Below are 57,671 nucleotides of genomic sequence, written 5' to 3'. Positions count from 1 at the left end.
ACGCCGAAGACCGTGCCCGGGTTCGCACGTTCGACCGTGTTGTTCGAGGCGGCAACGGTGTCGATGTCGTTGGGTGCGATGCCGCCGGCCACATCGAGCTGACCGCTCGTCAGGCCGCCGGTGCGGTTGCCGCTCTCCGGCACGACAGAGAACTCGACCGCGTCGAGATGAGCGCCAGTGGTGTTGCCACGCGATGCGGGTGCCCACGTGTAGCCGTCGCGTTTGGCGAGCGTCGTCGACTGATCTTTCGTGTACGACTTGAGGACGAATGGCCCTGAGCCGGCGATGTTCGTGCCGGCCGAGCGATCGGCGAAGGGAACCGTCAGCGACTTGTCTGAGACGATGCCCAGTGTCACGGTGGCTGCATTTGAGAGGAAGGAAGCGTTTGGCTTGGCGAACTTGACGACCGCCGTATGCTCATCCGTCACATCGGTTCCGGTGTAGCTCGCCAGATAGCTCGCCGCAGATGACGCGGCCCCGGCTGCTTTCGCGTCGTCGAGGTTCGCCTTGATCGTCGTGGCGGTGAGCCGACTTCCGTCTGAGAAGGTGACGTCGTCTCTCAAGTTGAAAGTGAACTCCGTTGCGTTGTCGTTCACCGAGTATGACTTCGCCAGCCAAGGCTCGATCTCTTGGCTATCCGGATTCTGATAGACCAAAGAGTCATACACCTGTCGCGTCACGTACCAGGTGTCGTTGCCGTTGCCGACTCCGGTCGGGTTGAAGCTGATCGGATCGTTGCCGATCGCGAATTTCAGGGTGCCCCCGTCGACCGGCCCGGCGTCGTTCGACGAGGTTCCTCCCCCGCTGGCGCACCCGGTCAGCGCAAGGGACAGCGCCAGCCCCGCCGCGGCAGCGGCGATGAGGGCTCTCTGAGTTCGTTTTCGTGACATCTTGTCTCCTGTTTTCTTCCTGTGCGGTGGCGAAGGTCATCTGTGCTTCTGCAGAGCGGCGCTCGAGGCCGATCCGGGCCCACGTCTCTGGGCGTCTGGTTCAGCTCACGGTCGCGCGAAAGGATCGTCCCGGTATCGCGTCGAGAAGCTCTCTGGTATACGGATGCTGCGGCTGGTCGAAGATGCGCTCGGTCTCTCCGCTCTCGCGAATGCGCCCTGACCTGATCACCGCAACCTTGTGAGCGATGTCTCGCACCACGGCGAGGTCATGCGAGATGAACAGATAGCTCAGTCGATGCTCCTGCTGCAGATCGATGAGCAGATCCAGGATCTGCGCCTGAACGGTGACGTCAAGTGCCGATACCGGCTCATCGAGCACGATGAGCGCCGGTTCGATGGACAGAGCCCGTGCGATGGCGATTCGCTGCCGCTGTCCCCCGCTCAGCTCACTCGGCGAGCGGTCCAGCACTGTGCTCGGCAGCGCCACCTGATCGATCAGCTCTGCGGCTCTCACTCGACGAGAGGCGCGACTGCCGATGCCGAACGAGGCGAGCGGCTCGCTGACGATGTGCGAGATGCTCATGCGAGGGTTCAGGGCGGCGTACGGGTTCTGCTGCACAACCTGGATACGACGGCGAAGCTGACGCAGCCGTTCTCCCCGCCACTGAGCGATGTCCGTGCCATCGACGATGACCTCTCCTGAGGTCGGCGTCTCGAGCCGAAGTGCGATACGCCCTGTGGTGGTCTTGCCCGAACCGCTTTCGCCGACCAGACCTGTGGTCTGCCCGCGAACGACGCTGAGGCTGAGATCGTCCACGGCCCGGAAGGCCCCGGCGCCGTTCGGCAGCTCGTACTCCTTCACGATGTGCCTCAACTCGAGTGCCGACGCATTCTGGGGCTGCTGCGCGCTGTCGTGCGTCTCGGAGGTCGCGTCCGCATCCGCACGGCTGCGCACCCGCGTCGCTCGGCGCACCGCGTGCAGACTCGGAGCGTCGGCGATCAGCTGACGCGTGTACGGATGCTGCGGATCATGCAGCACCTGCTCGGGCGAACCGTCTTCGACCAGTTCGCCACGGCGCAGCACGAGAATGCGGTCGGTGCGATCGGCGGCGACGCCGAGATCGTGAGTGATGAAGAGCTCGGCGAGATCGGCTTCGGCCACCTGGGCATCGAGGTGGTCCAGGATGCGCTTCTGCACGGTCACGTCCAAGGCGCTGGTCGGTTCGTCGGCAATGAGCAGGCGCGGCCCGGCGATCAGACCGATCGCTATCAGCACTCGTTGGCGAAGCCCGCCAGACAGTTCATGCGGATACTGTGAGGCTCGGAGCTCCGCATCGTCGATCCCGGCATGTCTGAGCGCGTCGAGCGCCGCCAGCCTCGCTCGGTCGCGGGGCTGCAGGTGATGCAGTCTCAGCACTTCTGCGACCTGCTCGCCGACACGCAAAACCGGGTTCAGCGAGACGGTCGGATCCTGCGGCACGAACCCGATGTCACGGCCGCGAATCGCATTGAGCACTCGGTCTTTCGCACCGAGCAGTTCCTGCCCGTCGAAGACGACGCTGCCGCCGTCGATCTGCAGGTTTCGCGGAGGCAGGCCGATGACGCATGAGGCGATGGTCGACTTGCCCGAGCCGCTCTCGCCGACCAAGGCGACACGCTCTCCGGCGTGCACGTCGAACGAGACCCCGCGCACGGCCGCGACCGGGCCACGGCTCGTCTGGTAGCTGAGCCGAAGGTCTCTGACGCCCAGCAGCGGCTTCGCTGCAGCGTCGTGACGAAGCGCTGAGGATTCCTGTGTCATGAGGCTGTCCTGTCGTTCAGCGCATTGGCAATGCGGTTGGCCGAGAGCACCGTGGCGACGATCACGAGGCCTGGAAGCGTCGACAGCCAGCCCTGTGCCGCGAGAAAGTCGCGTCCCTGACTGACCAACGCACCCCATTCCGGGGCTGGTGGAGTCGCACCGTAGCCCAAGAAGCTGAGAGCGCTGATGGCCAGAATCGCCGATCCGAACTCGAGCACGCCCAGCACGACGACTGGTGCGATGGCGTTCGGCAGAACATGCAGCAGCAGAATCCGCCCCCAACGGGCTCCGCCGGCGCGGGCCGCCTCGATGTACGGTGACTGCTTGACCTTGAGCACCTCTGCCCGCATCACGCGCGAGACCGACGCGATGCTCGTGACGCCCACGGCGATGGCCACATTGACCGTTCCGAAGCCCAAGGCCACGATGACGGCAAGCGAGAGAAGCAGATTGGGAATCGCCAGCAGGACATCGGCGATGCGCATGATGACCGCGTCCGTCCGGTGCCCGACGAAGCCGGCCACAAGCCCCAACAGCGTGCCCACGATGAGTCCGAGAGCCAGTGCGATCAGCACGGCCTGCAGGGTGAGACCGGAGCCATGCACCACCCGGGTGAACAGGTCTCTGCCCAGCTGATCGGTGCCGAACCAATGTGTGAGACTCGGAGGCCTCAGCTTCTCAGAGACCTCGCCCGTCAGCGGGTCGCCCGGTGCGATCACCGCAGGTGCGACCGCCGAGACGAGCACCACGAGCAGCCAGGCCAGAGAGACGATCACCGTGGGGCTGGCCGCCCAAGAGGTGCGCAGGCGCTGCCAGACGCCGAATGCGGGCGTTGTCGCTGCATTCGCAGCAGAAGTCGTCACTGTCGATGTGCTCATGCGTGGGTCGCCTTCACCGCGAAGTCGGTCTCTGCGTCGCTGCTCACTTCGCCTGGTTGCAGCGAGACCGTGTCGGGGGATGCGGCGACCGCAGCTCCGGACGCTCCGGCTGGCGAAGCACTCTTCCTTCGACGCGCAGTCGACCGCGCTCCGATCGACGCGCGCAGGCGAGGATCGATGAGGGGGTAGATCAGGTCGACGACGAGGTTGGTCAGGGTGTACAGCAGCGCTCCGATGAGCACCGCTCCCAACACCACCGGGATGTCTTGACTCGTCACAGCCGACGCGATGACGCGGCCGAGACCCGGCCGTGAGAAGACCGTCTCGGTGACGACGGTGCCGCTGAACAGCTGGCCGACGACCAACCCGGTGATCGTCAGAACCGGCAGCAGCGCATTGCGCGAGACATGGCGAAGAAGCACATAGCGATGACCCGCGCCCTTTGAACGTGCCGTGGTCGCAAACGGCTGACGCTGCACATTGATCAGCGACCGGGCGAAGACCTGCGCGACCATGGCGCCGGTCGGCAGCGCGAGCGTCGCAGCGGGCAGAATGAGCCCGGCCAGGCCTTCGGCGTTGAACGCGGGAAAGATCTGCCAGCGGAACGAGAAGAGCTGGATGAGCACCAGTCCGAACCAGAAGGCCGGAATCGAAACGCCCAGGCTCGGCAGCCCCAGCAGAATCTGCGAGAGCCAGGACGTGCGCGTTCCCGCTGCCCAGAGACCGAGGCCGAGGCCGAACACCAGGGCGAGCACAAATGCGAAGGCGGCAAGCTGCAGCGTCGGGCCGATCGCCGAGAGCAGAATCGCGACGACGTCTCTGCTCTGCTGCACCGAGAACCCGAGGTCTCCGGTCAACAGGCTGGTGAGATGATGCCAGTACTGCACGATGAGCGGCTGGTCGAACCCGTACTGCGCGGCGAGCTCGGCACGCTGCGCTTCGGTGACGTCGCCGGCATCAGTGCCGAGCAGCAGAGAGATCGGGTCGCTCGGCAGCGCATAGAGCAGAAGGAACGCCACAGTGTAGGCCACGAAGATCACCAGAAGCGCCTGGCCGAGACGACCGAGAATGAACCGCGGCATCAGTGTGCCTCCCAGCCGAGCAGCGGCAGCACGCGTTCGCGAATGTCGGTGAGAATCTGTCGGTACTCGGCGAGTTCGAAGCCGTATGGCAGCGACACTCGCAGCTGCGTCGACCCGTCGAAGACCGGGTCTGCGGCCAGTCGTTCGGCGATCTCTGCAGCCGAACCGTGCAGGTCGCGCGCGATCAGCGTGCGCCGGGCTCCATGGGCCACGTGTGTGCGCGCCTCGCGTGAGGAGGCGAACTCACGATAGTGCGCGCGCTGCTCGGCCGAAGCGGTGTCTGTCGGCAGCAGCACGCGTTCGACTGCCACCGAGCGCTCTCGACCGAACGTCGTTTCCGCCGCTGCGCGTCGGAAACGACGAACCCGAGCGAACTGCGACGTTCTGAAGTCTGCGTCGCCCTCGGCATCGGTGAGGTTGCCGAGAAAGAGGTTGAGGCCGTGCTGGGCGGCCCAGTCGACTGAGCGGTTCGACCCGCCGCCCAGCCAGACTGGGCGATTCGGCCCGGGAATGTTCGGCTGCACGTGCGGTCGCTCCTCGATGCCATACGGCGTCTGCAGCCCCTGGTCGCTCAGGGTTCTGCCCTCAAGCGCCTCCAGGAATCGGGCGATGAGTTCGTACGCGTCGGTCTTCGGGTCTGCGTCAGGTCGGTTGAGGTCGGCGAGCAGGTCGGCGTGCGGCGCCGAAGAGCTCACGCCGATGTGCAGACGGCCCGCTGCCAGGGCCCAGACTGTCGCGAAGTCTTCGGCCAGCCGAAACGGAGTCTCGAACCCGAGCGGCACGACGTTCGACTCCAGTGTGATCTGACTCGTGCGCTCTGCAGCGGCGCCCAAGAAGGTCAGCGCCGATGAGATGCCCCGCTCCAAGTGGCGCTGGCGCACGCCGACGGTGTCGAATCCCAGCTGCTCGACGAAGGAGATGAGCTCGAGGACCTCTCTGAGCCCTGTGACTGGGTCATCCGCGGAATATGACCCCGCAGTGATCACGCCCGCCACCGGTACGGTGCCGGTGCCGGCTGAGTGATCCCGCTGCTGATCTGCTGTCATCGTCGTTCCGTCGTTCGTCTTTCTGTGCGCTCTGAGTTGTCGAATGCCTCGTCATGTTATGCAGGCGCCCCGAGTCGACGTTCACCGAGTCGCAACACTGCGACACAGTAGACGTCATGGTGCAGCCCGGATCGAGCCGCAAACGACGCAGACACCAGCGAGCGGAGGCTCAGCCGAGTGCGACCGCAGCAGCCTCGGGCACACGGTTCAGACCGCCGTCAGCCGCCGAAGCGCCCACTGCGAGCGTCGAGGCAGCGCGGTCGATGCGCTGGAGCAGCTGCGTCGACACCGCCTGATAGTCGACGAAGTCGTCACCGGTGGCATAGACGCCGATGGGCGAGACATTGGCGTTGAAGTAGGTGAAGAGCGGTCGCAGCTCGTAGTCCACGGTCAGCGAATGCCGCTGGCTGCCGCCGGTCGCGCCGAGAATTACCGGTTTGGCGGTGAGGGCGTAGGGGTCGACCAAGTCGAAGAGGTGCTTGAACAGCCCCGAGTAGCTGCCTTTGAACACCGGCGACACAGCGACCAGCAGATCGGCATGCTCGATGCGCCGCACGGCATCCTGCAGCACCTCGGTCGTGTGTCCCGTGATCAGAGACCGCCCGATCTCTCCGGTCAGCGCGGCGACCTCAATCGTCTGAACGTCACCGCCGTGATGCTCGACCAGCGAGGCTCCGATGGCCTCGCCCAACGCCGTGGTCTTCGACGGGGTGCTCAGCGTCCCCGAGACGATCACTGTATGAGGGCTGTTGGGCATGGAGAACACCCGACCTTTCTCGGATCTGACTGTCCGGTCTGTGGGGACGGCCTGGCCACTGCCCGGTCGAACGACAACCGAACCTGCGTGATCAGTACCCCTGCGAGCAGAATCTACCGGTGCTCGCGCCCGCCGATGCATCGTGTGTCAGAGTGTGACTCCGCTGCTCCCTGCCTCGTCGTCGAGAGACCACAGGTCGGATCGCCTCAGTCGAACAGCGGTGTGGACAGGTAGCGTTCGCCCGTGTCGGGCAGAATGACCACGACAGTGCGTCCGCGGAACCGCTCCTGGCCCGCCAGCTGCGCCGCGGCCCAGAGCGCCGCTCCTGACGAGGTGCCCACCAGAATGCCTTCATGAGCACCGAGTTCGCGGGCGGCCGCATAGGCGTCGTCGACCGCGACCTCGATCGATTCGTCGACGAGGTCGCGGTCGAGCGTCCACGGCAGCGTCTCTTCGTCTTCGCCCGAAATGCGATGCACGCCATCGATCCGATGTGACGGGTGCGTGTGCTCAGGTGTGGGGACCGACTCCCAGGTGGGCTCGACCAGCACCACATGCAGATCGGGGTTGTGCTCGCGCAGGAACGAAGCGGTGCCGCTGAGGGTGCCTCCAGTGCCTGCCGACGCGACCAGCGCATCCACCTGACCCGCCGTATCGCGCCAGATCTCAGGGCCGGTGGTGCGCCGATGAGCCGCAGGGTTCGCGGGATTCCTGCTCTGGATCAGCTGCACACCCCGCTCCGTCTCAGCAGCGATGCGGTCTGCTTCGTCACGGCGGGCGGGGCCGGTTGCGAACTCGTCCTCGTCGAGGATCACAACCTCGGCGCCGTATGCGCGCACCAGCCTCGCCCGTTCCGCACTGACCGCAGACCCCATGACGATCTTGACGCGGTATCCCTTCACCGCTCCGACGGCGGCGATGCCGATGCCGGTGTTCCCACTGGTGAGTTCGACGATGGTGTCTCCGGGGCTGAGATCGCCGCGCCGCTCGGCATCTTCGATCATCGAGAGCGCGATGCGGTCTTTTGCACTGCCTGCCGGGTTCGCGCGTTCGAGTTTTGCCAGCAGACGCCCGCCCAGACCGTGCAGCCCCCGATAACGAGAGAGCTCGACCAGCGGGGTGTCACCGATCAGCTCGAGGATGCTGCCTCGGATTCGATCGGCAGCATCGACCGCTGCGGGTCCCGGCCGCTCAGGCATACACTGCCGGAGCCTGCTCTCCGCGCTCGGGCACCGGAATCCCAAGGTTCGAGCGGAGTGTGGTGCCCGCATACTCCGTGCGCAGTGAGCCGCGTTCCTGCAGCAGCGGAACGACTTTGTCGACGAATTCGTCGAATCCGGACGGAATCACCGGCGGAGCGATGACGAACCCGTCGGCCGCCCCCTGCTGCACGAAGTCATCGAGTGCGTCGGCGATCTGCTCCGGCGTCCCCACGTAGTCGAGACGGCCGTGCAGCTGTTCGAACGTCTCTCGGAGTGTCGTGCCGTGTGCATCGGCATAGGCGCGCAGCTCGGCGATCTTTGCCGTTCTGTCCCAGTGATAGGTGCGGCCGTTGACGAATCTCGGCGCGTCAAGGGCAGGGTCGAGGTCTGGCAGCGGCCCGTCAGGGTCGTAGTTCGACAGATCTCGGTTCCAGATCTGTTCGGCGAGCACCTGCACCGTCTTCGGCGTGTAGACCTGATGCCGGACTTCGCGGGCACGTTCCTGCGCCTCGGCTTCGGTCTCTCCCAGGACAAAACCGACCGAGGGCACGATTTTCAGATCGCCGGGGTGACGTCCGAACTTCACGAGTCGCTGCTGAATGTCGGCATAGAAGCGCTTGGCCTCACCCGCCTCGTGGAACGGCGAGAAGATCACATCGGCGTTGGCGGCGGCGAAGTCGCGGCCGTCATTCGAAACGCCGGCCTGCACGATGACGGGCCGTCCCTGCGGGCTGCGCGGCACCGTGAATCGGCCCTCGACGTCGAACTGCTCACCGTGGTGCGCGAAGGCGCCGGCCTCGGCCGAGGCCAGGAACCGCCCCGTCTCTTTGTCAGCGACGATCGCATCTTCGGGCCAGGAGTCCCAGAGCTGCCTCACGGTCTGCAGAAACTCCTCGGCCCGCTCGTAGCGCTGTTCGCGAGGCAGGTAGCCGCCGCGTCGAAAGTTCGCACCGGTGAAGGCGTCGAACGAGGTGACGACGTTCCACCCGGCCCGGCCGTTCGAGACCTGATCGAGGCTCGCGAACTGACGCGCGAGTTCGTAGGGCTCGTTGAACGTCGAGTTCAGCGTGCCGATCAGACCGATGTGCTCGGTGACCGCGGCGAGCGCCGCCAGCACGGGAATGGTGTCTGGTCTGCCGACGATGTCGTGGTCGAACAGGGCGTCACCGTGCTGTCGCAGCGCGAGTCCCTCGGCGAGAAAGAAGTAGTCGAAGAAGCCGCGTTCGGCGGTCTGGGCGACGTGTTCGAAGGTCTCGAACTCGATCTGGCTGCCCGCACCGGGGGCTTCCCAGAGCGTGTGCTCGTTGACCCCGCCGACGTGTGCGGCGAGGATGATCTGCTTGCGTGGTGTGGAGTCTGACGGAGTGCTCATGATGTGCTGTTCCTCTCGAATGCTGCGGTGGAAGGGTGTGTGGCGTGAGTCGTGATCGCTGGGCAGCGCTCAGTACAGTGCCGTCTGCGGAGCAGGCGAGAGGTGCGACGGCTGGCCGGCATAGCGGCTGGGCACGTCGGTCGGCAGCCCCAGCAGAGAGCGCAGCGTCTCATGTTCCGGGTAGGCGTCACGGAACAGCCCGCGGCTGCGCAGCTCGGGCACGAGCACGTCGACGATCGCCGGCAGGTCGTCGGTCACGACTCCCGGTCGCAGACGCACACCGTCGTAGCCGGCCTGCGACAGCGCACTGATGAGGTCGGCCACCTCGGCTGCCGATCCCGTCACGATGCGCGCATCGCTGCGCAGAGCACGACCCTGTGCGTCCAGTCTCTGCAGACGAGCTGACCCCGTCTCTCCGACGGCAGAGGCCTCGTCGAGCAGGATCACGAGATCGGCATACACACGCAGCGGCTCGCCGCCGCGCTGCGTCTCACGCTCAGCCGCTCGCACCGAGGCGAGCACCTCTTCAGCGGTACCCGACCCGCCTGCGGCACCAGCCTCCGCATCGGGCGTGGTGAAGATCACGTCGGCCTGCTGCGCGGCGAACTCATACGGCACCTGCGCATGCGCGAGCGATGCGACCACCGGCTGCCCCTGCGGCGGGCGCGGCGTGATCGACGGCCCGCGGATGCTGAACGCCTCGCTCTCGAAGTCGATGGTGTGCAGCTTGTCTGCATCGATGAAACGGTCGGTCGTGACGTCTCGGATCTCGGCGTCGTCTTCCCAGGAGTCCCAGAGACGGCGCAACACCTCGACGAAGTCGGCCGCCTCGTCGAACGCCTGACGCACGGCGGTGTCAGCCTCGTCGCGAAGCTGATCGACGGTGTCGATGCGTTCGAGCGCGGCGATGAACTCCTCTTCGCGCCGGCCCACATGCGTGATCTCGTCGTGACGCAGCGAGAGCTTCGGCTGCACTCCTGCGCGCCCCCGGCTCGTGAAGTCGAGGGTCGCGATGGCCTTCGAGATGTGGAAGGGCTCGGTGAACGTGGTCGTCGCCGTCGGAATCAGACCGATGTGCTCGGTGACGGGTGCGAGCCGCGAAGCCAGCACGACCGCGTCGAGACGCCCCCGCACTTCGTCAGTTCGCTCGTCGGGGCGCAGCCGGTCAGACGACTGCAGAGCGAGCGAATCCTCGATCGTGACGAAGTCAAGAGCTCCCCGCTGGGCGATGCGCACCAGATCAAGCCAGTAGCCGGCGTCGAAGAGCTCGGTCGGCCGAGAGCTGGCCTCACGCCACGCCGCCGGGTGCCAGCCGGCGCCTTCGAGTGCGACGCCGATGTGGATGAGATGGGTTTCGGTCATGTCTGCGGCCTCCTGAATTCGTCACCGCGCTCGAGGCCGTGGGGTGGACCTCTCGACGACGGTGAGCTGCGCTCTGCTGCGTTCAGCGTAGGGTCACGACCGAGTCGTCTCACGTCGACCGGTAATGAAGGGTCAGAAGGCGTCACATTGTGTTATCTGCGGGCCCGGAACGGCATGTCACGACGACGCATGATCATGCGTGCAGCTGACTCGGCCGTGCCTGCGCCAGGGCGGCCGGCGGGTCAGCCCTGACGATCGACCAGGGGAAACACCTGCTCGGCGATGCGCTGCAGCTCGGGCAGAACGGGCGAGGCCTGAATGAGCAGGGTGTCGACTCCGGCCTCGTGAAAGGCCCGGATGCGATCGGCCACCTGCACGGGCGTGCCGATGAGATTCGGTCTCAGCCCCCGATTCGAGACGGAGTAGTCATGCAGACTCACCTGGGTGTCCAACTGCGATTTCGAGACGAAATCTCGGTAGGAGTCATACGCGGCGCCCGCCTGCACACGGGTGATCCGCTCCAGCTCGGCCTGCGCCTGCGCCTCGGTGTCTCGCACGATGACATAGGCCGCCATGCCGAAGTGCTGGAACGGCTGCCGGCCGACCTCGACGCGCCGCCGCTGCAGGTCTGCGATCTTCGCCTGCACCTCTTGGGGGGTGCCGCCGTGCACCAGATAGGCGTCAGCGAAGTTCGCAATGGCCTGCCGACCCGCCTCGCTCTCGCCTCCCGCGTAGATCACGGGCCGCTGCTCGGGCTTGGGCTCGAGAGAGGTGTCGTCGAAATCGAAGAAGCGGCCATGGTGCGTGAACGGGGTCTCACGCCACAGCCCGGTCAGCACATCGACATACTCCTGAGTGACCGCGTATCGGTGGTCGTGGTCTTCGAAGTCAATGCCGTATTGGCGGGCCTCTTCCTGCCACCAGGCCGACACCACGTTGATGCTGAGCCGATTGCCGGCGATCGCCTGAATCGTCGCGATCTGTTTGGCAGTCAGAGCGACCGGATGAAAGCTCGGCCGGATCGCCGTGAGAATCTCCAGACGATCAGTCGACGCCGCCAGAGCGGACGCGGTGGCCCAGGCGTCGAACGTCGGCCCGGAAGGCCCCTTGATGTCGTTCAGATACAGCTCTGGTATCAGGGTGAGATCGTAGCCGATCGTCTCAGCCGTCTGCGCGATCTCTTTCAGATGTTCCCAGGTGAGCGGGGTCTGTTCGTCCTCGACATTGCGCAGCCACCCTCCGAAGACCGGCGTCCAATAGCCGAACCTCATGCGTGCGCCCGTGACGCATGTCGCTGAGCCACGGCCTCCGCAGTGAGGAACTCGACCAGGCGGTCTGCAGCCGGAGTGCTAACGGTGAGCTCGACGGCGCTGTTGTAGTTCGTATTGGTGTTGATGTCGTAGACGACCAGATCGCCGTCAGCGGTCTCGATGAACTCCACCCCGGCCACCTCGATCCCGTTGTCGTCGAGAAAGCGAGTCAGCTGTTCGATCAGCGGATGTGACGCTGTGATCTCGGGGCGCACCGTGAAGGCGCCCGGCACCGCCGGCACGTCGCAGGCCGCACCCGCCAGAGCAGGCAGTTCCTCGGCCGTGTCCTGGGACGGAATCTCACATGCATCAGCGGGGCACAGCTCGAACGATCCCGCAGAGGTGTCGACCCGCACCGCGTAGTGAAAGCGCCCGCCGATGAACTCGGCTCGCGTGATGAACGGCTCGGCCGAGCGTACGTATTCCTGCAGCAGCGTGATGCCGTCCACCGGTTCTTCGTACTCGTCGCTCGCGATGTAGGAGGCGAACTCTGCGTGACTGTCGAAACGCCGGACGCCGAGCCCTTTGCCGCCTTGATTGTGCTTCGTGATGAACGGCGTCTGCAGCTGTGCAGCACGAGCGCTCAGGTCACCGCGGTCGAAGACGGCGACGGTCTGCGGCACGCGGAACCCGGCCCGGGCCAGCGCAAGGTACTGTCGCACCTTGCTGACTTCGAATTCGAGCACCGACGAGCCGTTGATCACCCGTCGCCCGTACGACTCGAGCCACGCGAGCACTGCGCGACCGTACTCCTTTGCGTGCTCGTGCCCACGACTGTGCGATGAGGCGCTGAGTCTCGACCAGAACACGCCTTCAGGCGGCTCGCGGTCGAGATCGATCGACCCGTCGGTCAGCAGCCATTCGCGGAAGGGCTGACCCGCCCGTGCGAAGGCCGCAGCGAACGGCGGGATCCACTCTGGGTTCTCATGGATAACGAAGATCTCTGGTGCTGTGCTGACGTCTGCGCCCCGCTCGGCCGAGGTTTCAAAGCCTTCCGGCGAATTCGTGTCATTGAGCAATGTCATGCTGGGTTCTCCTTCACAGATGAACGGGGGGGGGCTTGGTCAGACGCGCCAGGAGGCTGTCTCGCGCGCAGTTCGCAGATCGGCGACGAGGTCGGCGGCGACGCGTCCGGTCGCCAGGAGCTCGTGCGCGACCTCGACCGCCGTCCGCGCGTTCGCGTCATCGTGCTGACGCCCGAAAGCCGACAGCGCAGTTCCCGCGGGCCGTCGTGCTCGCTTCGGGCCAGAGCCGACGGATGCAGGCCTCTGGTTCGAGCGGAGGGCGAGCATGCTCACCCGTTCGGCCGCAAGACCGCTGAGTCATGACTCTTCTCTCTGTTGCACGGCTCATTCGCACACGTCTGAGCACTGTTGGGTGAAGTCGAATCTAGCAACTCGGCTTCACCCCTCGCTCCGTATTACCGATCGTGACGGCCGTGGTCGGCTTCGTCGATCGACGAGAGGGCCTGCGACAGGTCGGCGATGATGTCTTCGACGGTCTCGAGCCCGACGCTCAGTCTGATGAGCCCGGGGGTGATGCCGGCCTCCACGCGCTGCTGTTCGGTCAGATTCCGGTGAATCGTCGAGCCGGTGTGAATCGCGAGCGTGCGCAGATCTCCGATGTGCGTCATTCGCGAGACCAGCCGCAGCGCGTCGTAGAACCGTGCTGCGGCATCCACCCCGCCGGCCAGATCGAACGAGACCACGGCACCAGCGCCAAGCGGCAGCAGTCTCTTGGCACGTTCGTGCCACCGGTTCGACGGAAGCCCGGGGTAGTCCACACTCGACACTGCCGGATGCGTCTCGAGATACTCGGCGATGCGCTGGGCATTCGCAACCTCTCGTTCGATGCGCAGCGACAGCGTCTCGATTCCGAGCAGGAGCAACGAGGCGTTGTGCGGCGAGAAGGACTGCCCGTAGTTGCCCACCACGCCGAAGCGCAGATAGGCGGCGAAGGCGGAGGTGCCGTACGCCTCGACGTAGGACGGTCGGTCTGGCCGAATTCGAGCGGTCAGGTGTCTGAACGCGTCGGCATGCGCACTCCAGTCGAACGTGCCGCCGTCGATCACGGCGCCTCCGATGATGTTCGCATGCCCGCTCAGCCACTTCGACGTGGAGTGCACGACGACGTCTGCGCCGTGTTCGATCGGACGAGACAGGTACGGAGTCGCAACGGTGTTGTCCACGATCAGCGGCACACCGTGCGCATGAGCGATCTCGGCGATCCGCGGCAGATCGACGATGTCGTTCTTCGGGTTCGGGATCGTCTCGGTGTAGACCGCGCGAGTGCCGTTGGTGAAGGCCTGCTCCCAGACGTCGTCACTCGCCTCCGCGTCGACGAAGCGCACGGTGATGCCCTGTCGTGAGAGTGCGTCTCGAAAGAGCACCTTCGTGCCCTCGTACAGGCTCGACGTGGCGATGAACTCGAACCCCGAAGAGACCAGTGCCAGCAGCGTGCCGCTGATCGCAGCCTGTCCGCTGGCCAGAACCACCGCATCCGTGCCGCCCTCGAGGTCGGCCAGACGCCGTTCGACGACGTGATTCGTGGGGTTGCCGGTGCGTCCGTAGAAGTCTCGTGGGTCGACGTGCTCGAAGTGACGTCTGGCGTCGTCAAAGTCGGCGAACGCATACCCGGCGGTCTCATAGATCGGAGTCACTCGCGCGCGGTAGTCGCTGTCGAGCTCCTCCCCGGCATGAATCTGCCGTGTCTCGAAACCGAACTTCTCTTGCGCCATGACCAATCCTCTCGTCGCCGAATGCGACTGCTGCGTGCGTAGAGTCTCGCAACGGCAGCGACACGGCAAGCACGGGCTTCATGCACCGTCATGTGTGCACCCGCCTGCTGACGACGCAGCGTCTTGAGAAACCGGCCGGCGTCACAGTCGGACATGCAGGTCGGTCTCGCGAATCGGCCGCCTACGCTGAGACCTGCCAAGACGCAGCATGCGCCCAGGGCTCGATCAGAGCGCCATCGGGTGCTCTGCCTCATCGACTAAGGATGTCCGCCGTGCCCCTCGAGCGCCCTCACCGCTTTGCCTCCCCGCCCACCGCCCAGAAGAGCTGGAGCCCGCAGGCCGGCAGTCGAGTTGACAACGCGATTCGGCGGTTCGCACCGGAGTTCGCCCAGATCAAGTCGACTGCCGCGGCACGCGAGACCGAGGGAGAACAGCCTGACGCGGCCATCGCCGGCCTGGTCGAGCAGGGCTTCGGTCGCCTGAGCGTTCCGCGGGAGTTCGGTGGCGACGGCCTGCTGCCCTCTGAGGTGCTCGCCGTGCTGGTCGCTCTCGCGCGCGCCGACTCGAATATCGCCCATGCGTTCCGCCCTCACGTCAACGCGATCGAAAGCGCGTTCCTGAGCCAGGACGCAAACACCAACTGGATCTACGCGCAGGCGGCACAGGGGCGAATCTTCGGCTCTGGATCGAACGAACGGCATGGCGCCGTCTCACGGGTCAGCAGCACCATCACTCGTTCGCCGTCGGGCGATCGCGTGCTCAACGGAACCAAGTACTTCACCACCGGGTCGCTGTTCGCTGACTGGACGAGCGCAAGCGGCGTCACCGAAGACGGCACCGTCGAAGTCTTCTTCGTACCGACCGATGCTCCCGGCGTCACCGTTCATCCGGACTGGGGCGGATTCGGCCAGCGCGGCAGCGGCAGCGGGTCAATCACCTTCGCTGGGGTGCGACTCAACGAAGCGACCACACGCAGGGTGGAACAACAAGCCACCGGCGTTCAAGAGGTCATCTTCGCATTCTGGCAGCTGGTTCTGCTCGCCGTCGAGGTCGGCATCGCTCAGTCGGCCGTCGACGACGCCGTCGCGTATGTGCGTGCGCGTGACCACAACTTCAGCCACGGTCTGTCGGCAAGTCCGGCTGAGGATCCAGTGATTCAGAGCGTCATCGGAGAGGCCTCGAGTCTGGCCTTCTCAGCCGAAAGCGCCTTTGCACACGTCACCCGTCTCTACGACCAGGTGCACGGCATCCCCACTGACTCCCCCGAGTACCCTGCCGCGCTGACCCGACTGAGCCTCTCGGTCTTTCAGGCGCAGGCGGTGATCGTCGACGCGACGCTCGCAGTGACCACCAAGATCTTCGACGTCGGCGGCGCCACCGAAATCGAACGGCGCTCTGCCCTCGATCGGCACTGGCGAAACGCCCGTACCGTGGCACAGCACAATCCCCACCGATTCCGCGTGCGTGAAGTCGGCAGCACACTGCTCACCGACTCGGAGCCAGACTACGGCTGGGGCCGCCCCGGCCAGTGAGACGCCGTCACTGATGCACTCTGCGCCAGGCCAGCGTCGCCAGAGCTCGTGCCGCGTCATCGATCACGCTGTCGTCGAAGACCGCGCGAGCCGAGTGGTTCGAAGCGGGTTCCGGCACATCGGCTGCGGCGGCTCCGAGCATGAAGAACACGCCGGGCACTCGCTGCAGCACATACGAGAAGTCCTCTGAGCTCATCAGCGGCTCGTCGAGCGTCGACACTCGATCCCGCCCGAAGGCCTCGCCCAGCCAATGAGCGACGTTGGCGGTCTCGGCCGAGTCGTTGACGGTCGCAGGATAGTGCGAGGTGACCTTCACCCGACTGGAGAGTTCCGCCGGTGTGGTGACGTCGTCGACGATCTGACGTGTGAGCTGCTCGACCACGCCTGCCGATTCTGCCGAGAGAGTTCGCAGCGAGGCGCCGAACCCGGCGGTGTCCGGAATGACGTTGCGCACAGAGGAGCCGCACAGTTGCGTTGGGGAGAGCACGATCGGTTCCAGCTCTCCACTGCCGAGGCGCACACCCTGCGAGATCCGTCTGCCCGCCCGAGTTGCATCGTCATCGGCCTCTGCGGCGGCCACCGCGGCCCGTACACGAGTGACGATCTCGCACAGCGGACCGACCGGGTCGAGGGCGTTCCACGGCGCTGCGCTGTGCCCTCCTCGCCCGACGATGTCGACGAGCAGTGAGTTCGACCCGGCCATGATGGCTCCTTCACGCAGCAGAAAGCGTCCGCGCGGCAGATCTGTCCACACATGCAGGCCGTAGGCGGCGACCGGCAGCTGCCCGCTCGCCTCCAGCACGCCCTCGTCCAGCATCCGCTCGGCACCGCCCGGCCCTTCTTCACCGGGCTGGAACATGAAGACCACGCTGCCGTGCAGCCTCTCTCGGTGCGCAGCCAGCCGGCGGGCCGCGCCGATCAGGGCGGCCATGTGCAGATCGTGCCCGCACGCATGCATGGCCCCGTTCTGCGAGGCGAACGGCAGCCCTGTGCTCTCGCGAATCGGCAGCGCGTCCATATCTGAGCGCAGCAGCACCGTCGGCCCGGGGTGGGCCCCATGCAGAACGGCGACCACCGAGCTCAGCGACTGCCCGCACGTCACGCTGACCGGAAGGCCCGACAGCTCGGCCAACAGCACCGTCTGAGTCTGAGGCAGGTGCAGACCGACCTCGGGAACGCGATGAAGCGTACGTCGCAGCTGCTGCAGCTCACCTGTCAAGACGGCCACCGCTCACCGCCGGAGCACGCGCTGCGCGAGCCAGTTGCCGAGCAGCTGGCCGATCTGCACGATGACCACGATGACTGCGACAGTCACCCAGGTCGCCTGCTGGTTGAACTGCTGGTAGCCGTAGAGAATGGCGAAGTTGCCGAGACCGCCGCCGCCGATGTACCCGGCCATCGCCGACATGTCGACCACTGCGATGAACATGAACGTATAGCCCAGAATCAGCGGGGCCAGAGCCTCGGGAATCACGATGCCGAACAGAATTCGCGTCCGTGGTGCGCCGAGTGCCCGGGCCGCCTCGACCAGCCCCGGGTCGACCGCGACGAGGTTCTGCTCGACCACTCGGCCGATCACGACCGCCGCCATGATGACCATGGGCACGATCGCAGCCTCGGTGCCCAGTGTCGTGCCGACCACCAGCTTCGTGAGCGGACCGACCGCGGTGAGAAAGATGATGAACGGAATCGGTCTGACGATGTTGATGATGAAGTTCAGCACGGTGAAGATCACCCGGTTCTCGAACAGGTTTCCCGGACGAGTGGCATACAGCACCGCACCGATGATCAGACCGGCCACGCCGCTGATGACCAGGGTCACCACCACCATGTAGATCGTCTCCTGCAGAGACTGCAGCAGCACCGGCCAGAGAGTCTCCCACTTGCCGCCCATGATCAGTTCCCCTTCTCGACGCGCGCCGGATTGTTCAGCCCGCTGTTCGTGATGACTGAGAGTTCCTCAGGCACCAGCACCCGAGCCTTCGTCGTCTGCTGCAACTCGTCTGCGATCGCCTCAGCCGTGGCCTGATCGGTCAGCAGCCGGTAGGTCAGCGTGCCCAGCGGGCGCCCGGCGACATCAGTGATTCCGCCGAACACCACTGAGCGCTCGATGCCGTGGCCGCGGAAGACGCTCGCGACCTCTTCGCCGGTGACCTCGGCGTTGATGTCCACGCTCAGCAGCTGCCCTCCCCCCGCTGCAAGCTGTGTGAGTGTGCGCCCCTGGGGGGCACCCTGCACGACAGACGACACCAGACGCTCGGTCAGTTCGCTGGACGGGTTCGCGAAGACCTCGTACGCTTCGCCGCTGTCGACGACCCGACCATTCTCCATCACGACCACTTGGTCGCAGAGTTCATGCACGATCGAGATCTGGTGGGTGATGATGATGATCGTGGTGCCCAGCTCTTGGTTGATCTGCCGCAGCAGCTCGAGAACCTCGACCGTGGTCTGCGGGTCGAGTGCGCTGGTCGCTTCGTCGGCCAACAGGATCTCCGGGCTGGTCGCCAGCGCTCGAGCGATTCCCACGCGCTGCTTCTGGCCGCCGGAGAGTCTCCGCGGGTATTCGCCGGCCTTGTCCGAGATGCCGACGAACTTCAGCAGTTCGTCGACACGTTCGGCGATCTTCGCCTTGTTCCAGCCGCTCAGCTTCAACGCATACTCGACGTTGCCCCGAACGGTGCGCGACGTGAAGAGGTTGAACTGCTGAAAGATCATGCCGACGCGCTCACGCAGTGCACGCAGCTCGCTCTCGCTGGCTGTGCCGACATCCGTGCCCAGCACACGGATGCTTCCGCCCGTGTTCTTCTCCAGCCCGTTGATCAGTCTGACGAGCGTCGATTTTCCCGCACCCGAGTAGCCGATCACGCCCACAATCGATCCGGCCTCGACTTTCAGCGAGACTTCGTCGACGGCTTTCACCTGCTGGCCCTTCTTGGGCCCAGGGAACACCTTGGAGACGTTGTCGAACTCAACAACTGTTGTCATGTTCTACACACCATTTCTGCACCGGCGACACCGGAGTGCTGATCGAAAGGCGTTGCGGTGTCGCCAGAGATCTGACTGGCGACACCGCAACGCCCCTGAGTCATCAGGCTTCCGCCGAAAGCCCTACTTGGTTGCCTTGAGCTGATCCTGCAAACGTGTCAGCTCATCCTGCAGCTGGCTCGGAGTCCATTCCGCCTTGAACAGCAGGTTCCCCTGGTTCAGCTCGGTCACTGCCGCCTCGACCTCCGGTGAGTGGTAGGCGTCGACCAGCTTCTGCCACCTGGGGTCGTCTTTCTTGTCATCTCGAGTCACGAACGCGTTGATGTACGGAGCCAGTTCAGCGCTGTTGAGATCTTCCTTGAAAATGATGAGCTCATCGCCGAGCCCACCCTTCTGGGCCTGCGTGTTGTTCACGATGGCGGCCTGGGCACTCCCGTCTTTCAACGCGGCCACGGTCTGGTTGCTGTCGACCGGCTTCAGCTCGACCTTCGAGGTCTCTATGTCTGCAGGAGTCGACAGTGCGTTGCCTCCGTCTTTCAGCGTGAGCAGCCCCGCGCGCTGCAGGTTGAGCAGGCCGCGGGCGAGGTTCGTCGGGTTGTTCGGGATCGCAATCGTCGAGTGCTCAGGCAGCTCGTCGACGCTCTTGTACTTCTCGCTGTAGAGCGCCAGCGGATAGACCGCTGTTGCGCCGACCGGGACCAGCGTGCCGTTGTTGTTGACGTTGAACTGCGAGAGGAAGATCAGATGCTGAAAGAGGTTGACGTCGAGCTCGCCGTCCTGAACTCCTTGGTTCAGCTGCACGCCGTCGTTCAGCGTGCGAACGTCGAGGTCAATGCCCTCCTCCGAGAGCTTGTTCTTTAGAACCGTCCAGTGCGGCTCATTGCCGTCGTCGGTTCCGATCACGATCTTCTGCGTGCCGTCCGCACTGTCGCCGCTTCCACCCGCCGAGCAGCCCACAAGCGCCAGCGAGCCGATCAGGGTGAACGCGACACCGGTCGCAAAACGGCGGAGAGAGAGTTTTGTGTTTGTCATGTTGATGATTATTCAAACTTCGCCAGCGGGTGCGACCCGTGGCGTCGCACTCGTTCGCATCAGGAAAGATCTCGTCATGTTGTGGCATTTATGCGAACTCTGTGCATATCGGCAGGCCCTGCAGAAGGCCGAGCAGATCAGAGACGAAGACGGGTGCGCAACGACGTTCCGTTCCTCCGTCGTTCCGCACCCATGACATCTCTGACAGATGTCTCACTCGTGCCGTCGCCCTCGTCACACGCTTCGACTCAGTCGAGCAGTGTGTGCGCTCCGAGCCGCTCTCGCAACGTCTGGGCGTGGTACTCGCGCTTGAAGATGCCTTTGCGCTGCAGCAGCGGCACGACCTCGTCGACGAACTTCTCGAGGCCGGCGGGAAAGCGATCGATCATCAGGTTGAAGCCGTCTGCCGCGCCTGCCCGATACCAGTCTTCGATGTCGTCGGCGATCTGCTCCGGGGTGCCGACGATGATGCGTGCGCCGTAGCCGCCGAACTTGCGAAGAACGCCGCGCAGCGAGTCGTTGTTGTCTCGAATCCAGTCGAGGAAGGTCTCTCGGTAGCCAGCCGACGCCACATGCGCGGATTCGTCCACAGGGCGATGGAGGACGTCGTCGGGGATCGGCTCGTCCAATGGCAGACTGCTCACATCGGCTTCGAGAATCGCGTTCAGAGAGCCGATCGTGTAGGAGTCTGGCACAAGGCTCTCGAGCTCGTCGTAGAGCCTCTCGGCCTCGGCCTGTGTGCTGCCGATGACGAGCGAGAGCCCCGGAACGATGTTCACTGAGTCAGGATTGCGCCCGTAGGCCGCAGCCCGATCGCGCACGTAGGCACGGTGATCGATCGCCCCCTGCTTCGTGAGCTCGACCGCGAAGACACCGTCAGCGAAACGTGCCGCGAGATCTCTTCCTTGGGCAGAGCCGCCCGCTTGGAAAAGCACGGGATGCCGCTGAGGGGAATGCGGCAGGTCAAGTCGGCCGACGACGTCGACCAGCTCTCCGTGGAAGTCCACGCTCTGGTCGGTGCCGCTGGTCTTCCAGAGACGGATCACGGCCTCGGTGAACTCCCGCGCCCGACGGTAGCGAGTCTCACGATCCGGGTTCTGAGCGACTCCGAAGTTCGCTGAGACCTTCGGACTGTACGTCGTGACCACGTTCCAACCGATTCTTCCGCCTGCCACGATGTCGGTGCCCAACACCCGTGCGGCCAGCTCCAGCGGGTCGTTGTATGTGGTCGACGCGGTCGCCACGATGCCGAGGTGCTCGGTGCTCGCCGCAATGCTCGCCGCCAGCGCGAAGGGCTCGTTGAGCCCCAACGGCCGCGGGTTGGGGTTCTCGCCGGCTGGGTGATCGGCGAAGAACGCCGCATCCAGACGGCCGCGCTCGGCGACGGCTGCGAGGTGGTTCCAGAATCCCGGTGTGATCTGATCGTCAGGCACCACATCCTGCACTCGCCAGGCGGCAGGGCGCTGTCCGTACCCCTGCAGATTGACATTGAGTATCAGGCTGCGTGCATGGCCGTACTTGTTCGGTACGTCATCTTCGCTGAGCGTGCGCTGGACGTCACTCATTCGTGCACCTTCGTCTTGGTCGTCGAGAGGGGGTCGGTGGAGGTCTGCTCTTCTGAGAACGGGCTGGGACGATCGCTGAGATCTCTCGACCGCGGTGCGAACCCCAAGCGCTCGCGCAGGGTGCGCGCTCCCGTCTGCGGACGTTCCGGAAGCAGTGCGGTCAGCACGCCGGCCGCAGACGTCGCTGCGAGGCCGAGCCTGCTCGTTACTTCGATCGCCACGGCAGCCACGTGCGTCTCGCCAGAGATGGCGTCGAGCAGCGCAGCCCAGCTGTCGAGCACGGAGCGAACGTCGCCTTCGTCGCCTGCGGTGAGAACGGGTATCACCGCCAGCGCCCCCCGTGCGGCTGACGCCCAGTCGTCGAGCGTTCGCACAGGCAGCACCAGAACTTCGGCAGCCGGGAAGTCATCGGCAGGGTCGGCTGCCCACGACGCGAGCACAGGCTCTCCCTGCACGCTGGAGGGAATGCCCAGGGGGCCTGCCACCGAGTACACTCCCGAATGGTCAATGGCTCGGATCTGCTCGCTCCGGCCGAATACTCCACTCTGCCGATCTGCGATGAGCAGGTCACGCGGATAGCTGTTCCAGAGATCACGCAGGACCTCGGTGAAGTCAGCCGTCGTTCTCGGCCCCGTCAGTTCGGAGGTCCAGGCCGCGGGCACCGGCGCCGGTGTCAGGACGTCGTTGTGGGCCACGACCACGCCCAGCGCTCCGCCAGTGAGGTTGTCAGCCGTCAGCAGACGTCGAGCGGCGTTGTACGGATGATCGTGCTCGGGAGTCTGCGCGACGAACACGCCAAGGGCATGATCGCTGGCGAGACTGATCGCCAGACTCGTCGGATCCAGACGTGGGGCCTCCGGCGGCGCTCCTGAGCCGGAGAGCCGCTCCGCTCCGAGCACTGCGAAATCGATACGACGGGCAAGTGCCTGCACCGCCCTGCGCTCGCCCGGTGCGGCTCCGGGGACGAGCGAAAGCGCCGCATCGCCGCTGAAGGCGATGCCGAACGGGGTGGAGGCGAGCAGGCGGCGCAGCGTGTGCTCGCTCTGTTCAGAAGTCATCAGGTGTTCCTCTCTGCGGCACGCGCCGCAGCCAGTGCTGTGTGCAGGGCGGCATCGTCACAGATCGGACGACTGCGCCCAGATGTTGACACCGGCGTCAGCAGCCGTGATCTCATCGATCTCGGCCAGTTCCGCCTCGGTAAAGCCTGTGTTGTGCACAGCCTGGAGGTTCTCTGCGAGCTGCTGCACCGTCGAGGCTCCCAGCAGCACAGACGTCACCCGATCGTTGTGCAGCAGCCAGGCGATCGCCAGTTGAGCGAGTGTCTGCCCACGTCTCGTGGCAACGTCGGCGAGCCTCTGCAGCCGTTCCAGGTTCTCTGCTGTGAGATCGGCGTCCGACAGCGTCGTTCGGCCACCGGAGGCATGCACCTGCCCTTGCTGCAGACAGCGGTTGGTGAGCAGCCCCTGAGCAAGCGGAGTGAAGGCGATGGCTCCGAGCCCGCTGCGACCGAGTACGTCGAGCAGGCCATGCTCCACCCAGCGGTTCAGCAGAGAATAGGCCGGCTGGTGAATCACCAATGGCGTGTGCAGCTCGCGCGCCACCGCGATCGCTCGCTCGGTCCGCTCTGCCGAATAGGAGGAGATGCCGACATAAAGCGCCTTGCCCTGTCGCACAGCGGCGTCGAGAGCGCCGATCGTCTCCTCGATCGGCGTCGAGGAGTCGACGCGATGCGAGTAGAAGACATCGACATAGTCGGTCTGCAGACGCACCAGAGACTCGTCCAGGCTGGCCCGAAGGTACTTTGCCGACCCGAAGTCGCCATAGGGCCCCGGCCACTGCGGCCACCCGGCCTTCGTCGAGACGATCAGCTCGTTGCGATACGGGCGGAAGTCCGTGCGCAGCACCCGACCGAAGTTCTCTTCGGCCGCACCATGCGGCGGACCGTAGTTGTTGGCCAGGTCGAAGTGGGTGATGCCCTGGTCGAACGCGAACCGCAGCACCTCTCGCTGCAGGTCAAACGGGCGGTTGTCGCCGAAGTTCCACCAGAGCCCCAACGAGATCGGAGGCAGCAGCAGACCGGAATCGCCGACCCGACGATAGCCGAGATGCGTGTAGCGATCCGGAGCTGCGACGTAGGGCTGGTGCACATCGGGCACCGTCTGATCGAAGAAGAGGTCATCAGGCAACTGTGGTCTTCCTTCCAGAGAGACGTCGACGCCGACGTCACGCCGCCGCCGTTCCCCCTATTGATACTGACTCGCTGGCCCGACCGGTGGGCGGATGACGAAACATGTCGGGCCCCTATGACATTTTTCGAGGCGCGCGTCTACGCTCACTCCAGACCCGGCACCGCCGCGGCCTTGTCTGCGAACTCGCCCCGAGCGACGACACCGCAAGCACCCTTCAGATGAAGAACAGGAGAGACTATGCCGCGCATCATCCGTGTCGACCAGGTCAGCAAGACCTTTCGGACGAAGGAGGGCGAGGTGCTCGCGCTGAACGACGTCTCTCTTGACATACCGGAAGGTGCGTTCTTCGGGATCGTGGGAACTTCGGGAGCAGGGAAGAGCACGCTGCTGCGAATGCTGAATCTTCTGGACTCCCCGACCTCGGGCACTATATTGTTTCGCGACAGGCCCCTTCGCGACCTCGATTCTGGAGCGCTTCGCGACTACTCGCTCAAAGTCTCGACGGTCTTTCAGAGCTTCAATCTCTTTCACGGACGCACAGTGCTCGAGAACATCGCATTTCCGCTCACCGTGCGCAAAGTGCCTCGAACCGAGCGGCTTCGTCGGGCGAGAGAGCTCATCGAGCTCGTCGGCCTCGACGGCAAAGAGAAGGCCTATCCGTCTCAGCTCTCCGGCGGCCAGAAACAGCGAGTCGGCATCGCCCGCGCGCTGATCAGCGACCCCGAAGTACTGCTCTGCGATGAGGCCACGAGCGCTCTCGACTCTGCGACGACGGCGGTGATCCTCGACCTGCTGCAGGATCTGAAGCGCAGACTCGGATTCACCGTGGTGCTCATCACACATTCCTGGGATGTCGTGCGCTACGCCTGTGACTCCGTTGCCCTGATGCAGCACGGACGTCTGATCGAGGCAGGGCGCGTTCGAGACCTGCTGGAAGACCCCGCGTCACAGCTCGGCCCGATGCTGCTGCCTGCCGACGGGGAGGAGACCGCGAACGGCGGCGCAGATGACACGAGTGACGCCGACCTCGATCTCGTGTTCGCATCCGGCTCGCAGCAGAGCCGAGTGCTCTCTCGACTGGCACGGGAGTTTCTGGTCGACGTCGAGCTGCGATCAGGTCGCATCGAGCACATCGGGGGCGCAACCTACTCGCGTTTTCTGGTTCGGTTCACGTCGCAGGACGACAGCCGCGTGCCGTTGGAGAGCATTCGACAGACGCTGACCGAAGCCGGCGTCGAGATCAGAGAGAACGCACATGTTCGTTGACTGGAGCACCTACCTGCCAGAGTACTGGGCTGCGATCGGCGAGACCTTGTTCATGGTCGCCATCGCGGGCGGCCTCACTCTCGTGCTCGGACTCTCAATCGGCACCCTGTTGCACATCAGCGCACCAGGGTCGCTCACGCCTCATCCGGTGCTCTACCACGCGCTGTCGACGATCGTGAACCTCGGGAGATCCATCCCGTTTCTGATCCTGATCGTTCTGCTGATCCCGCTGACTCGCATTCTGGTCGGCACCTCGGTGGGTGTCTTCGCAGCCATCGTCCCGCTCACCATCGGGTTCACCCCGTTCTTCTCGCGTCTCGTGGAGTCTGCCCTGCGCGAAGTCGATGAGGGGCGCATCGAAGCCGCCAAGACGATCGGCCTGACGAAGTGGCAGATCATCACTCGCGTGCTGTTGCCCGAGTCGTTCTCAGGGTTGCTCTCGGCGGCGACCATCGTTCTCGTCGGCACGGTCGACGGCACCGCAGTCGCTGGTGCCGTCGGCGCCGGAGGCATCGGAGACTTCGCACTGCTCTATGGGTATCAGAGGTTCTATCCGGAGCTGATGCTGCTCGCCGTGCTGGCCATGGTGATCATGGTGCAGGCCATACAGCTCACCGGAGACATCTGGATCCGACTGCGTCGGCACAAGCGCTGAGCACACGCTCGCCCTGACCCACCAGACCGGCCTTCAATCGATACCCGCCCTCAATCAGAAAAGGAACCCCATGTCAGTTCATCCCATCCGCAGAGTTCTGAGCACCGTGACGATCGCCGCAGTGGCCGCCCTGGCCCTGGGCGGCTGCGCAGGCAGCTCCTCAACGCCCGCAGACGGGTCGAAAGTCGACAGTTCGCCGCTGAAGATCTACGCCACAGCCGTTCCCCAGGGTGACGTCCTGAAGCAGGTGCAGAAGCTTGCTGACGAAGACGGCAGTGGGCTGAAACTCGAGGTCACGACCAGCGCCACAGAGTCGGTCGATCCGAACGCTCAGCTTGTCGGCGGCGACTTCGACGCGAACTTCTACCAGCATCAGCCGTATTTCAACTCATGGGTCGCTAAGCATCCGGACACCGACCTCGTCAACAAGGCGACGGTCTTGGTCAACGTCTTCGGGTTGTATTCCGAGAAGCACTCCGACGCCTCAGACCTGCCTGATGGGGCCACCGTTCTCGTACCCAACGAACAGACCAACCTGCCGCGAGCGCTCTTCCTGCTGCAGGATCTCGGGCTGCTGAAGCTCAACGTCGCGAGCGCAGACGGCTCAGCCGCTGCTCTGGGCGTGAGCGAGCAGTCAATCGTCGACAACCCGAAGCACCTGAATCTCGTGGCCACCGCTTCAGTGCAGCGAGCGAAGTCACTCCCCGATGTCGACGCCTCATTCGTGAACGGTGACATCGCGCTCAGCAACGGCATCAACCCCAATGACGCGCTCAAGCTGGAGTCGGCAGACGACAACCCCTATGCGAACGTCTTGACGACCACGGCCGGCAAGGCTGACGACCCTCGGATCAAGCTGCTCACCGAGTACCTCACCGGTGATGAGATTGCCACCTTCATCAAAGACACCTACCAGGGCTTCGTACAGCCGTCACAGAAGGTGCTCGGCAACTGACCAGCTCATTCGGCGGCAACGGCAACGGCAACGGCAGAAAGGCGCAGGTCATGTCAGCACAACGTGACGGTCATGTGATTCTGAATGTGAACGTGCTCGGGGTCGGCCAGCAGCCTGCGGCCTGGCAGTTCGACGATCACGGACCGACAGGACTCTTCGAGGCACCGTACTGGGTGGAGATCGCCCAGCTTGCAGAACGCGGCCGGCTCGACGCGCTGTTTCTCGCCGATGCTCCACGGCTCGAAGACGACCCCGCACTGCGCCCGGCAGGCAATCTTGATCCCACTGTCATCGAAGCGGTCGTCAGTCAGCACACCGAGGCGCTGGGCCTCATCGCGACGGCCACGACGACGTACAACGATCCGGTCGAATGGGCGCGTCGCACTCTGAGTCTCGACACCGTCTCCAACGGCCGTTTCGCCTGGAACGTCGTCACCACCATCGGTGACGCGGCCGGCGCGAACTTCGGAACGGGCCCGCTTCCGGATCGTCATGAGCGATACGCACGTGCTTCCGAGTTCGTCGGTCTGGTCAAGGCGCTCTGGCGCAGCGCGTCCGGTGGCCCACGTGTCACGCACCACGGCGCTCACTTCGACTACGAAGGCAGTCTGGACGCGCCGCCGTCGCCTCAGCGACAGCCACTCATCGTCCAGGCCGGCGGCTCTCCTGACGGCCGACGACTCGCAGCCGGTGTGGCCGACTTCGTCTTCTCGGCAGAGATGGACCATGAGGCCGGCAGACAGCATTACCAGCAGGTCAAGGATCTCGCGCAGGACGCAGGCCGGGAGCGCGATGCGATTCGCATCCTTCCCGGTCTGTCTCTCATACTCGGTTCGACCGAGCATGAGGCGATCGAACTCTATGACGATCTCGAGCGACGCGGTCCGCACGGCTACGGGCTGCGCAGAATCTCCGGATTCCTCGGGCCAGAGGTCTTCGACCTGCCGCTCGATCGTCCGATCCCCGCCAGCCTGCTCGACGCCGCTCCACCGGCCGACTTTCGGGCGTCGCTGGGCTTCCGCGAGTCCTTCATCCGCTTCGCCCGAGAGAGCGGCGGCACGCTGCGCGACGTTCTGCGAGGCTCCGGCGGCTACGGCCATCGGATTCTGATCGGCACCCCGGAGCAGGCAGCCGACACGATCGAGCACTGGTACTCGACCTCGGCGGCCGACGGCTTCAACCTGATGCCAGGCGTTTTCCCCCGCGACCTGCAGATCATCGTCGACGAGGTCGTGCCGTTGCTTCGACGTCGGGGTCTGTTCCGAACCGAGTACGAAGACTCGACTCTGCGCGGGCGCGTCTTCGGCCGACCGTTCGTCGAACCTCGCCCTCTGACAGGAGACTGATGACCACACCGAACAATCGTCTTGCACTTGCGCTCCCGGTGGTCTGGAACAGCCCCTCGGCTGCCGAAGCGCTCTGGTCCTCGATCGAAGACGCCCCCGTCGACTTCGTCGTGCTCGGGCTTCCGGGCACACAGCCGGTGCGCCGTGTTCTCGATCCGAGCATCGCCGCTGCTGCTCTGCAGAGCCGCCACCCGCGTCTGCGTCTGCTCGTCGCCCTGTCAGCGGAACGCGAGCACCCGTACAACATCGCTCGACGCATCGGCTCGCTCGACTCGGTCTCGAACGGTCGCATCGGCTGGCTGGCGATTGATCGAGATGCAGAGAGAACCGCCGGCGGCAGCGTCTGGGCCCATGCCGAGCCGGGCTCAGAGCTGACCGCCGACGCCGTCGCCGCTGCCATCGCCCTGTGGCACACCTGGCCCCGCGCCGCCATCGTGGCAGATCGTACACGTGGAGTCTTCATCGAATCGGAGCAGATCCGCTTCGCCGACCACGACGGACTCTTTCGCTCACGAGGCCCGCTGAACGTCCCGTCTTCGACACAGGGGCATCCGGTCGTCGCAACAGTCGACCATGCCGCCCCGGGAACCGACCTCGTCATCCGGCTCCCCAACACGAACGATGCGCCACGACCGGCCGGAATCGCCGCGGGTGCAGCTCCGCAGGTGTGGCAGACGGTCGAGGTGCCGCATCCGGCCGACGATCAGCAGCTGTTCGCCCGCCGGCTGGACAACGCCCGCGACGTGCAGGCCGGCGGGGCGTCTGTCCTGGTCTCGCTGCCTGCCGAGACAGATCTCGCGGTTGTGACCGCCGTGATCAGTGCGCTCGCAGGTGCGCAGCCGAGTCGAGAGCGGGGGCCAGAGCCGGAGTCGCTGAGAGAACGACTCGGGCTTGCCGTCGGAGGCGCCCTCACCGACCTCGGGAAGAGCGCCTACGCGCCAGCCGGGCTGTCTTCACACACCGAGAAGAACGGGCCCGAGCAGCGCAGCCACATCTTCTGAACCGTGGCAGAGGGCGCAGAACCATCAGCGGGAATATGCAGCGCCCTCGATGCGGTGGCTACTGTTCGCGACGCCGGTCTTCGGCACGAGCCCCGAAGTCGACGCCGAATGCCAGGCGGTCACCGACCATGCGCTGTTTGAACGCCACAGGATTGTGCGACGATATCGTGCGCGCGTTGCGCCAGAGCTGGTCGATGCGGGCCCAGTGACGAGTCTCTCGCACGCCAGGGACGACGCCGATCAGGCTGTTCAGAGCCGACAGCGTAGCCGGGACGATGTTGAGCTGCGCACGGAAGGTCTGCAGCTCTGCCTCGCCCAGCAGCGATGCGACACTCTCGCGGCCGCCTTCCTCTGCGGTCGCGGCGATCAGTGCGTCGTCACCGCGCTGCAGAATCTCACCGGCCGCGCGAAGCGCGGTCTCTGCCCGCAGCACCTCTGCCGAGATGCTGCCGAGCGCCGCAGTGTCGACCTCTTCGACGTCGCCGACCGCGGCCGCACGTTCTCGCACGAGCGTGACGGCCAGGTGCTCAGCGGCACGAGCGATGCCGGTCAGAATGGCGAGCAGCACCACCTGCTGCCAGCCCCGTGAGCCCTCATGGTTGTCTGAGAAGCCGGCGACGTCGGCCGGCGCGACCTCGACGTCGGTGAAGATCGTCGTTCCGCTGCTGGTCAGCTGCTGGCCGAAGCCGTCCCAGTCGTCGAGCAGCTCCACGCCGGCGCGGCGCGCCGGGATCGAGGCGATCACGAACTCGCCGTCGGCATCGACTGCCCCGACCTCGAGCCAGTCGGCGAGCAGAGACCCGGTGCTGTAGAACTTGCGCCCGTTGAGCCGCAGCACGCCCTCGGCGTCTGGGGCGATCGTCGTCGTGAACACGCCGATGGTCACATCCGCAGACTCCGTCCAGGCCCCACCGATGACGTCTCCCTGTGCGATGCGCCGCAGCCATTCGTCTCGGTGAGCCGACTGGGGCGCCGTGCGAAAGCGCTCGACGGCCAGAATGTGCGTGCGCCAAGACTGGGCGATGTTGGAATCGGCCTGGGCGACGGCCGCGATCAGCTCGAGCAGCTGCGGCACGGTGATGTCGTCTCCGCCGTCGTCTCGACCGAGACGCACCTTGCCGAAGCCCTCGGCTTTGAGTGCACGATACGCGGAGTACGGCAGCTCATGATCCTGCTCACGCTGAAGTGCGCTGCTCTCCAGAGCCTGCAGTGTCGGGCGGAATCGGGCTACGAGGTCTGCTGTCGACACAGTCGTGGTGTCGTTCTGCGCGGGTCTGGAAGTCATGATGTCTTTATTCTCGCCAATATCTCAGCGACGCTCCCACCGGCGGCGGAACATTCCGCAACAATCACCTGTCGACCCAGTCAGTCTCGTATCTTCGGCTCTGAGCCATTCAAGGAGGATCCATGACTGTGACCACGTCACCACTCCGGTCGCTGACGGCGATCGCCAGACGAAAGCCCGAGGTCGACGCCGTTCGTGACGCCGCTGCAGCCGTCGTTCCGGCACAGCCGCACAGCGTCGACGATCACGCAGACGACCCGGTTCACCTGCTCACCGACGCCGTGGCGCTTCTCGGCATCGCCTCTGCCGCACACATCGAAGCGATCGATCAGGTGATCGCACGTCGTCGCAGCTATTGGCAGGGCAACGCCGAAGTCACCGCCGACGACCCCCAGATCCAGGCAATCATCGGCGAGCTCGACACGGTGGTCGCCGAGACTCGGTCGTTGGTCGGCGCCGCCCTCGACTCGCAGAACGACCTCGACATTCGCCGAGCCTGGCTGAGCGCAGCTGAGACCGCCACGTTCGTGAGCACCCGATTCTTCGACGAGCTCGGAGCGTCGGCGACGCAACGCGGCAAGAACCTCGAGTGGTACTGGCAGGCTGCGCAGGAGCTCGGCTCGGCATCCACCCTGTCACGAGTACGCACCGATCTCGGTCGGCTGCTCGTCCAAGAGAGCCGTGCGAGAGCATGAGCACCACAGCTGCACTCGATCCGACCACGCTCCGTACGCTCTTCGGGGCCTTCCCCAGCGGTATCGTGCTGCTCGGCGTCGACCGAGGCGACGAACGGCACGGTCTGGTGGCCTCGTCGTTCACCGTCGGGGTCTCTCTCAAGCCACCGCTCGTCTCGGTCGCCGTGCAGGCAGACTCGCAGACATGGCCGTACCTCCGCGCCGCTCATCACATCGGCATCTCATACCTCGGCGAGCAGCACAGCGAACGTCTGCGTCAGCTGGCCGGATCAGATCGAGCCCATCGATTCGACGGCATCGCGACCACCTCGACCGAGGCTGGGGCGCTGCTGCTCACCGATGCTCCGGTCGCGCTCGAATGCTCGCTGCACAGCGAGGTCGAGGCAGGCGATCACAATGTCGCCTTCCTCGAGGTGCTCTCGGCCTGGCAGACGCCCGAGCACACGCCGCTTCTGTGGCACCGGTCTCAGTCGCGCTCTCTGCTCTGAGCTGCTGCCCGTATCCTCAGCGACAGGCTCTGCACGGCGCCGCTCACGCCTCTCGGGTGATGTGCACTGAGACGAACAGGTGCGATGCGCCCTCGCCCGAGTAGACGCCGCGCAGCGGAGGCACGTCGCCGTAATCGCGTCCGCGCCCCACCTGCACATGCCGGTCGGTGATCTCGGTGTGGTTGGTCGGGTCGTAGCCGTGCCAGTCGCCGTCCCACCACTCCAGCCACGCGTGCGACTCGCCGGCGACCTCGTCGCCGATGGCGGCATCCGGTCGCGGATGCAGATAACCGGAGACATACCGAGCCGGGATGCCCACAGCGCGCAGTGCGCCCAACGCGATGTGCGCGATGTCCTGGCAGACTCCCTTGCGTTTGTCCCAAGCCTGAGCCGCGCTCGTGGTCACGGCCGTCACACCCTGCACATACTCGATCGAGTCGCCGACCGCGCTGAGGATGCTGGCTGCGGCCTCAGCGGGAGTCTTGGTCTGCTCGACGGCTCCCCTGGCCAGCCGGGTCACCTCTGCCGGCGGTCGGGTGCGACCGGTCTGCTGCAGCTGCTCGCTGAGCGCGATCGTGTCGTTGCGGTGATCGGCAAGCTGCTCCCAAGTGGCCCCACCCGGCCCGTCGGAGTGCGGTCTCACCTCGACCAGACTGGTTGCGACCAGGGTCAGCTCGTCGTGGGGGCCCAGCACGTCGAAGCTCGACACCTTGGTGCCGAAATAGTCGACGTAGCCGAACTGCGACGTGGCCTGCGAGACGGTCAGGTCGGAGCTGATCACCAGCTGCGACCTGCCGCTCGCCGGCAGCATGCGGGCCTCGTTGTACGAGGCGACGGCCGGGCCGTCATAGGTGTAGCCGGTGCGATGTTCGATGCGCAGACGCTTCATACGTTCTCTCCGATCCAGGTCGGATCCGGGTTGACTGGGAAGAACCGGTCGCGAATGCCCTCGGCCGCCTCTTGCACAGCAGCCTGCACCGTGGCCATGTACCGCGGCAGATCCTCCTGCAGGGCCTCTACGGGCGCGTACTCCAGCTGACTGCGCACTCGCCCAAGCACGCGCAGGGAGTCGACGCCGACCGAGACTCGGGACTGCATCGGGTCGAGCCCGCGCAGGCAGTCGACCGCGCGGTTGAGCGAGTACGTCATCGACCGGGGAAACAGCAGATCGAGCAGCAGGAACTCGATCGCGTGACGACTGCTGGCCCGCCCGCGATAGGTGTGCTGGAACGCCTCGAACCCGCCACACGAGCGCAGGATGGTCGACCAAGACGGCCCGCTGGCCTCCGTCAGCGAGCGGGTCGCGAGCAGGCGCGCCGTCATATCGACGTGTTCGAGGCAGCGTCCCAGCGTGATCAGTCGCCAGGCGTCATCACGGCTGATGTTCGAGTCGATGATGCCGAAGACCAGCGCCGCACGTTCGCGCACCAGTCTGAAGTACTCGTGCGACCGCTCCTGCTGCACCTGCCGGGGCAGGCGTTTGACCGTCATGTTCAGCGCTTCCCAGAGCTCGCTCGGCAGCACGTCACGTGCACCACGGGCGTTCTCTCGCGCCGCCCACAGCGACGTCGCGATCGACGAGGGCTGCGTACGATCCGTGCCGAGCAGCCGCAGCACGTCGGCGCGGCAGAGGCGACTGAACGTCTTGGGGGCGCTGCCCATCACTCCGAGCAGCGCCTCGCACGCGTTCGACTCCTCGACCCAGGGGTCTTCGAGCAGCAGCTGCAGGTGCACGTCGAGCAGACGTGCGGTGCCGTCGGACCGTTCGACGTACCGGCCGATCCAGAACAGGCTCTCAGCGATTCGCGACAGCATGACGCACCTCCCCGTGTTTGCGCGCATCCCGGCTCTGCTGCTGCTCCTGCTCCTGCTGGCGGCGCAGATCCGGCGCGTTGCGCGGGCCCTGGTCGGGCCCGATCAGGCTGCCGGTGCCGCCGGATGCGACCGCACCGCCGAGCTTCAGCAGATCGTTGGCCGGGGCGTCGATCTGGTCGTCGTGCACGAGTTCGTCGGCGAGCGACGATCGGGCGGGTGCTCCGAGCACCCAGGTGTCTTTCGACCCGCCGCCCTGAGACGAGTTCACCACGAGCTGTCCCTCAGGCAGCGCGACGCGAGTCAGCCCGCCGGGCAGCACCCAGACGTCCTCGCCGTCGTTGACGGCGAACGGGCGCAGGTCGACGTGCCGAGGGCGGATGCCGTCTTCGACCACGCTGGGAATCGTCGACAGCATCACCACCGGCTGCGCGATCCACCCGCGAGGATCTTTCTTCAGGCGCCGGCGCAGCTGATCGAGCTCGTCACGGCTCGCCTGGGGGCCGAGCACAATGCCTTTGCCGCCCGACCCGTCGACCGGCTTCACGACGAGTTCGTCCAGCCGATCGAGCACCTCTTCGAGCTGCACCGGGTCTTCGAGACGCCACGTCGGCACGTTGGGGATGATCGGCTCTTCGTGCAGGTAGTAGCGAATGAGATCGGGGACGTAGGTGTACATCAGTTTGTCGTCGGCCACGCCGTTGCCGACGGCGTTGGCGATCGTGACGTGCCCCAAGCGAGCCGCCAGCATGATCCCCGGCGAGCCGAGCAGCGAGTCGGCCCGAAAGTTCAGCGGGTCGATGAACTCGTCGTCCGTGCGCCGATAGATCACGTCGACGCGCTCCGGGCCGCCGGTGGTGCGCATGTACACGCGACCGCCGGTGCAGAACAGGTCACGACCCTCGACCAGCTCGACGCCCATGCGTCGCGCCAGCAGGGTGTGCTCGTAATATGCCGAGTTGTGCATGCCCGGGGTCAGCACGACCACAGTGGGATCCTCCACGTCAGCGGGTGCCGCAGCGCGAAGGGCCGCGAGCAGGCGAGAGGGATACTCCGTGACGGGCCGCACCGTCTGGGTTCCGAAGAGCTCGGGCAGCGACTGTGCCATCACGCTGCGGTTCGACATCACGTAGCTGACCCCGCTGGGCACACGCACATTGTCTTCGAGCACGCGCAGCGTGCCTGCGGCATCACGGATCAGGTCGATGCCGGCGACCTGGATGCGCACCCCGTTGGCCGGCCGGATGCCAGCCGCCTGCCGATGAAAGTGTTTCGACGATGCCACGATGTGCGAGGGGATGACCTGATCCCGAATGGCGTTCTGCGGCCCGTAGACGTCGTCGAGCAGCGCCTCGAGTGCACGCACGCGCTGAGCGATGCCGGCCTCGACATGCCGCCACTCGGCGTCTTCGATGATGCGCGGAATCGGGTCGATCGGAAAAGGACGCTCCTCACCGGCGAAGTCGAAAGTGACGCCTTGAGTGAGGTACGAGTTCGCGAGCGCATCGATGCGTGCGCTCAGCTCTCGACGCGGCATGCCTTCGAGCACGCTGAGCACTCGATCGTACCCGTCACGCACCTGCACGCTGGTTCCCGGCGTGCCCGGCAGCACCGAGAACATCTCGTCCCAAGCGTCAGATCCGAACGGATGCCGTGCCGCAGCTGTGTGATACCCGGCGAACAGATCGCTCATCTGTCTCCCCTCCTGCAGAGCCGAACGGCTGAGACGAGGGGATCGGATGTCGTCGGTTCTGCGAACACTGAGCAGTCTCTCAGTCTCAGGTGTCGGGAATGTTACACGCGCAGTGCCTTCGCTGGGTCTGTCGCAGAGAGAGACTGGCGGGCCACGGTCGCAGAAGACCGCAGCCCGCCAGGCCGATCACTCCTGCTTCGGGGCCTCGACAGGGGCCTTCGCCGCATTACCGGCGGCCGTCGCCGACCCGGGTTCATCGGCCGAAGTCGAGACCTGGATCTTCCGTGGCTTCGCCTTCTCACTCACCGGAATCGTCAGCGTGAGCACCCCGTTGCTGTAGTCGGCTGTGATGTGCTCGACGTCGAGTCCGTCGCCGAGAGTCAGCTGCCGCAGATAGGTGCCAGCGGGGCGCTCCTGCGCGATCCACTGCACCTCCCCGCTGCGGTGTGCCTTGCGCTCGGCTCGAATCGACAGCTGCTGACCGTCGAGGTCGATGTCGATTGAATCGGGCTCTACGCCCGGAATGTCTGCCAACAGCACATAGTGGTCACCCTTGCGATACAGGTCGATCGGCATGCCTTTGGGGCCTCGCTGTGCGCTCGACACCAGACGATCAATCTCGCGGAACGGGTCGAAAACCATGGCCATGATGCTTCATCCTCTCGTCAATGTCTGTGATTCGGTGCCCGGCGCTCGCCGGGTCATCGACACGATCATGCGGTGCGACCGCCTCTTGACGGCTGCATCTGTATCAACGTCGCGTCATCGACATTATTCCAAACTTGAGTGCGCTTCGCTCAACTCTCTGACAGGCGACATCGTCCCGGGTGCCGCGGCTAGTCTTGGAGCATGACTGCAACCTCCGATTCTGCTGGCGAACGCCACGTCGAGATCGAGCGCAAGTTCGACGTTCCCGGCGCCGCGGCTCTGCCCGACCTCACCGTGATCGACGTCGTGGCGCATGCGGTCACTCCAGAGCCAGCACATCTCGACGCCATCTACTACGACACCCCCTCGCTGACGCTGATTCAGGCGAAAGTGGCGCTGCGCCGTCGCACCGGCGGCCACGATGCCGGCTGGCACGTGAAGACCACCGGTGAGCACGGGCGCATCGAGCGGCACTGGCCCATAGACTCGGCCGCCCCCGACGAGATTCCTGTCGGCGCACTGCGTCTGGTAGAGGCCTGGGCCAAGCCCGAGGAGCTGGCCCCGGTCGCACGCATCGAGACCACACGCACGGCCACCGAGCTGAGTGACGCCGAACGACGACCGCTCGCCGAGATCGCCGACGACGAAGTGCGCACCACCGACCTGCGCGACGGCTCGGTGCGACAGTGGCATGAGTGGGAGGCCGAGCTCGACGAACGCCTCGACGACGCTCCCGGCAGCTCCGGCGCACTGCTGCTGCAGACCGTCTCCGATCGTCTGATCGAAGCGGGAGCCCGCCCCTCGTCGGCCGTGGCGAAGCTGCAGCGCGCGCTCGGCCTCGACCGAGGCGCACAGGCGACGGCCGCGCAGACCGTCGCGCACATCGCGCAGGGGCTGGCCGTCGAGCTCGACTCGCGCCTCGACGACGCGATCGCCGACCGACCCGACGGCGTGCATCAGGCTCGAATCGTCATCCGCCGGCTGCGCAGTCTGCTCGACGTCTACGGTGTCTTCGTCGACCCGGCGATCGTGCGGGCCACCCGCCGCCACCTCAAACGTCTCGGCGACGATCTCGGTGCTGCCCGCGACGCCGAGGTGCGTGCCCGCGACGCCGAGCAGCAGGTGCTGCAGCTGCAGGGTGTGCCCGCGGCGAGGCGTCTGGTCGGCCGTCTGTCAGAACCGGCATGGCGTCTCTACGCCGTGGAGCACGCTCGGCTCACTGCCGATCTCACCGACGAACGTCGCAACGACATCGCCGAGCAGCTTCGGCGTCTGACCGATCCCAAAGCGGCCTCACCCGAGGGCCAGACGGATGCCGTACCCGCGCTGCGTGCACAGCTCGCAGAGGCAGTCGCTTCGTTCGTCGCAGACGACCACTGTTTGGTCGAGGTCTGGGATCGACTCCCACCCACGGGAGCCGGGGTGCGCGCACGCCTGCGGTTCGAGCACGCCCTGCACGAGGTGCGCAAAGACGCCCGTCGCATCCGGTATGCGGCCGAGGCGATCTCGCTCGGGCTCGCCGACACTCCGGTGCGGGTGCTGGAGCGCACAGATGCGAAGCGCCTGGCGAAGGCGGCGAAACGACTGCAGGATCTGCTCGGCGACCACCGCGACGACGCGCTCTTCGCCGACCACGTGCTGCATGTGGCAGCAGACGACGAACGAGCACGCACGACACAGCGTGCTGCACTTCCCTACTATCTGCTCGCTCTGCGCGCCCGTGAACGCGGGGCCGAGGCGCTCGGCCGCTACGGCGAGGCCCGAGACGAGCTGCTCGCCTCGGCGAGCGCCGCGCTCGACGACTGATCCCGACCGTGCTCGCCGGTCAGCCGGATTCCGCCGGAGTCAGGCCTGTGCCTCCACCGGCCGCAGCTGATGCAGCGCAATGGTCACGATCTGCGCCGGGCGCAGCGTGCCCATCTCAAGCACGCGGGCGTGATCGATGCGCTGGCCGACGCCCGATGGCGATGTCTCCGCAGCCTCCTTCCCCGGGTCGGCAGATCGGTCTGCGGCGACGCGGCCGGCACGCGGCATCCCAGCGCTGCTGCGCAGGGAGGATCGCCAGCCGCTCCGGTGCGGCACTCGCACGCCGATCGCTCGATCAGTGGCCGGGTTCACCAGCACCACGTCGCAACTCGCCGCTCCCTGCGTGCTGAACTGAACCGGGGCGGGCAGCACCACGACATCCGGATCGATCTGAGCGACCTCGAGCAGATCGTCGAAGGCGCGCATCTGCGTCACCAGCGCGGAATACCAGTCGTCGAGCTCGGCGACATCGTCGGCCGCGAACTCGCCCGAGGTCTCGATGCCTCGGTGGGCACCGCTGAGCCGATCGATGTCGGCGCGAATGGCAATTCTGGCGCTGGCCGTCGCATCGGCCACGCCCTCTCCGCTTTGCCGACGTGCCCCGCGGCTCTCGGCACTCCTCGCAAGACGCAGCCACGCGGCGCCGAGATGCGTGTTCATACGATGAAAAGCCATCTCGGCGAGCGCCGTCATCACTTCGGCGTCAGATGCTTCGAGGGTGTGGCTCAGCTGCCGCATGAGCACGTCTCCCACTGTCTCGAACCACCCTTGGTACGCGGTCTGCAGCGTCTTCACGCGCGCACGCAGCGCCCCTTCCGGCTGCCCGTCGAGAGATTGGCACAGCACTTCTCCCCACGCACCTGAGAACGTTCGCGCCGGCAGCATGATCGTGTCTATCTCGCTGCCGCGACGCTGCGGCACACGGTATGGCGTCTGGTAGGCGCGAGCGAACTCTTGAATCTGCATGGGGTCCTCCCTGTCGTGACGATGGTGGCCATTTCACAGTGTGATCGGTTCAGCTGGCCTCCGGCTGATGCCGAGCTGTGAAGTTCCTCGACTTCGATCATCAGACTGTCGCAGACCACCCGCGGCGGGCCGACCGACGTCTGCAGGCGACTGCCATTGCGCCCGAGTAGCGGTGGCGTTCTTCGAGTCAACGGCATCACTGATTGGCTCCGCTGGTTGGCTCGCACGAGAGGTGCTGGCTGCCCCACAAGAGAGAGACAGAGACGACACAGCAGTCGAAGATCCACCGGACAGTGTGCGCCGCAACACTGGGAATCACCAGCCCAGCGGCACTCATCGGTCACCGGCCGACACGCCTTGAGATGAAGGAGCAACCTTGACCACCCCGACGACGAACAACCGGCTCGGCGACGTAGACGGCGCCGAATCGCGTTCGACCCCACCCACCGCACCCGAGACCGCACAGCCGACCTCGCAGTCGAGATCGAAGGTCGGAAGGTGGCTCACCGGCGGGCTGACCGCCGTGATCCTCATCGGACTCGGATTCCTCGGAGGCACGGTCTTCGCTCAGGCGGCCTCCACCTCAGCCGGTTCGATACAGCAGGGGCCTGGCGGAACCGGCGGACAGGGAGCCCCAATGGGTGCATCCGATGGCGAGGCCGCATCCGGCGGCATGCTCAGCGGGCTGACCAGCGGCACGATCACCGGAGTCTCAGACGGGACCATCACGATCAAGACGCAGTCTGGCGAAACGACCACGATCAACACCGGATCAGGCACTTCAGTGACCACCACGCAGCAGGGCTCTGTCTCGGATCTGGCCGTCGGAGACTCGATCCGCGTCCAAGGCGAGGAGTCGAACGGCTCGATCATGGCTCAGTCGATCACCGAAGGCGATGACGCTGCGGACACGCCGATGGCTGGGACACAGAGCGGTCCGGGGCAAGGCGCGCCCGGTCCGCAGCAGAACTCGCAGAGCACCACGAACTGATCGTTCCTCCTGAGACCTGCCTTCCGCAAGCAAGTCGGAGGCACATCCTCTCTCATCTTCGCCAGAAGGCCTCTCGACCGGCAATCGCGCACGCTGGGTGGTCTCCGGCATTGGAACGCGTAGAACGGCCCACCGGCGGAAGCGGCACAATAGAAAGTATGAGTCCGTCTTCGCCCTCCCCAGATTCGACACCAGTCGACCCGACACCGACCGGCGAGATTCTGCTCGAGCCGATCCATCTGATCGAGAAGTCGAACGCGATCATGCGGCTGGGACGGATGATGCTGCAGGCGAGCTCGAGCTCGTTCCGCGTCAAGCAGGCCATGTCACGCGCCGCCCAGGCATTGGGCATGACCTCACTGCACACGCAGATCACCGCCACAGAGATCGTCTGCACGTTCTTTCGCGGCGCCATCTTTCGCACGCGTGTCGCTGAGGCACGAGTCGGCGGGGTCGATGCCGATCGCATCGTCGAGTTGGAGCGACTCTCACATCACATGCCGCAGGGAATGCTGGCAGAGGAGCTGAACCGGCGTCTCGACGTCATCGAGAAGAGGCCTCGACACTATCCGACGTGGCTGACGCTGATCGCCGCGATAATGGCCTGCTCGGGGTTCGCGTTTCTGAACAACGGCGGGTGGCAGGAGTGCGTCGGAGTCGCGCTGTCCGTGTCGATCGCACAGTGGCTGCGCGTGACGCTGGTGAAGCTGCGCATCAACCAGCTCGCGATGTATGCGGTCTGCGGCCTCATCGCCAGTCTCTGCTACGTGCTGTTCACCGGCATCCTGTCGGCGGTGAGCGGGCACGTGAGCCCGCTGCACGATGCCGGCTTCACCTCGGCGCTGCTGCTGCTCGTGCCGGGCTTTCCGCTGGTGACCGCGACCCTCGATCTGGCTCGGCTCGATCTCAACTCGGCGATCGGCCGCCTCACGTTTGCCGGGCTGGTGCTGATGTCGGTGTCGTTCGGCGCGTGGGCGGTCGCCATGATGTTCGATCTGCAGCCGACTGCTGCGCCGACTCCCTCGACCTGGCCGGTCTGGATCGTCATCGCATCACGACTCGTCGCCGGCTTCGTCGCCGTCACAGGATTCGCGATGATGTTCAACACCCCGTTCAGGCTCGCTCTGAGCGCAGCCTGGATCGGCGCGGTCGCGAACGTGTTCCGTCTGACGACGGGCGACATGGGCTGGCCGCCGCAGGTGTCGACGGTCGTGGCCGCCCTGCTCGTGGGGCTGCTCGCCTACATGATCGCTTCGCGTCTGGAGGCCCCACGCATCACGCTGACCGTGCCCGCGGTGCTCATCATGGTGCCGGGTTCCAGCGCCTATCGCGCCCTGGTGTACCTAAACCAGGGCGATATCGTGCAGGCTGGCGGCTATGGTGTGCAGGCGCTCGCGACCATCGTGTCGCTGGCCGTCGGGCTGACCATCGCGCGCATGCTCACCGAGCGCGAGTGGTCGTTCGACGCCCTGCGCGGGTGAGGATGCGCTGTCAGGCCTCTGACGGCGGCTTCCGGCCGTTCTGACGGACCGGCCGCCATACGACGAGTTCGCCGCCCGTCGCCTGGACGCGACGGCGACCTTGGTCGAGCGTGACGATTTCACCGGCGATGCCGGCGGCGAACGTGCGAGCACCGGGGCGGTAGATGAGTGCATCGTCAAGAGCGGCCTCGAGCTCGGCCACACGACTCTGCAGCCTGTGCACCTGGTTCTCGAGATCGATCATGCGGCGAATGCCCTCTAGGCTCACGCCGGCGTTCGAGAGACGCTGCACCTCTCGCAGCTGCACGATGTCACGCAGCGAGTACCGACGGGAGCGACCCGCAGTGCGCTGCGGCTGCACCAGACCGATTCGGTCGTACTGCCGCAGCGTCTGCGGGTGCATGCCCGCCAGCTGTGCGGCCGCCGAGATGCTGAACAGATGCTCCGTCTCATCCATCATGGCGACTCACCTGCTCTCTTACTTCTCTTTGGCCTGCGCGTAGAGCTCTGCGCGCGGGTCGGCGTCACCGATCGCCTCGGTGAGGTCATCCAATGCCTTCTTTGCCGCGCTGTCGAGCTTGCTCGGCACCACGATCTGGACTTCTGCCAGCAGATCGCCGGTGTGCCGACCTGCCTTGACGCCCTTGCCTTTGACTCGCAGCACGCGGCCCGAAGGGGTGCCCGGGCGAATCTTCACCTTGACCGGTTCGCCGTCGTAGGTCGGCACCTGAACGGTGGCGCCCAGCGCCGCCTCGGCGAACGTCACCGGCAGCTCGACCCGCAGGTCGTCGCCGTCGCGTTTGAACACCGGGTGGGAGCCCACGTGCACACGCACGATCAAGTCGCCAGCCGGACCGCCGTTCTGACCGGGCTCGCCTTTGCCGCGAACCTTGATCTTCTGGCCGTCTCGAACTCCGGCCGGAACCTTCGTCTTGACGCGCTTGCCCTGCGGCGATGCCAACGACACCGTCGCGCCATGCACCGCTTGGGCAAAGGTCAGCTGGGCACGAGCTTCGACGTCACGACCGCGCTGCGGCGCAGCGCGGTATCCCTGACCGCCGAACCCTCCGGCGCCGGCTCCGCCGCCGAACAGTCCGCCGAAGAGATCCTCGTAGCCCGCACCTGCGCCGCCGGGCTGTCCCCCGGTCTGAAAGCGCACTCGCTGACCGCCGGGTGCCCCGGCACCTTGGCCGAACAGCCCGCCGAAGAGATCCTCGAACCCCTGACCGCCCTGGCCGCCGGCGCCCGCGGTGAAGCGCGCACCTCCGCCCATGGCCCGCAGCGCGTCATACTCCTTGCGCTGCTTGGGGTCAGAGAGCACCGAATACGCTTCGCTGATCTCTTTGAACTTGTTCTCTGCCGCAGCGTCGCCCGGGTTCGCATCGGGGTGATACTTGCGCGCCAGCTTGCGGTATTCCTTCTTCAGATCGGCGTCGGAGATGTCTTTCGACACTCCCAGCACGGCGTAGAAGTCCTTCTCAAGCCAATCCTGACTCGCCATGCCTCTCGCCTCCTTCTGTCGTCTTCATGTGTCGAGCGCCCCGTGACGGAAGGGATCCAGAGAGGATCCGCATCCCGCCACGGGGCGCGTTGCCCGTCGGGCGCATTCTCATGCGACCGATCACTCAGCAGGTGCCAGCACGACCACTTTGGCCGCGCGCAGCAGTGTGTCGCCCAGCTTGTAGCCGGGTTCGACGACCTCACCGATGACCAGCGCATCGACATCGGGGCTGGGCTGCTGCAGCACAGCCTCATGCTGGTTCGGATCGAACGGCTCGCCCTTCGCTCCGAAGCGCTCGATGCCGAGCCCCTCGCCGACGGCCCTCAGCTTCGACGCGATGGTCGCGAACGCCGTGCCCTCTGCGAGATCGCCGGCTTTCTCAGCCCGGTCGAGGTCGTCGAAGATCGGGAACAGTCGTTTGGCCGCATCGCCGACCGCACGCTCGCGATCGCGAATCTGCTGGGCCTCGGTGCGCTGGCGGTAGTTCTTGTACTCCGCCGCCAGACGCTGCAGCTCGTCCAACAGTTTGTCCTCGCGTGAGGCCTCGCCGTCAGCGTCTGCCGCGGCGCCCTCGGCGCTCGCGCCGGCATCCGCCTGATCATGCTCGCCTGCAGCCTGGTCAGCCTCGCCGGCGGGCCGGCCGGGGGCGGCGGATGCTGTGTCAGCACCCTGCGCGCCCTCGGTCTGCTGCCCGTTCGGCTGGGCCTCTGGCTGCTGGCTCGTCGGCTGGGCCCCGTCGTCAGGAAGCCCTGACTCGTTCGGAGTGCCAGCCACGTTGTTGTCAGCCATGGTGAATCGCCTTACTTCTTGTCGTCATCGTCGTCGACGACTTCTGCGTCGACCACGTCGTCGTCATCGCCCGACTTGCCGTCTGCCTTGGCCTCGCCGTCAGCAGCGCCAGCGGCGCCCTCTTCCTGCGCGGTCTTGTAGATCTCCTGGCCGAGCTTGACCTGCGACTCGTTCAGCTTGTCGAACGCAGCCTTCACTGCGTCGTCGTCCGAACCCTCAAGTGCCTTCTTGACAGCCTCGACATCAGCGGTGACCTCGGTCTTGACCTCATCAGAGAGCTTGTCCTCGTTCTCTTTGATGAGCTTCTCGATCGAGTAGGCCAGCTGCTCGGCGTTGTTGCGCACCTCAGCGGCGTCGCGACGCTTCTTGTCTTCGGCCTCGTTGTCCTTGGCCTCCTTGACCATGCGGTCGATGTCCTCCTGCGAAAGGCCGGAGCCACCCTGAATGGTGATCTCCTGCTCTTTGCCGGTGCCCTTGTCCTTAGCCGAGACCTTCACGATGCCGTTGGCGTCGATGTCGAAGGTGACCTCGACCTGCGGCACACCGCGCGGAGCCGGTGCGATACCGGTCAGCTCGAAGGTGCCGAGGCTCTTGTTGTCACGGGTGAACTCGCGCTCGCCCTGGAACACCTGGATGGCGACCGACGGCTGGTTGTCCTCAGCCGTGGTGAACGTCTCGCTGCGCTTGGTCGGGATGGCCGTGTTGCGCTCGATCAGCTTGGTGAAGATGCCGCCCTTGGTCTCGATGCCGAGGCTCAGTGGGGTGACGTCGATCAGCAGCACGTCTTTGCGCTCGCCCTTCAGAACGCCGGCCTGGATGGCTGCGCCGACTGCGACGACCTCGTCAGGGTTGACGCCCTTGTTCGGCTCTTTGCCGCCGGTGAGCTTCTTGACCTCTTCGACGACTGCCGGGATACGAGTCGAACCGCCGACGAGCACCACGTGGTCGAGATCCGAGACCTTGACGCCGGCCTCTTTGATCACGTCGGTGAACGGCTTGGCCGTGCGCTGCACGAGATCTGCGGTCAGCTCTTCGAACTTCGCGCGAGTGATGGTCTCGTCGAGGTTGGCCGGGCCGCTCTCGGTCAGTGACAGGTACGGCAGCTGCACGTGGGCGGTCGTCTGGCTCGACAGCTCTTTCTTCGCCTGCTCGGCGGCCTCTTTCAGGCGCTGCAGGGCGATCTTGTCACCCGAGACGTCGACGCCGCTGGCCTCTTTGAACTTCTTGATGAGGTACTCGACGACGCGCTGATCCCAGTCGTCACCACCGAGGTGGTTGTCGCCCGAGGTGGCCCGCACCTGAATGGTCGAGAAGTCGTCATCCTTGCCGACCTCCAGAAGCGAGACGTCGAACGTGCCACCACCGAGGTCGAACACGAGGATGAGCTCGTCTTCTTTGCCCTTGTCGAGGCCGTATGCCAGAGCGGCCGCAGTCGGCTCGTTGATGATGCGCAGCACGTTGAGGCCTGCGATCTCACCGGCCTCTTTGGTGGCCTGACGCTGGGCGTCGTTGAAGTACGCAGGCACGGTGATGACCGCGTCGGTGACCTTGTCGCCCAAGTAGCTCTCGGCGTCGGTCTTCAGCTTCTGCAGAATGCGAGCCGAGATCTCCTGCGGAGTGAACTTCTTGCCGTCGATGTCATCGGTCTTCCAATCGGTGCCGATGTGGCGCTTCACCGATGCGATGGTGCGGTCGACGTTCGTCACCGCCTGGCGCTTTGCGGTCTCGCCGACGAGCACCTCCCCGTCTTTGGCGAATGCGACCACTGATGGAGTGGTGCGGAAGCCCTCAGCATTCGCGATGACTGTGGGTTCGCCGCCTTCCAGAACCGCGACGACCGAGTTGGTGGTGCCGAGGTCGATTCCTACTGCACGTGACATTGTGTGTCCTTTCTGCTCGGCGAACCGAGCCACGCATGCACGGGCTCTGCACCCGCGCAATATAAGTCTTCTTCGATGACCTCCAGGTCATTTGCACATCAGCTTCTGATGTACACCCTTGAGTCATCTACGCTCAAGGTTACACAACGGCATCCCCTAGTCAAGCTATTCCCGAAATGTTGAGCAAAGTTCACTCAAGTTTCACAGGTCTTGGCAATCACACGAGCACGGAACGAACCCGACCGACCTCTCAGCGGTGGTTCTCACCCGCTCTCTCTGCGCATCCGCCGACAGCTCGAGCACCCCGCCGCCCCAACTCGCCCGGCCTAGGCGCCCAAGCTGCCCAACCAGCCAGCCCAAGCCGACCAACCAACCAACCAACCAACCAGCCAACCGGCCAACCAGCTCAGCCAACCAGCCCATCCCAGTCCTGCCCAGCCAACCAGTCCATCCCAGTCCAGCCCTGCCCAGCCAACCAGTCCATCCCAGTCCAGCCCTGCCCAGCCAGCCAACCAACCAGCCCAGATCTACGGCCGCGCGATTCCGCCGCATGCACACGATTCCGCCGCGCTGTACACATTTCCGCCCAAATCACCCCGATGTCGGCGGAACCGTACACATCTGAGCGGAACCGTACACATCTGAGCGGAACCGTACACACCCGTACCGACCAGCTGAGCGCAATCACACGCTCAATACCTCCCACTTGCGCAACCCACCCACAGCCACAACTGCACATACCCACGCTCGCGCGCAAACCCGCCCGCAGCCACAACTGCACATACCCACGCCCGCCCCACACCCACACCCACACCCACACCCACAGACACAGACACAGACACAGACACACCCAGTTCTGCACCCAGTTCTGCACAGCTGTGCGGGCACCATCGCTTTCACCACAGTGCAGCCGCCCCGCTGACACCTCAGGCCCCGGGGCACGACCATAGGCGACATGGCCATTCCATCAACACCATTCGGAGTATCCAACACACGAGCCCTGGCGCTTGCCGGCATCTCGCGACGCAGGCTCGACCAGCTCCTGCGGCAGAACGAGCTCGTCCGGCTCAGACAGGGCTGGTTCGCGACCACCGGCGCCAACGCATGGGTGGTCGCAGCCGTCAAGTTCGGCGGGCATCTCTCTGGGCTCCACCGGCTGAAACTGCTGCACAAAGACATCTGGCTGCCAGATCAGGCTCAGATGCATCTGCATGTCAACACCACGTTGCCGCCTGCCCCCGCCGCATCAGGCCATTTGGTGATAACCCACACCCACCCTCGTTACAATCGCACCGTCTTGCAGCATGGCGTCGTGCCTCCGGTGACCGCCCTGCGCCACGGCCTGAACGATGTGTCGATACCCGAGACCGTCGCGGTCGTCGATTCACTGCTGCGCCATGCCACGCTGCGCCCAGGCAACGGCGCGCGACGCCAGCTTGATCTGCACATCAGCACTGTGGATGTCATGGCCGAGTTGCGGCGCACTCCTCGCGGTCGCGCTGTGCTCGCGCTCGTCGACGCCCAGGCTGAGTCTGGTCTTGAGAGCATTGCTCGGGTGCTCTTGACTTTGGCGGGTCACCACGTTGAATCACAAGTTCTGCTCGACAACCGTCAGCGAATCGATCTCGTCGTCGATGGGGTGCTGGCCATCGAGCTCAATGGAGGCACGCATCGCGACGCCGAGCAGTTTCGGCGTGATCATGCGAAGGATATTGCCATCGAACGTGCCGGATATGTCAGCGCCAGGTACACCTATCATCAGATTCTGCATCAGTGGCCTGAGGTGTACCGCGACATCCTGAGTCGACTCGCTCGCGCCTGAGTCACCCGATCCAGGCCAGCACGCCGAAGCCAAGCAGGTGACGGTGCCAAGCAGGTGCAGGTGCAGGTGCCAAGCAGTTTACGAGACCAGTGCCCCTCACTCCCACTCTTGTACGCTGATCGGCAGCCGCCGCTGCGCCTCGAAGTGTCGAGCGACGCCATCGACCGGATCCGTGAACGACAGCTCGGCTGCCAGCAGCTGCAGCGGCTGCTCGAAGTCATCCGCAGGCGGCCCGCCGGGCCATGCCTCTCGAACCACCGGGTACAGCGGATCACCAAGAATCGGCGCCCCTAAACGGTTCATGTGCACTCGCAGCTGATGCGTGCGTCCGGTCGAGGGCTCCAGTCGGAAGACGCCGACGCCGGCGCCGACGCCAGCAGTCACGCCCTCGGCACCGCCGCAATTCGCCCCGGAACCAAAGAGTTCCTCCGATGCGGGTTCGGCGCCCGCGCGTTCAAGCGCACGCTCAAGCACGATGCTGCTGATCGCGTTGGCCTCGCCCGGCAGCTCCTCAGCCTGCCAGCATCCACGACGCTTCTCGACGCGGCTGCGCACTTCGACGGCCTGCCCGACCGTCCAAGACGGGCGCACACCGGCATCCCCCATTCTGCGCGGCGCACCCTCGCACAGAGGCATCAGCGCCACCCGCTCTGCAGACAGCTGGGCAAGCGCTCGGTAGACCTTGTGCACTTCACGCCGTTGGAACAGCGTCTGGTAGGCGCCGCGCCAGCGCCGCTCCGTCGTCAGCACGACGAGGCCCGAGGTGAGCCGGTCGAGCCGGTGCACCGGCTGCAGCTCTGGCAGGCCGAGTTCGGAGCGCAGCCGAGCCACGACCGTCTGCCGCACGTGCTGCCCGCGCGGAATCGTCGCCAGGAACGGAGGCTTGTCGATGACGATCAGCCGGGCATCTCGGTGCACGATGTGGATGCTGCCAGGCACCTCCGCCTCATCTGGCAGGTCACGCTCGAACCAGATCTCGGTGCGCGGGCGGTAGACATCGTCTGCGTTGACCGGCTGCCCGTCTGCATAGACATATCGTCCGTCGGCGAGGCCTGCATCGACCTCGACGGATGCTGGAAAGCGCACGCGCAGCCACTCCCCGATCGTGCGTGGCGGGGTCTGCCCCGCGGGTGGTGTCTGGCGCACCGGTGGCGGGGTGACCACGCGCGTGGCTGACACGCCGTCGCGGGGAGCGAACGGTGCAGAAGGCATAGGCATCAGCGTAGCCTCGGCCGGACGCTGCAGACGCATCTGTCTCGCACCGTTCGGCTGAGATGTACGCCGTTCTGCTCAAATCACCCTGATCTCAGCGGAACCGTGCACATCCCAGCGGAACCGTGCACATCTCGATCCAACCATGTGGGATCGGCCCAACCGTGCACATCCCAGCAGAAGCGTGCACATCCCAGCAGAACTGCATCAGCCACACAGCACAGCCCGGCCGAACCGCACCACACAGCGAAATGCAGCCGCCGGGCAAAGGGGTCATACCCGACGACTGCATCTCTGGGTGCGGCGCTGACAAGGGGAACTCAGCGCCGCAGTCTCACATCAGTCAGCTCATTTCTTCTTCGCTGACGACTGGCTGGGTTCGGCTCCTTTCGGGCGTCGACGCGAGCCGACCACCATCAGCCCTCCGAACAGGGCGGCCATCGCGGCGAGGGCGATGAGCCCTCCGGCTTCGACGCCTGTTCTCGCAAGGCCTCCGCCGCCGTACGAGCGGTAGGTCGAGACGGTGCCGCCTGGGTCATGTGGATGCCCAGGATCGCCCGGTGCGCCGGGATCGTCTGGATCTGGTGTCACCGGCGGCACGTTGTGCGTGGTTTCGCCGGGGGGCGGGGTGATCGGGGGGAATCCCGGGGGAGTCGCTTCTGCCGTCGCCACGTTCTTCAACGTGACGCCATGGGCGTCACCGTTGACCGTGACTCGATAGGTCAGCGTCGCCGACTCCCCGATCGCCAGCTCGAACTCGCCACTGCTCAACCGCTGATCCACCGGGTCTGCGACATCGATCGGCGCGGCATCGCCGACTGCGAGCTTCGCCGACCCCGGGTCGAACGTGGCATGCACCAGCACGCCGGTCAGATCGTCCGACACCGTCACCGGCGTCAGCACCGTCTCACCAGTGTTCGAGACCGTCACCGTGTACGTGATCACCTGCCCCGGGGCCACCGTCGAACCCGTCACCGGATCCGACGATTTCTCCAGGGTGAACCCCGGAGTGGGCACCGAATGCGTCGTCTCGCACTGCACATCCTGGCCCTCGACCGGCACGCACTCGCCGCCAACACCCGGCGTCGCCAGGTTCCTGACCTGCACGCCCACAGCGTCAGAGTTCACCTTCACCTGGTACGTCGTGGTCGCTGACGCACCGTCTGCCAGCGTCGGCACCGCCCAAGTCAGCGTTCTGCCGTCGTCGTTGAGCGTCAGCCCGGGCGGCAGAGGTGAGACCAGTGCGGCGTGATCGAGCACACCGCCAAGGTCGTCCACTGCCGTCGCGCCGGAGAGAACCGCCCCGTTGCCCGAAGTGTTGGTCGCCGTCAGGGAGTAGTCGATCGTCGCGCCTGGCACGACCTGCGCTCCAGACTCCGGGTCAGACGACTTCGACAGCGCCCACTTCGCGGTCACGTGGGTCGTGGTGCACTCCGGGCCGTCGACCGGCCCGTCGCCTTCAGGAGTCGGACACGTCGTCGGCGGCACGTCGCCCGTGCCGGTCGCCACGTTGCGCAGGGTCTCGCCATAGGCATCCGCCTTGACGACGACTTGGTAGGTCAGCGTCGCAGTCGACCCTGCCGGCAGATCGAAAGCGGAGGTCTGCAGACGCTCATCTGTGGGGTCATCCACGTCGGTCGTGGTCGAGCCGATGGTCAGCTTCGCCGATCCGCTCACGAAGTCGGCTCCGGAGAGCACATCGTCGAGGCGGTCGGTCAGCACCACGTCTCGAATCGCGCCGGGAGCATCCGCCGCACTCGCCGTGACCGAATACGTGATGGTGTCACCCGGCTTGACCGTCGAACCCGTCGCCGGATCCGATGACTTCTTGACCGCCCAGGGACGCGGCTGATCGTCGTTGACGATGCGATAGGTCGCATCACTCAAGGCCGCTACTCTGACGTCCCAGCCTTCGACATCGATCCAGTCGCCGCCCTCGAGCCGCTGCAGCTTCGTCTTCGCGTAGCCTGCGGGCCCGGCCGACTCGCTCACCGTGTAGGTGTGCTCGGGCCGAACGTTGAACGTGTTGGCCGCCGACGCGGTGTCGGCTCCGGCGACCGTGCTCGCCTGCAGGCCGTCAACGCCCGACGCCGGAGTGGCCGTCAGGTCCCAGTCACCTGAGACCGCAGTGCCGCCATTGTCGTTGACCACGGCCTTGAGCAGCGTCAGCGATGCCGTCTGGTTGACGGCGTCACAGGTGATGCGCTTGCCGAGTGGCACGGCGACCACGCCGCTCAGTCCGAGGTTGAAGCCCGGAACGGTGTTGCCGTCGGCATCGATCTCGCGGCACTGCCATGACCCGCTTGCCTGTGGGTACTGCACCGGCTCGGTGCGCACGTCGTACTGCCGATAGCGTGGGTCTCCTCCGGTCTCGCGAAGCACGAAGTTCTGACCGGCTGTCACAGTCTGTGCCGTCACGCCCGGGCTGCCCGTCGCACCTGAGATCACCGGAGTGGTGCCGTCAGGCAGATACGCGCCCAGCGTCCAGTCTGTCGCTGCGGCGGATCCGCCCTGCACCGTCTTCGTCAGTGTCAGCTGACTCTCACAGGTCACCACGTTGGTGATGGTCGCCTCGTTGCTCTGCTGCGTCAGGGACGCCTGCCATGAAAGCGCTCCGTCTGCCGGATTCGGCAGAGCGGTGCCGTTGAAGACGACCTCTGGCGTCGACGTGCACAGCCCGCCGCTCGGCAGCGTCACGCTCTCGGTGAAGGTCACGCCGTCGCCGACTTTGTAACCGCCGCGTGCCTGCCCCCAGGCCTGCGCGGTCGCTCCGCCGTCACCCGGCCCCGTCAGCGTTGCCGCTGCCGAGAGCTCCGCCGGCTGAGCGCCGTTCGCGAACTCGACCCCGTTGACCTTCCAGCGCTTGTTCAGCTTCACGTCTGCGTGTGGCAGCGCCTCTCGGTTGAACATGGTGCAGCTGATCGCCGCCGTGGCCGCGGTGTCGATGGTGAAGCCGAGTTCGCCCGCGTTCGTGACGTCCACCGGACGGTCCGTCGTCAGGTTGCGGCAGACGGCATTCTTGCCGCCCGGCGTGACCAGTGAGTATGACGGCTGTTGATTCTCGGTGACGGTGACGGGGCCGGCCGTCGTGCCTCCGGTGAAGGTCAGCGGGAAGTTGACGGCGCCCGTGCCGTCGGTCGTCGTGGTCTCGCTCTTCGGCAGACCGGTGATTCCCGGGGATGTCGTGGTCGCGTCGAACGTCCAGCCGGCTCCGGCAGTGGTCGCGCCGCTGACATCGTCACCGGTGTTGGTCGAAGGCACGATCTGTTTGACCACTGAGACCGACCCCTTGCAGTTGGCCAGCGCAAGCTCGCGAAGCGCATTGCCTGCCGCAGTGTAGTCGCCGGTCTGGAAGAAGTCAGCAGCGGTGGCGTTGCTGCCGTCGAACTTCGTCTGTCCCGAGATCGCCGCAAGGTTCAGCGCGGTCTCTGGGGTGGTCACGCCTGATCCCACACCGAGTGCGATCACGCGCGTGCCCTTGGCCTTCACCGCGTTCGCAGAGAAGATCCCGTTCTCGACCTCGCGGATACGTGTGAAGTTTCCTGGGCCCACGGCCGGATCGTTGTAATAGGTCGGGTTGCCATCGGTGAGCACGATCACGACGTCGTAGTGCGCCGGCGACTGTGCCGTCACGGCGAGCGCGCGATCCCAGTTCGTCCCGCCTTCGGAGGTCCAATCCGCATACCGGCTCTTGACCGAGTCAGCCTGTGCCTGTGTGGCCACTGGAGCGAGCGACGGATAGTTCTGCGTGGCACCGCCCCCCGGTGAGACCGTGGCGAACGAGAAGAGCCCCATGCGCGACGGGGTGCCGACCAGCGAGTTGACGAGCGTGTCACTCGCGCCCTTCAGCTGAGGCATGCTCTGCCCGACCGACCCGGAGATGTCCAGGACCAAGCCGACGTCGAGCCCGCACTTCGCGGGAAAGGAGGGGTTGACCCGAGACTGCTGCCAGACGCCGCCAGACGCGGTCGCAGTGCCGTTGTTCGTCGCGATCATGAACTGGTCGGTCGACGAGTACGTCTGTCCCGAATGCAGCACTTCACCTGTTCTGAACGTGTACTGCTGCTGTGCCGAGTTGCTGCCATCTCCGTTACCGGTGCGCAGTGTCTGGTTCGCGAAGTATCCATCGGGCGCAGCGTGCTGCACAACCCAGAAGCGTGCATTGCGATTCTGCCCGCCGTTACCTGTGTTCGGCACCACGAAGCTGCAGTCGCCCTGGGCGTCCGAGACACATCGTGCCCATCCGGCGCCATCGCCCGCGACCCCGTCGGCGCGAGAGTTCGAAGGGCCGTTGTCGCCGCCCGTGCGCAGGTGCAGAACGACGCCGGCGAGCACCGACACCGTCTGCACGCCCGACCGGTCACTGCCGACTTTCACGGTGATGACGGCTTCGCCCTGACCCGGCGTCGGCACGCTCAGCGGCGTGACCGACTCTGCATCGGGTGTCGCCGGCGGGTCGTCAGTGGCATTGCTGTCACCTGCGTCAGCAGCGCCAGACGCCGGCGACGGCGTCGCCGCAGGCGCCCTGGACTCCGCCGCAGACCCTGACTGCTCCGCCGGAGGCGTTGACGCCTCGCCAGGCGGCGTCTCATCTGCGTCCACTTCAGCCGTGACGGCCTGCGCCGACCGCGAGGTCACGACTCCCGCATCGACCGACTCTGACGAGGATGCCGGAGTCACCTGGTCTGCGGTGGCCGGGACGCTGCCGTACCCGACGCTCGCCACCAGCGCGAAGCTTGCGGCCGTGGCGACGACCATGGCCGCAATGCGAGGCAGGAGTCTCAGCCGAAGCGGCTCGGAGCTCTCTTCGCCCGATCGCACACCGCCTGGCGGGGAGTGCGGCCGCCTTCGCCGAGTTGAGCGATGTGTGTGCGTGCGGTGCTGACTGCGCTTCTCACCAGACATGATTCAGGCCCTCTCGATGACATTTCGCCATCGATCCCCCGAGCGTGCTCTGCCGGCGCACAGCATTGTGCGTCAGCAGATATCGCCCCTTTTGGCCCCTTGAGATCGCTATCTTGATGCCACGCTAGCAGTCCCGCGCTCGGGGCGCCTCAGCCTGATCGGAACGTATATCAAATGCCGCGCAGCTGGCTGAGGACGACCGCCGGCACGCCCTCGCACACCTCGGTCGTCACCCTTCGACGTCAGAGGCGGCGCGTAGCATGGCCACATGTCTTCTCCAGACCTCGTGCAGCCTCAGCCCTCCGCCACCGGGCAGGGTATGCCCGACGAGAAGGCACTGCGAGAACGAGCTCGTCGCATCCTGCACGACGTCTACGGGTACGACGCCTTTCGCGGGCAGCAAGAAGACATCGTCAGTGAGGTCGCGGCCGGCCACGACGCACTCGTGCTCATGCCGACCGGCGGCGGCAAATCCGTCTGCTACCAGATCCCGGCGCTGTTGCGCCCGGGGGTCGGCATCGTCATCTCGCCGCTCATCGCACTCATGCAAGATCAGGTCTCTGCGCTCAACGCCAACGGCGTGCGCGCTGCAGCGCTGAACTCCAGTGCGCCACTCGACGAACAGCGCATGATCGAGCAGCAGGCTCTCGCCGGTGAACTCGACATGCTCTATCTGGCGCCCGAACGCCTCGGCAGCCAACAGGCCGTCGAGTTGCTCGATCGTCTGGCCTCAGGGCCCGGCATCTCGGTGTTCGCCATCGACGAGGCCCACTGTGTGTCGCAGTGGGGCCATGACTTTCGCCCTGATTATCTGCGTCTCAGCATGCTTCATGAGCGTTGGCCGCGCGTTCCGTGTGTCGCGCTCACTGCGACGGCCACCACGGCCACACGACGAGAGATCGTCGAGCGTCTTGAGCTCGACGGCGCTCGACAGTTCGTGTCGAGCTTCGATCGACCCAACATCCAGTACCGCATCGTCGAGAAGAGCCGGCCTGTCGAACAGCTCGTCGAGTTCATCACCGGCGAACACGAGCACGAGGCGGGCATCGTCTACTGTCTGTCGCGCGCGAGCGTCGAACGCACGGCTGACTCTCTGCGAGGCCAGGGCATCCCCGCGCTCATCTATCACGCCGGGCTCACCGCCGAGGTGCGGGCGCAGAACCAGGCTCGTTTTCTGCGCGAAGACGGCCTGGTGATGGTCGCGACGATCGCATTCGGCATGGGCATCGACAAGCCCGACGTGCGCTTCGTCGCACATCTCGATCTGCCGAAGAGCATCGAAGGCTACTACCAAGAGACCGGACGAGCCGGCCGTGACGGGCTGCCGGCGACTGCCTGGATGGCCTACGGGCTGCAAGACGTCGTGCAGCAGCGTCAGATGATCGAACGCGGCAGCGGCGACGAGCAGCACCGTGAGGTGCAGCGTCGGCAGCTCGACGCGATGCTGGCGCTGTGCGAGACGCTCGACTGCCGCCGGGTGCGGCTGCTCGCACACTTCGGCGAGGCCAGCGAGCCCTGCGGCAACTGCGACACGTGTCTGACGCCCCCTGAGCGGTTCGACGCGACCGTCCCGGCGCAGAAGCTGCTGTCGACCGTGGTGCGCCTCGAACGCGACTACCACCGCCGCTTCGGGTCGGGCTACCTGATCGATCTGCTGCTGGGACATGAGAACGAGCGCGTGCAGCAGTACGGTCACGCCGAGCTGCCCACCTTCGGCATCGGCGGCGAGCTCTCCGCCGCAGAGTGGCGCGCCGTCATCCGTCAGTTGCTGGCACTCGGCTATCTGCGCACCTCGGGTGACAAATACGCCACGCTGTCGATCACCCAGGCTGCGGTGCCGGTGCTGCAGGGGCAGCAGACGCTCGAGCTGCGCCGCGATCTGATCGGGCGTTCCGCATCAGGCGGCTCGCGTCGGCGTGGCGGTCGCGGGTCGTCACCTGCTGAGACCGTGCCCGAGGCGCTCGACCCGCTTTATCAGCGTCTGCGCTCTTGGCGCACCGCCACGGCCAAAGAGCAGGGCGTGCCCGCATACATCGTGTTCAACGACGCGACGCTGCGCGGCATCACCACGCGCCAGCCGCACTCCCTCGACGAGCTCGGCGAGGTGAGCGGCGTCGGCAAGACCAAGCTCGCCGCCTACGGCGAGGCCCTGCTTGAGATCGTCGCCGACTTCTAGCCGCGGTCCGGCAGTCGGCGATCGCTGCTGACAGCGCCCACCCTCGCGGCTAGACTGCCGCCATGACCGACATCTACAGCATCCCCCTGCACCGGCTGGACGGCACCCCGACGACTCTCGCCGAGTACCGCGACCAGACGCTGCTGATCGTGAACGTGGCGTCGAAGTGCGGGCTGACGCCCCAGTACGCGAAGCTCGAAGAGCTGCAGCGCACCTATGCCGAACGCGGCTTCACCGTATTGGGCTTTCCCTGCAACCAGTTTCTCGGCCAGGAGCCAGGCGGCGCTGAGCAGATTCAGACCTTCTGCTCGGTGACCTACGGCGTGACCTTTCCGATGTTCGAGAAGCTCAAGGTGAACGGCCGCGACCGTCATCCGCTCTACAAGGTGCTCACCGAGGTGCCCGACGACAACGGCAAGGCCGGGCGCGTGCAGTGGAACTTCGAGAAGTTTCTGATCACCCCTCCGGCCGCAGACGACGCAGATGCGGCTCCCGGCATCCGCCGTTTCAGGCCGCGCACCGAGCCTGACGCGCCACAGATCACCGAAGCGATCGAAGCGTCTCTCGCCGGTCGGTAGGGGCACTTCCGGCCGGGTTCGGATCCACAGGCGGCAGCCGGAGCCGCCTGTGCGCTCAAAGGCCGGGAAGAGACGATGTCTCTGCCCGGCCTTTGAGCGTGCGTCAGATCAGCCTGCGCCTCACAGATGCTTGCGACGGCTGCGCGCCAGCAGCATCAGACCCGCCCCGCCGAGCAGCACGGCCGCTCCGAACAGCACCGCTCCGATGGTCTCACCGGTACGGGCGAGACCGCCCTCGTCTGTCGGCGGCGCCGTGTTGAACTCGTTCGTGATCGTCACGGTCTGAGCCCCCGGCCGGTCGTCGACGGTGATCTCTCCGTCTTGCGGATCGATCGAGACGACATCGGCCCCGCCGGTCTCAGTCTCGGAGATCTTGCAGTCAGCGCCCACGAGCAGGTCGTCGATGCTCGCCCGGTAGCCGTTCTGTTCGCTCAGCTCGACTCTGCCGTCATTCGGCAGCTCGATCGGGGTCTGCTCGCCGTCCTTCTGATAGGTGCAGACGGCCTGAGCCTCGAACGGTCCCTTACCGTACGCATCTGCACCCACGCCGACGCGCTTCTTGACGATGTCGATGCTGCCGACCTCGAAGGTGTTGGTGATGTTCACGGTGACGGGGTCATCGTTCGCTCCACCGACGACCACTGTGCCGTCTGCCGGGTCGAGGGCGCTCGCAGTCGCACCTGCAGACTTCGTCTCGGTGACCGTGCACGACGACCCCTTGAGCAGGTTGCCGATGGTCGCCGAGTAGCCGTTGGCAGCGTTCAGTGTGACTCTGCCGTCGTTCGCCAAGTCGATCGTCTGCTGCTCCCCGTCGCGGTCGTACGTGCAGATGGCCTGAGCTTCGAAGGGCCCGGCACCATAGAGCTCGGCCCCGTCTCCGACGACGCTCTTGTCGATCTGAAGCGAACCCACGTCATAGGTGTTCGTCGCAGTCGCGGTCACGTTCGTGACTGCGTCGCCATGAGCGATCGTCACGTCGCCGCCGTCTGGATCGAGACTGGTCGCTGTCGCTGCGCCGGTCTTGGTCTCGTCGACGTGGCATTCGGTGCCCGCCGGGTAGACGCCGAAGGTCTTCGTCTCGTCGGCCAGCAGAGAGAAGGTCTCGTCCAGGAGAGTCTGATCATCGTCGTACGTGCAGATCGCATGGAACTCGAATGCACCGGTGCCGTATTTCTCGGCACCTGGACCGTTGATCTTCTTCCCCACTGTGAGGGTTCCGGCGTCATAGTGGTTCGTCACCAGCGTGCTGACGACGGCGGAAGCATCCGTTCCGACGTTGACAGTCGCCGAACCATCGTCATTCTTCCTGACGTTGTCACCGGTGATGACGGTGCTGTCGGCCTTGTCGCTGTCGGTCTCGGCGATCGTGCAGTCACTGCGCGCCGGAATCGTCTTCGCCGGTGCAGTCCAGGTGCCATTCGGCTCGAGCGTGAACTCGACCCGATCAGCGTCGCCGAACCTGACCGTCTGCCCATCGGAAGTCGTGCATCGCACGGCGAACGCGAAGGGTCCGAAGGTGCCGGAGTCTGCCTGCGTGTCGACCTTCTTCGTGACGCTCAGCCCTGACCACTGGTAGTCATTGGCGAGATCTGCGACCTGAGCTGCCGGCACCTTGTTGGTGGGCTCTCCCTTGTCGCTGGATCCTGAGGCGTAGGCATCCGGTTCGCTGATCTGCAAGGAGACGCCGTCTGCCGGGTTACGCGTCGTCTCTCCGAAGTGCCCGGCCTCGCCGTCCTCCTTCACATCGCAGGATGCTCCCACCGGAATGCCCGAGACGCGCTGAGCCGCGTAGGTGCCATCGCTCTGCTTTGTGAGCGTGACCTGCTTGGACGTCTGGCCGCCGAAGGTCAGCGGTACCTCCGTCTGCCCATCCTTTGCCGGGATCGTGCACACGACGTTCGCAGTGAACGCGTTCGGTGCGTAGGCACCGGCCTCGCCGGTCACCGCCTTCGTCACCTCGATCGATCCGGTGCGCAGATG

Annotated in this window: 46 protein-coding genes (2 of these 46 running past the window's edge); 14 read left to right on the top strand and 32 right to left on the bottom strand. The window is 65.5% G+C overall.

Features of this window, described 5'->3' with window-relative positions; translation table 11 throughout:
• From F8O08_RS00950 to F8O08_RS00895, 12 genes are all read right to left on the bottom strand, one after another.
• Positions 1-890: the 5' portion of an ABC transporter substrate-binding protein gene (locus F8O08_RS00950; protein WP_158042334.1), read on the bottom strand. Its footprint begins 733 nt before the window's first position; only the first 890 of its 1,623 coding nucleotides appear in the window; it begins with the start codon at positions 888-890; its stop codon lies beyond the left edge, outside the window.
• 100 nt (positions 891-990) lie between these two features.
• Entirely contained in the window at positions 991-2,691 is a 1,701-nt protein-coding gene (locus F8O08_RS00945) for a dipeptide ABC transporter ATP-binding protein (protein WP_158042333.1), read from the bottom strand.
• Positions 2,688-3,569 carry an ABC transporter permease gene (locus tag F8O08_RS00940; protein ID WP_158038528.1) on the bottom strand — a complete coding sequence of 294 codons (882 nt, stop codon included), beginning with the start codon at positions 3,567-3,569 and terminating at the stop codon, positions 2,688-2,690. Before F8O08_RS00940 ends, F8O08_RS00945 begins: the two co-directional genes overlap by 4 nt.
• A complete protein-coding gene (locus F8O08_RS00935; RefSeq protein WP_158042332.1) occupies positions 3,566-4,651 on the bottom strand; it encodes an ABC transporter permease in 1,086 nt (361 codons plus the stop codon). Before F8O08_RS00935 ends, F8O08_RS00940 begins: the two co-directional genes overlap by 4 nt.
• Positions 4,651-5,697 carry an LLM class flavin-dependent oxidoreductase gene (locus tag F8O08_RS00930; protein WP_158042331.1) on the bottom strand — a complete coding sequence of 349 codons (1,047 nt, stop codon included), beginning with the start codon at positions 5,695-5,697 and terminating at the stop codon, positions 4,651-4,653. Before F8O08_RS00930 ends, F8O08_RS00935 begins: the two co-directional genes overlap by 1 nt.
• Positions 5,698-5,866: 169 nt before the next feature.
• On the bottom strand, positions 5,867-6,454 hold the full coding sequence (locus F8O08_RS00925; RefSeq protein ID WP_192496924.1) for a CE1759 family FMN reductase: 588 nt from the start codon (positions 6,452-6,454) through the stop codon (positions 5,867-5,869).
• Between the two features lie 206 nt (positions 6,455-6,660).
• Positions 6,661-7,653 (bottom strand): PLP-dependent cysteine synthase family protein, encoded by a 993-nt coding sequence (locus F8O08_RS00920; RefSeq protein WP_158038532.1) that lies wholly within the window; start codon positions 7,651-7,653, stop codon positions 6,661-6,663.
• Positions 7,646-9,028 carry an NtaA/DmoA family FMN-dependent monooxygenase gene (locus F8O08_RS00915; RefSeq protein ID WP_158038533.1) on the bottom strand — a complete coding sequence of 461 codons (1,383 nt, stop codon included), beginning with the start codon at positions 9,026-9,028 and terminating at the stop codon, positions 7,646-7,648. The genes F8O08_RS00920 and F8O08_RS00915 overlap by 8 nt, the downstream gene beginning before the upstream one ends.
• Before the next feature lie 69 nt (positions 9,029-9,097).
• The gene (locus F8O08_RS00910; RefSeq protein WP_158038534.1) at positions 9,098-10,390 is read right to left on the bottom strand and encodes an LLM class flavin-dependent oxidoreductase; all 1,293 of its coding nucleotides are present in this window, start codon (positions 10,388-10,390) and stop codon (positions 9,098-9,100) included.
• 242 nt (positions 10,391-10,632) lie between these two features.
• Positions 10,633-11,661: an LLM class flavin-dependent oxidoreductase gene (locus tag F8O08_RS00905; RefSeq protein WP_158042330.1), complete on the bottom strand. Its 1,029-nt coding sequence runs from the start codon at positions 11,659-11,661 to the stop codon at positions 10,633-10,635.
• Positions 11,658-12,725 (bottom strand): ATP-grasp domain-containing protein, encoded by a 1,068-nt coding sequence (locus tag F8O08_RS00900; protein ID WP_225733523.1) that lies wholly within the window; start codon positions 12,723-12,725, stop codon positions 11,658-11,660. Before F8O08_RS00900 ends, F8O08_RS00905 begins: the two co-directional genes overlap by 4 nt.
• Positions 12,726-13,120: 395 nt before the next feature.
• Complete coding sequence (locus F8O08_RS00895; protein ID WP_158042329.1) at positions 13,121-14,437, bottom strand: O-acetylhomoserine aminocarboxypropyltransferase/cysteine synthase family protein; 1,317 nt, start codon at positions 14,435-14,437, stop codon at positions 13,121-13,123.
• A gap of 272 nt (positions 14,438-14,709) precedes the next feature.
• On the opposite strand from F8O08_RS00895, the gene F8O08_RS00890 reads away from it, so the two are divergent.
• Positions 14,710-15,969, top strand: coding sequence for an acyl-CoA dehydrogenase family protein (locus F8O08_RS00890; RefSeq protein WP_192497677.1), 1,260 nt, complete (start codon positions 14,710-14,712; stop codon positions 15,967-15,969).
• Between the two features lie 7 nt (positions 15,970-15,976).
• Here the strand turns inward: F8O08_RS00890 and F8O08_RS00885 are convergent, their stop codons facing one another.
• The 7 genes from F8O08_RS00885 to F8O08_RS00855 form a co-directional block, all read right to left on the bottom strand.
• Positions 15,977-17,197: a M20 metallopeptidase family protein gene (locus F8O08_RS00885; protein WP_158042327.1), complete on the bottom strand. Its 1,221-nt coding sequence runs from the start codon at positions 17,195-17,197 to the stop codon at positions 15,977-15,979.
• 3 nt (positions 17,198-17,200) lie between these two features.
• Complete coding sequence (locus F8O08_RS00880) at positions 17,201-17,863, bottom strand: methionine ABC transporter permease (RefSeq protein WP_158038539.1); 663 nt, start codon at positions 17,861-17,863, stop codon at positions 17,201-17,203.
• A gap of 2 nt (positions 17,864-17,865) precedes the next feature.
• Positions 17,866-18,954: a methionine ABC transporter ATP-binding protein gene (locus tag F8O08_RS00875; RefSeq protein ID WP_158038540.1), complete on the bottom strand. Its 1,089-nt coding sequence runs from the start codon at positions 18,952-18,954 to the stop codon at positions 17,866-17,868.
• A 123-nt stretch (positions 18,955-19,077) separates the two neighbouring features.
• Complete coding sequence (locus tag F8O08_RS00870) at positions 19,078-19,986, bottom strand: MetQ/NlpA family ABC transporter substrate-binding protein (protein WP_158038541.1); 909 nt, start codon at positions 19,984-19,986, stop codon at positions 19,078-19,080.
• Between the two features lie 248 nt (positions 19,987-20,234).
• Entirely contained in the window at positions 20,235-21,551 is a 1,317-nt protein-coding gene (locus F8O08_RS00865) for an NtaA/DmoA family FMN-dependent monooxygenase (RefSeq protein WP_158038542.1), read from the bottom strand.
• On the bottom strand, positions 21,548-22,609 hold the full coding sequence (locus F8O08_RS00860; RefSeq protein WP_158038543.1) for a hypothetical protein: 1,062 nt from the start codon (positions 22,607-22,609) through the stop codon (positions 21,548-21,550). Before F8O08_RS00860 ends, F8O08_RS00865 begins: the two co-directional genes overlap by 4 nt.
• A 57-nt stretch (positions 22,610-22,666) precedes the next feature.
• Positions 22,667-23,737 (bottom strand): aldo/keto reductase, encoded by a 1,071-nt coding sequence (locus tag F8O08_RS00855; protein ID WP_158042326.1) that lies wholly within the window; start codon positions 23,735-23,737, stop codon positions 22,667-22,669.
• Between the two features lie 240 nt (positions 23,738-23,977).
• Between F8O08_RS00855 and F8O08_RS00850 the strand changes: the two genes are divergently transcribed.
• From F8O08_RS00850 to F8O08_RS00830, 5 genes are all read left to right on the top strand, one after another.
• Positions 23,978-25,006 (top strand): methionine ABC transporter ATP-binding protein, encoded by a 1,029-nt coding sequence (locus tag F8O08_RS00850; protein WP_158038545.1) that lies wholly within the window; start codon positions 23,978-23,980, stop codon positions 25,004-25,006.
• Positions 24,996-25,661, top strand: a complete 666-nt coding sequence (locus F8O08_RS00845; protein WP_158038546.1) for a methionine ABC transporter permease — start codon at positions 24,996-24,998, stop codon at positions 25,659-25,661. Before F8O08_RS00850 ends, F8O08_RS00845 begins: the two co-directional genes overlap by 11 nt.
• A gap of 70 nt (positions 25,662-25,731) precedes the next feature.
• On the top strand, positions 25,732-26,616 hold the full coding sequence (locus F8O08_RS00840; RefSeq protein WP_158042325.1) for a MetQ/NlpA family ABC transporter substrate-binding protein: 885 nt from the start codon (positions 25,732-25,734) through the stop codon (positions 26,614-26,616).
• Positions 26,617-26,666: 50 nt separating this feature from the next.
• The gene (locus F8O08_RS00835) at positions 26,667-27,962 is read left to right on the top strand and encodes an LLM class flavin-dependent oxidoreductase (RefSeq protein WP_158038548.1); all 1,296 of its coding nucleotides are present in this window, start codon (positions 26,667-26,669) and stop codon (positions 27,960-27,962) included.
• Positions 27,962-28,963: an LLM class flavin-dependent oxidoreductase gene (locus F8O08_RS00830; RefSeq protein ID WP_158042324.1), complete on the top strand. Its 1,002-nt coding sequence runs from the start codon at positions 27,962-27,964 to the stop codon at positions 28,961-28,963. The genes F8O08_RS00835 and F8O08_RS00830 overlap by 1 nt, the downstream gene beginning before the upstream one ends.
• A gap of 58 nt (positions 28,964-29,021) precedes the next feature.
• On the opposite strand, the gene F8O08_RS00825 is transcribed toward F8O08_RS00830, so the two are convergent.
• Positions 29,022-30,248: a monooxygenase gene (locus F8O08_RS00825; protein WP_158042323.1), complete on the bottom strand. Its 1,227-nt coding sequence runs from the start codon at positions 30,246-30,248 to the stop codon at positions 29,022-29,024.
• A 122-nt stretch (positions 30,249-30,370) separates the two neighbouring features.
• Between F8O08_RS00825 and F8O08_RS00820 the strand changes: the two genes are divergently transcribed.
• Together F8O08_RS00820 and F8O08_RS00815 are read left to right on the top strand one after the other, a co-directional pair.
• Entirely contained in the window at positions 30,371-30,943 is a 573-nt protein-coding gene (locus F8O08_RS00820) for a hypothetical protein (RefSeq protein WP_158038551.1), read from the top strand.
• Positions 30,940-31,431, top strand: a complete 492-nt coding sequence (locus tag F8O08_RS00815; protein WP_158038552.1) for a flavin reductase family protein — start codon at positions 30,940-30,942, stop codon at positions 31,429-31,431. Before F8O08_RS00820 ends, F8O08_RS00815 begins: the two co-directional genes overlap by 4 nt.
• A gap of 43 nt (positions 31,432-31,474) precedes the next feature.
• On the opposite strand, the gene F8O08_RS00810 is transcribed toward F8O08_RS00815, so the two are convergent.
• From F8O08_RS00810 to F8O08_RS00795, 4 genes are all read right to left on the bottom strand, one after another.
• Entirely contained in the window at positions 31,475-32,320 is an 846-nt protein-coding gene (locus F8O08_RS00810) for a transglutaminase family protein (protein ID WP_158038553.1), read from the bottom strand.
• The gene (locus F8O08_RS00805; RefSeq protein ID WP_158038554.1) at positions 32,317-33,246 is read right to left on the bottom strand and encodes an alpha-E domain-containing protein; all 930 of its coding nucleotides are present in this window, start codon (positions 33,244-33,246) and stop codon (positions 32,317-32,319) included. Before F8O08_RS00805 ends, F8O08_RS00810 begins: the two co-directional genes overlap by 4 nt.
• A complete protein-coding gene (locus F8O08_RS00800; protein WP_158038555.1) occupies positions 33,227-34,936 on the bottom strand; it encodes a circularly permuted type 2 ATP-grasp protein in 1,710 nt (569 codons plus the stop codon). Before F8O08_RS00800 ends, F8O08_RS00805 begins: the two co-directional genes overlap by 20 nt.
• A 186-nt stretch (positions 34,937-35,122) precedes the next feature.
• Positions 35,123-35,584 (bottom strand): Hsp20/alpha crystallin family protein, encoded by a 462-nt coding sequence (locus tag F8O08_RS00795; RefSeq protein WP_158038556.1) that lies wholly within the window; start codon positions 35,582-35,584, stop codon positions 35,123-35,125.
• 201 nt (positions 35,585-35,785) lie between these two features.
• On the opposite strand from F8O08_RS00795, the gene F8O08_RS00790 reads away from it, so the two are divergent.
• A complete protein-coding gene (locus F8O08_RS00790) occupies positions 35,786-37,390 on the top strand; it encodes a CYTH and CHAD domain-containing protein (protein WP_158038557.1) in 1,605 nt (534 codons plus the stop codon).
• Between the two features lie 39 nt (positions 37,391-37,429).
• On the opposite strand, the gene F8O08_RS00785 is transcribed toward F8O08_RS00790, so the two are convergent.
• Positions 37,430-38,356, bottom strand: a complete 927-nt coding sequence (locus F8O08_RS00785; RefSeq protein WP_158038558.1) for a hypothetical protein — start codon at positions 38,354-38,356, stop codon at positions 37,430-37,432.
• Between the two features lie 376 nt (positions 38,357-38,732).
• Between F8O08_RS00785 and F8O08_RS00780 the strand changes: the two genes are divergently transcribed.
• A complete protein-coding gene (locus tag F8O08_RS00780; protein WP_158038559.1) occupies positions 38,733-39,347 on the top strand; it encodes a DUF5666 domain-containing protein in 615 nt (204 codons plus the stop codon).
• 158 nt (positions 39,348-39,505) lie between these two features.
• Positions 39,506-40,828 (top strand): threonine/serine ThrE exporter family protein, encoded by a 1,323-nt coding sequence (locus tag F8O08_RS00775; RefSeq protein ID WP_158038560.1) that lies wholly within the window; start codon positions 39,506-39,508, stop codon positions 40,826-40,828.
• A 10-nt stretch (positions 40,829-40,838) separates the two neighbouring features.
• Here the strand turns inward: F8O08_RS00775 and F8O08_RS00770 are convergent, their stop codons facing one another.
• From F8O08_RS00770 to dnaK, 4 genes are all read right to left on the bottom strand, one after another.
• Positions 40,839-41,285 carry a heat shock protein transcriptional repressor HspR gene (locus F8O08_RS00770; RefSeq protein WP_158031754.1) on the bottom strand — a complete coding sequence of 149 codons (447 nt, stop codon included), beginning with the start codon at positions 41,283-41,285 and terminating at the stop codon, positions 40,839-40,841.
• 21 nt (positions 41,286-41,306) lie between these two features.
• Positions 41,307-42,329, bottom strand: coding sequence for a DnaJ C-terminal domain-containing protein (locus F8O08_RS00765; protein WP_158030648.1), 1,023 nt, complete (start codon positions 42,327-42,329; stop codon positions 41,307-41,309).
• A gap of 120 nt (positions 42,330-42,449) precedes the next feature.
• Complete coding sequence (locus F8O08_RS00760; protein WP_158038561.1) at positions 42,450-43,118, bottom strand: nucleotide exchange factor GrpE; 669 nt, start codon at positions 43,116-43,118, stop codon at positions 42,450-42,452.
• Positions 43,119-43,129: 11 nt separating this feature from the next.
• Positions 43,130-44,998 carry a molecular chaperone DnaK gene (dnaK, locus tag F8O08_RS00755; RefSeq protein ID WP_158038562.1) on the bottom strand — a complete coding sequence of 623 codons (1,869 nt, stop codon included), beginning with the start codon at positions 44,996-44,998 and terminating at the stop codon, positions 43,130-43,132.
• 955 nt (positions 44,999-45,953) lie between these two features.
• On the opposite strand from dnaK, the gene F8O08_RS00750 reads away from it, so the two are divergent.
• Positions 45,954-46,820 carry an endonuclease domain-containing protein gene (locus F8O08_RS00750; RefSeq protein WP_158042322.1) on the top strand — a complete coding sequence of 289 codons (867 nt, stop codon included), beginning with the start codon at positions 45,954-45,956 and terminating at the stop codon, positions 46,818-46,820.
• 96 nt (positions 46,821-46,916) lie between these two features.
• On the opposite strand, the gene F8O08_RS00745 is transcribed toward F8O08_RS00750, so the two are convergent.
• Positions 46,917-48,032: a pseudouridine synthase gene (locus F8O08_RS00745; protein ID WP_225733521.1), complete on the bottom strand. Its 1,116-nt coding sequence runs from the start codon at positions 48,030-48,032 to the stop codon at positions 46,917-46,919.
• 348 nt (positions 48,033-48,380) lie between these two features.
• Positions 48,381-52,790 (bottom strand): isopeptide-forming domain-containing fimbrial protein, encoded by a 4,410-nt coding sequence (locus tag F8O08_RS00740; RefSeq protein ID WP_192497676.1) that lies wholly within the window; start codon positions 52,788-52,790, stop codon positions 48,381-48,383.
• 415 nt (positions 52,791-53,205) lie between these two features.
• Here F8O08_RS00740 and recQ point away from each other — a divergent pair, with 415 nt between their 5' ends.
• Together recQ and F8O08_RS00730 are read left to right on the top strand one after the other, a co-directional pair.
• Positions 53,206-55,113 (top strand): DNA helicase RecQ, encoded by a 1,908-nt coding sequence (recQ, locus tag F8O08_RS00735; RefSeq protein WP_412973464.1) that lies wholly within the window; start codon positions 53,206-53,208, stop codon positions 55,111-55,113.
• A gap of 62 nt (positions 55,114-55,175) precedes the next feature.
• On the top strand, positions 55,176-55,691 hold the full coding sequence (locus F8O08_RS00730) for a glutathione peroxidase (protein ID WP_158042319.1): 516 nt from the start codon (positions 55,176-55,178) through the stop codon (positions 55,689-55,691).
• Positions 55,692-55,811: 120 nt separating this feature from the next.
• On the opposite strand, the gene F8O08_RS00725 is transcribed toward F8O08_RS00730, so the two are convergent.
• On the bottom strand, positions 55,812-57,671 hold the 3' end of the coding sequence (locus F8O08_RS00725) for a DUF5979 domain-containing protein (protein WP_158042318.1). Its footprint extends 5,631 nt past the window's final position; the window shows 1,860 of its 7,491 coding nt (coding positions 5,632-7,491); its start codon lies beyond the right edge, outside the window; the stop codon is at positions 55,812-55,814.

The organism is Pseudoclavibacter sp. CFCC 13611 (assembly GCF_008831225.1).
In the GTDB taxonomy this organism is placed as follows: Bacteria; Actinomycetota; Actinomycetes; order Actinomycetales; family Microbacteriaceae; genus Pseudoclavibacter_A.
Note: the sequence above shows the minus strand (reverse complement) of the source record. Positions and strands in the feature narration are given on the sequence as shown.

What these genes read in the sequence shown, in the direction of transcription:
- F8O08_RS00945 (WP_158042333.1), bottom strand. Translation starts at nt 2,691, where the DNA reads ATGACACAGGAATCCTCAGCGCTTCGTCACGACGCTGCAGCGAAGCCG.
- F8O08_RS00940 (WP_158038528.1), bottom strand. Translation starts at nt 3,569, where the DNA reads ATGAGCACATCGACAGTGACGACTTCTGCTGCGAATGCAGCGACAACG.
- F8O08_RS00935 (WP_158042332.1), bottom strand. Translation starts at nt 4,651, where the DNA reads ATGCCGCGGTTCATTCTCGGTCGTCTCGGCCAGGCGCTTCTGGTGATC.
- F8O08_RS00930 (WP_158042331.1), bottom strand. Translation starts at nt 5,697, where the DNA reads ATGACAGCAGATCAGCAGCGGGATCACTCAGCCGGCACCGGCACCGTA.
- F8O08_RS00925 (WP_192496924.1), bottom strand. Translation starts at nt 6,454, where the DNA reads ATGCCCAACAGCCCTCATACAGTGATCGTCTCGGGGACGCTGAGCACC.
- F8O08_RS00920 (WP_158038532.1), bottom strand. Translation starts at nt 7,653, where the DNA reads ATGCCTGAGCGGCCGGGACCCGCAGCGGTCGATGCTGCCGATCGAATC.
- F8O08_RS00915 (WP_158038533.1), bottom strand. Translation starts at nt 9,028, where the DNA reads ATGAGCACTCCGTCAGACTCCACACCACGCAAGCAGATCATCCTCGCC.
- F8O08_RS00910 (WP_158038534.1), bottom strand. Translation starts at nt 10,390, where the DNA reads ATGACCGAAACCCATCTCATCCACATCGGCGTCGCACTCGAAGGCGCC.
- F8O08_RS00905 (WP_158042330.1), bottom strand. Translation starts at nt 11,661, where the DNA reads ATGAGGTTCGGCTATTGGACGCCGGTCTTCGGAGGGTGGCTGCGCAAT.
- F8O08_RS00900 (WP_225733523.1), bottom strand. Translation starts at nt 12,725, where the DNA reads ATGACATTGCTCAATGACACGAATTCGCCGGAAGGCTTTGAAACCTCG.
- F8O08_RS00895 (WP_158042329.1), bottom strand. Translation starts at nt 14,437, where the DNA reads ATGGCGCAAGAGAAGTTCGGTTTCGAGACACGGCAGATTCATGCCGGG.
- F8O08_RS00880 (WP_158038539.1), bottom strand. Translation starts at nt 17,863, where the DNA reads ATGGGCGGCAAGTGGGAGACTCTCTGGCCGGTGCTGCTGCAGTCTCTG.
- F8O08_RS00875 (WP_158038540.1), bottom strand. Translation starts at nt 18,954, where the DNA reads ATGACAACAGTTGTTGAGTTCGACAACGTCTCCAAGGTGTTCCCTGGG.
- F8O08_RS00870 (WP_158038541.1), bottom strand. Translation starts at nt 19,986, where the DNA reads ATGACAAACACAAAACTCTCTCTCCGCCGTTTTGCGACCGGTGTCGCG.
- F8O08_RS00865 (WP_158038542.1), bottom strand. Translation starts at nt 21,551, where the DNA reads ATGAGTGACGTCCAGCGCACGCTCAGCGAAGATGACGTACCGAACAAG.
- F8O08_RS00860 (WP_158038543.1), bottom strand. Translation starts at nt 22,609, where the DNA reads ATGACTTCTGAACAGAGCGAGCACACGCTGCGCCGCCTGCTCGCCTCC.
- F8O08_RS00850 (WP_158038545.1), top strand. Translation starts at nt 23,978, where the DNA reads ATGCCGCGCATCATCCGTGTCGACCAGGTCAGCAAGACCTTTCGGACG.
- F8O08_RS00845 (WP_158038546.1), top strand. Translation starts at nt 24,996, where the DNA reads ATGTTCGTTGACTGGAGCACCTACCTGCCAGAGTACTGGGCTGCGATC.
- F8O08_RS00840 (WP_158042325.1), top strand. Translation starts at nt 25,732, where the DNA reads ATGTCAGTTCATCCCATCCGCAGAGTTCTGAGCACCGTGACGATCGCC.
- F8O08_RS00835 (WP_158038548.1), top strand. Translation starts at nt 26,667, where the DNA reads ATGTCAGCACAACGTGACGGTCATGTGATTCTGAATGTGAACGTGCTC.
- F8O08_RS00830 (WP_158042324.1), top strand. Translation starts at nt 27,962, where the DNA reads ATGACCACACCGAACAATCGTCTTGCACTTGCGCTCCCGGTGGTCTGG.
- F8O08_RS00825 (WP_158042323.1), bottom strand. Translation starts at nt 30,248, where the DNA reads ATGACTTCCAGACCCGCGCAGAACGACACCACGACTGTGTCGACAGCA.
- F8O08_RS00820 (WP_158038551.1), top strand. Translation starts at nt 30,371, where the DNA reads ATGACTGTGACCACGTCACCACTCCGGTCGCTGACGGCGATCGCCAGA.
- F8O08_RS00815 (WP_158038552.1), top strand. Translation starts at nt 30,940, where the DNA reads ATGAGCACCACAGCTGCACTCGATCCGACCACGCTCCGTACGCTCTTC.
- F8O08_RS00810 (WP_158038553.1), bottom strand. Translation starts at nt 32,320, where the DNA reads ATGAAGCGTCTGCGCATCGAACATCGCACCGGCTACACCTATGACGGC.
- F8O08_RS00805 (WP_158038554.1), bottom strand. Translation starts at nt 33,246, where the DNA reads ATGCTGTCGCGAATCGCTGAGAGCCTGTTCTGGATCGGCCGGTACGTC.
- F8O08_RS00800 (WP_158038555.1), bottom strand. Translation starts at nt 34,936, where the DNA reads ATGAGCGATCTGTTCGCCGGGTATCACACAGCTGCGGCACGGCATCCG.
- F8O08_RS00795 (WP_158038556.1), bottom strand. Translation starts at nt 35,584, where the DNA reads ATGGCCATGGTTTTCGACCCGTTCCGCGAGATTGATCGTCTGGTGTCG.
- F8O08_RS00790 (WP_158038557.1), top strand. Translation starts at nt 35,786, where the DNA reads ATGACTGCAACCTCCGATTCTGCTGGCGAACGCCACGTCGAGATCGAG.
- F8O08_RS00785 (WP_158038558.1), bottom strand. Translation starts at nt 38,356, where the DNA reads ATGCAGATTCAAGAGTTCGCTCGCGCCTACCAGACGCCATACCGTGTG.
- F8O08_RS00775 (WP_158038560.1), top strand. Translation starts at nt 39,506, where the DNA reads ATGAGTCCGTCTTCGCCCTCCCCAGATTCGACACCAGTCGACCCGACA.
- F8O08_RS00770 (WP_158031754.1), bottom strand. Translation starts at nt 41,285, where the DNA reads ATGGATGAGACGGAGCATCTGTTCAGCATCTCGGCGGCCGCACAGCTG.
- F8O08_RS00765 (WP_158030648.1), bottom strand. Translation starts at nt 42,329, where the DNA reads ATGGCGAGTCAGGATTGGCTTGAGAAGGACTTCTACGCCGTGCTGGGA.
- F8O08_RS00760 (WP_158038561.1), bottom strand. Translation starts at nt 43,118, where the DNA reads ATGGCTGACAACAACGTGGCTGGCACTCCGAACGAGTCAGGGCTTCCT.
- dnaK (WP_158038562.1), bottom strand. Translation starts at nt 44,998, where the DNA reads ATGTCACGTGCAGTAGGAATCGACCTCGGCACCACCAACTCGGTCGTC.
- F8O08_RS00750 (WP_158042322.1), top strand. Translation starts at nt 45,954, where the DNA reads ATGGCCATTCCATCAACACCATTCGGAGTATCCAACACACGAGCCCTG.
- F8O08_RS00745 (WP_225733521.1), bottom strand. Translation starts at nt 48,032, where the DNA reads ATGCCTTCTGCACCGTTCGCTCCCCGCGACGGCGTGTCAGCCACGCGC.
- F8O08_RS00740 (WP_192497676.1), bottom strand. Translation starts at nt 52,790, where the DNA reads ATGGTCGTCGCCACGGCCGCAAGCTTCGCGCTGGTGGCGAGCGTCGGG.
- recQ (WP_412973464.1), top strand. Translation starts at nt 53,206, where the DNA reads ATGTCTTCTCCAGACCTCGTGCAGCCTCAGCCCTCCGCCACCGGGCAG.
- F8O08_RS00730 (WP_158042319.1), top strand. Translation starts at nt 55,176, where the DNA reads ATGACCGACATCTACAGCATCCCCCTGCACCGGCTGGACGGCACCCCG.